The following is a 57431-nucleotide window of genomic DNA, read 5'->3' on the forward strand; positions in this document are numbered from 1 at the left end:
CCCTTGCTGGGCGCTTTCCTGCTGCGTGGTTCCACTGGAGCGACGGCAGCGCAGGTCAAGGAAGTACTGCGTGAGACGGTGCACGGGACGCACACGCTGCTCGCGTTCTTCGCCATCGCCAACGCGGACGTGCTGTTCGCCCGCGCACTGCTCGATCAACGGCACAGCGGGTACTACGCCGCCGGTCTGATCGTGACGAAGGCCTGTCTGTTCCTGCCGCAGTTCGTCATCGTGATCGTGTTCCCGTCGCTGGCCAGCTCTCCCGGCGACACCGTGCGCCTCCGCCGGGCCATCCAGGCCGTCGCCGGGCTGGGCGTGTGCACCGTGCTCGGCACGCTGCTGCTGCCCGACCTGGTCCTCGCGGTGGTCGGTGGCAAGGAGGACTACGCGCCACTCGGTCCGTACACCTGGCTGTTCGCGATCTCCGGCTCGGCGTACGCCGTACTGCAACTCGTTGTCTATGCCGCGATCGCGCAGCAGGAGAAACGCGCCGCGCTGCTGATCTGGATCGGCCTGATCGCGCTCGCTGTCGGCGCGGGGATCGTGCTCGGCACCGACATCGCCACCGGTATGGCCGGCGTGAAGACGCTGGTCGCGATGACCAGCACTTGCGCCATCCTGCTGTCGATCGGCCTGGCGACAGGACTGCACCGCCAGGCCGACAACAGCTAGCTCACCAGAGGCTGGACTTGGCGAAGCGGCGGGCGATCGAGTTCGCCACCACCAGCAGCACGAGGCCGACGACCGACCGGAACAGCCCGATCGCGGTCGCGTAGCTGAACTGGGGTATCTGTGCCTCCAGACCCACCTTGTAGACGTAGGTGTCGATCACCTCGGAGGCGTGCAGGTTGAGGTTGTTCTGCATCAACAGGACCTTCTCGAAGCCGACCGAGAGGATCGAGCCCATGTTGAGGATGAGCAACACGACGGCGACCGGGCGGATCGCGGGCAGGTCGATGTGCCAGACTCGCCGCAGCCTCGAGGCGCCGTCGACCACGGCGGCCTCGTGGAGCTCGGGATCCACGCTGGTCAGCGCGGCGAGGTAGATGATCGCGCTGAACCCCATCGTCTGCCAGGCACCGGACCACACATACAGGTGCCGGAAGCTCCCCGGGTTGCCGAGCAGGTCGAACGTCGGCAACCCGAGCAGATCGGTCAGCCGGGTCACCACACCGGTCGTCGGATCGACCAGTACGACGATGATGCCGACGACCACCACTGTCGAGATGAAGTGCGGCGCATAGGTGATGAGCTGCACCCAGCGGCTGAACCAGCGCCGGCGGACCATGTTGAGCGCCAGCGCCAGGATGATCGGCAGCGGGAACGTCGCCACCAGCTCATAGACGTGCAGCACCACGGTGTTCTTGATCAGGCGCCAGAACAGGTAGGAGTCGGTGAAGCGCTCGAAGTGCTTGAGGCCGACCCACGGGCTGCCCCAGATGCCGTCGACGACGTTGAAGTCCTTGAAGGCGATGATCACGCCGTACATCGGCCAATAGGCGAAGATCGCCAGCCAGAGCAGCGGAAGCGCGAGCATCGCGTACATCTGCCAATGCCTGCGCAGCTTGGCCTTCAGACCGGGTCCGCTCTTGCGAGCCGGCGTCCGCGTGGCGGCAGGCGTCGTCGTACTCGATGACGGTGAGCTCAGTGTCGTCATCGCGTCACCCCTTCAGCGAACCGATCATCGCGCCCTTGACGAAGTGCTTCTGGACGAAGGGATAGATGAGCAACGGCGGGATCGCGGCGATCACGATCAGCGAGAACTTCAGCTGTTGCTGGAGTTCCTTGCGGCGCAGCAGTTCGGCGGCGTCCTGGATACCCGAGGCGTCGATCTTGTTCTGGATCAGGATCTGCCGCAGCATCAGCTGGAGCGGGAACAGGTGCTCGTTGGTCAGATAGATGAGGCCGTTGAACCACGAGTTCCACTGGCCGACGGCGTAGAAGAGCAGGTTCACTGCGATGATCGGCTTGCTGAGTGGCAACACGACCCGCCAGAAGAATCCGAAGTCGCTGCAGCCGTCCATCGTCGCGGCCTCGTGCAGTTCCTCGGGGATGCTGACCTGGAAGTACGTGCGGGTGATGATCACGTTCCACACCGCGAGCGCGCCCGGCACGATCATCGCCCACCGGGTGTTGAGCATGTGGAGCTGCTCGACCACCAGGTACGTCGGGATCAGGCCGCCGTTGAACATCATCGTGAAGACGAACAGCGCCATGATGAGGCCCTTGCCCGGCAGGCCCTTGCGGGACAGCGGGAACCCGGCCAGCAGCGTCAGCGCGGTGGCGAGCAGCGCGCCACCGATCGCGTACACCACCGAGTTCCCGAAGCCTGTCAGGATCGACCGGTAGTCGAAGATCGCCTTGTAGGCATCGAGGCTGAAGCCGACCGGCCACAGCCAGACCTCGCCGGAGACGACGTTGCTCGGGTCACTCAGGGACGCGCTCAGCACATACACCAGCGGATACAGGACGGCGAAGGCGAAGAGCGCCAGCGCCGCGGAGACGCAGATCGTGACGATCTTGTCCTGGCGCGTGTCCTGGACAGCGACGGCCGCCGCCCCGATCCGGCGGTCGTCGGGTGCCATCTGGTCAGCCGTCATTTGCCGAAGGCCTCATAGCCGGACTGCTGGATCTCCAGGTACGACTTCAGGCCGATCTGGTCGATCCGGTTCAGGTAGTCCTTCCACTGGCCGTCGTCGTTCGGGTCGTACTGCCCGGTGACGAACTTCGCGAAGGATGCGCCGACCTCGGTGGTGAGGTTCGTGGCCAGCTCGGCTTCCTGGGCGGCCTGATCCTGGGTCAACGTGACCGGGGGGAACGTGGCGTCCTGCGGCTGCTTGTACGGGAACTGCCTTTGCTGCGTCTGTTCGTACAGCGGCGCTTCGAACGTGAGGTCGCTCGGGTTCACTCGCTCGCCCAGCCGGAAGTCCAGCGAGCGGTACATCGTGCCGTACTGTTCGGCACCGTTCCAGCCGGGATGCTGGTCGTTGACCGGTGCCGTGCCGAAGGCGTAGACGGCCTGCTTGCCGTTGATGCCCTTCTGTCCCGTCTTGGCGTACTGGAAGCCAGGCCCGCCATAGCAGCGCAGGATCGACTCGAGCTCCATCTGCGCGTCCGCCCACTGCATCAGCAGCTCAGGCCTCGCACACTTCTTGGTGATCACGAGCGTGCCGACCTCGACGCCGATGCCGTAGTAGTCCCACGCCGTGAACCGGACGCCGTTCGGGCCCTGCAGCGGCTCCAGCAGTTCGTACTGACGCCAGCGCGCGTTCGGGTCCTTCTGGTCGATCTCCACGAATCCGCCCCAGGATCCGGACCGGGCGCCGCCGAGGAGCGGGTTCGGCTTCGCGTTGCCGAGCCGGGCGATCTGGTCACCGGCCGCGGTGAAGATGTCCTTGTTGAGCAAGCCCTCCTTGTAGAGGCCGTTGACGTACTTGAGCCCCTCGCGCCACTCGTCCTTGATGTAGGCCGCCGCGACCTTGCCGTCCTCGACGGCGAGGTATGGCTCCGGCGGGCTGTAGAGGAACGCGTTCATGAAGAAGGTCGTGATCGGCTCGTCCTTGTATCCGGCGAACGGCACGGTCCGGCCGTTGCCACCGGGATCCGCCTTCTTGAACGCCCGCAGCAACTCGGCGAACTCGTCCGTGGTCTTCGGCATCGCGAGTCCGACCTTCTTGATCCACTCGCTGTTGATCCAGCCCTTGGACTCGAACCCGCGGCAGTGGAAGCAGTCGTTGAAGTCGGGGAAGGCGTAGATCTTCTTGTCCGGCGACTGGCTCAGCTTGCGCGCGTCCGGGTAATCCTGCATGGCCTGCACCAGGTTCGGCGCGTAGCCGTCGATCAGCCCGTCGATCGACTGGAACAGTCCCTGCTGCCCGTACAGGTACAGCTGCGACCTGGTGAACTCCACGTTCATGAACGCGTCCGGGATGTCGCCGGCCGCGATCATCGCGTTGACCTTGGTCATCATGTCGTCGCCGCCGGCGACCTGCTTGTACTCGATGTGGATGCCGGTGCGCTGCTCGAGCCACTTGCTGAAAGTGTTGGTCTGCCAGTCCCCGACGCCGATGTCCTGCGGGACCACGATCGTGAAGCTCACCTTCTCGGTCGTGATCGGCTTGACCTCGCGGGCGACCGGGCCCTTGTAGCCGTCCGGGTAGAGCACGCCCGGGCTCTTCGGGCCGAGGGTGGCTTTGGGTCCGGTGGGCGTCGACGCCTTCGCCGACGCATCGTCGCCGGAGCCGCTGCAGCCGGCCAGCACCCCGCTGCCGGCCGCCGCCACGGTGGCGCCGACAGTGCCTCTGAGCAGTGATCGACGGCTCAGTCCGGCGCTTGCATTGACATCGTTGTTCCGCACGGTTCCTCCAGGGCGGGGGCACGAATCCGATAGGATCTATGCAATTTCAACCTGCAATTGCAGAGGAGGATGACATACGAAAGGTCGGAACGGAAGGGAAACAAGCACGCTAACGTTCTGTCACGTGACACTCGGTGGCCAAGCGTTCCGGCCTAACCGGTAAGAAACTGACAACGTTATCGGGGCGTCGCATAGGGTTCACGTCATGGCGACCCCGAAGTTCATCCTGGAGCTGCGCGAGAAGATCGGGCACGACCTGCTGTTCCTGAGCGGCATCACCGGCGTCGTCCTGGACAACGACCAGCGGGTTCTGCTGGTACGACGCGCCGACGACGGACACTGGTCGCTGGTCCCCGGCATCCTGGAGCCCGGCGAGCAGCCCGCGGTCGCCCTGCTCCGGGAGATCCAGGAGGAGACCGCGGTGAAGGCCGTGGTCGAGCGCCTGGTCAGCGTCGAGACGCTACCGCCGTCGAGCTACCCCAACGGCGACCAGGTCCAGTACCTCGATCTCACCTTCCGCTGCCGCTACGTCTCCGGCGAAGCCCGCGTGAACGACGACGAATCCCTCGAAGTCGCGTGGTTCCCGCTGGACAGCCTGCCCACGTTGACCGCGCGCGAGCAGGCGTCCATCATCAACGCCCTCTTCCCCGATCAGCTGCCGAGGTTCATCCGGGACTAGGTCGTGTCTGGTGATGGATTACCAGACAGGGCCTCAGTGGGCGGCTTCGTGCCAGGTGCGGCCGACGCCGACGGACACATCGAGCGGGACGGTCATCTCGACCGCGTGGCCCATGTCGCGGCGGACCAGCGTCTCCAGCGGTTCGCGTTCGCCCGGGGCGATCTCGAAGACGAGTTCGTCGTGCACCTGCAGCAGCATCCTGGACTTCAGGCCGGACTCGCGCAGTGACGCCTCGACCTTGAGCATCGCCATCTTGATGACGTCGGCGGCCGAGCCCTGGATCGGCGCGTTCAGCGCCATCCGCTCGGCCATTTCGCGGCGCTGCCGGTTGTCGCTGGTCAGGTCCGGCAGGTAGCGGCGCCGGCCCAGGATCGTCTCGGTGTACCCGCTCTTGCCCGCGTCGAGAACGATGCTGCGCAGGTAGTCGCGCACGCCGCCGAACCGCTCGAAGTACTCGTCCATCAGGCCGCGCGCCTCGTCCACGCCGATCTTCAGCTGCTGACTCAGCCCGTACGCCGACAGGCCGTACGCCAGGCCGTAGTTCATCGCCTTGATCTTGGCCCGCTGCTCCTGCGTCACCTCGGCAGGCTCCACCGAGAACACCCGGGACGCGGTCACCGAGTGGAAGTCCATGCCCGAGTTGAACGCGGAGATCAGTCCCTCGTCCGCCGACACGTGCGCCATGATCCGCATCTCGATCTGGCTGTAGTCGGCCGACATCAGCGACTCGTTGCCCTCGCCAACGATGAACGCCTGCCGGATCCGGCGGCCCTCTTCGGTCCGGATCGGGATGTTCTGCAGGTTCGGGTCGGTCGAGCTGAGCCGCCCGGTCGCCGCGATGGTCTGGTTGAAGGTGGTGTGGATCCGGCCGTCCTTCGGGCTGATCGTCTTCAGCAGCCCCTCGACCGTCTGCCGCAGCCGGGTCGCGTCCCGATGCGCCAGCAGGTAGGCCAGGAACGGGTGCTCGGTCTTCTCGAACAATGCCTGCAGCGAATCCGCGTCGGTGGTGTACCCGGTCTTGGTCCGCTTCGTCTTCGGCATCTGCAGCTCGTCGAACAGCACCACCTGCAGCTGCTTGGGCGACCCGAGGTTGATCTCCTTCCCGATCACCTCGTACGCCGCCGTCGCCGCTTCCCGCACACCGGTCGCGAACCGCTCCTCCAGCTCCTCCAGGTACGGCCGGTCGACCGCGATGCCGTCCCGCTCCATCCCGGCGATCACGTCGATCAACGGCAGCTCGACGTCGGCGAGCAATGCCGTACCGGCCTGCTTCTCCAACTCGGCGTCGAGCGTGTCGGCGAGGTCGGCGATCGCGCGGGCGCGCAGCATCGTCGCGTCCGCGGCCGGACCACCCTCGACGTCGTCGAAGCTGAGCTGGCCGTTCTCGGCTTCCTCGTTGCGCAGCTCACGCTTCAGATACCGCACGGTCAGATCGGCCAAGTCGTACGAGCGCTGATCCGGGCGGGCCAGATACGCACTCAGCTGGGTGTCCGAGCTCAGCCCGGCCAGTGTCCAGCCACGCTCCAGGAAGCCGAGCAGCGGGCCCTTCGCGTCATGCAATGCCTTTGGCTGCTGGGGATCCGCGAGCCAGGCCTGCCAGGCCGCGTCGTCGTCGGCCGTGAGTACGGTCGGGTCGAACCAGGCCGCGGCACCGGAGGCGTTCGCCAGCGCCAGCCCGGTGATCTCTCCCGTGCCGCGACCCCAGCTGCCCTGGACCGCGACGCCGACGCGCTCGCCGCTGCTGACATGCTCCTTGATCCACGCGGCCACCTCGCCCGGCTTCAGCTGCACGCCGTCCAGCTCGAACCCGTGGTCGACGGTCGCGTCGACCTCTTCGTGCTCGGCGACCAGCCGCTCGCGCAGCACCCGGAACTCGAGGCTGTCGAACAGTGTGTGCACCTTCTCCCGGTCCCACGGCGTCCGCACCAGATCGTCCACCGTGACATCGAGCGTCAGGTCCCGGACCAGTTCGTTGATCTGCCGGTTCCGGATCACGTCGGCCAGGTGCTCGCGCAGCGACTCGCCGGCCTTGCCCTTGATCTCGTTGACCCGGTCGACCACATCGTTCAGCGAGCCGAACTGGTTCAGCCACTTCGCCGCCGTCTTCGGCCCGACCCCGGGCACGCCCGGCAGGTTGTCACTCGACTCCCCCACCAGCGCCGCGAGATCCGGGTAGAGCCGCGGGGTGACGCCGTACTTCTCCTCGACCGCGGCCGGGTCCATCCGGGCGATCTCGGACACGCCACGCTTCGGGTACAGCACCGTGACGTCGTCACTGACCAGCTGGAACGCGTCCCGGTCGCCGCTGCTGATCAGGACCTCGAAGCCCTGCTCGGAGGCCTGGGTGGCGAGCGTGGCGATGACGTCGTCGGCCTCCCAGCCGTCGATCTCGGTGGTCGGGATCCGGAGCGCCTCCAGCACCTCCTTGACCAGCGAGACCTGCCCCTTGAACTCGTCCGGCGACTTCGACCGGCCCGCCTTGTACTCCGCGTACTGCTCGGAGCGGAAGGTCTTGCGGGACACGTCGAACGCGACGCAGACATGGGTGGGCTGCTCGTCGCGGAGCATGTTGATCAGCATCGAGGTGAACCCGTACACCGCGTTCGTGTGCTGCCCGGTGGTGGTGGAGAAGTTCTCCACCGGCAGCGCGTAGAACGCCCGGTACGCCAGCGAGTGCCCGTCCAGCAGCAGGATCCGCGGCCGGCCGGCACCGGGCTGCGCGGGGTCCTTGGTCATCGTCGAGGTGTTGGTTTCTGGAGCCACGTACCGACTCTAGTGGTTCCCACCGACAGTTCTGTCACAGCCGCTGACGTACTCTGCCGTGTGTGACAGATCAGAGCACCGACGGTATGGATCTTGGGCCGGGCATGGGCATGGAGGGCACCTTGCTCAGCGTGATGGGCATCGTGGTCAAGGAGGCCGCGCCGGAGCGGATCGTCGCGACCATGCCGGTCAAGGGCAACACCCAGCCGTACGGACTGCTGCACGGCGGCGCGTCCTGCGTCCTGGCCGAGAGCCTCGGCTCGATCGGCTCCGCCCTGCACGCGGCCCCCTACGGGAAGGTCGCGGTCGGTGTCGACATCAACGCCACCCACCACCGCGCCGTCCGCGACGGCCTCGTCACCGGCGTCGCCACCCCGATCTACCTCGGCCGTACCACGACGTCGTACGAAGTAGTCATCACCGACGACCGGGACAAGCGGGTGTGTACGGCGCGGATCACCTGTCAGCTGATTCAGGCTCCGCCGGGTAGCTGACGTCCGCGGCGTCGGTGGGATCCACCGGCAGCGGCCGCTGCAGCTGGGCGCGGCGGGCGATCACCGACCGTCGCGACGACAGCAGGGCCAGCAGGTTCGGCGCGTGCTCGGCGGCGAGCCGGCGACGGACAGTGTGCGTGGTCGCGAACCGCAGTACGCCGGCCTGCCCGAGACCGAGGCGGGCCAGGAACCTGTTCGCCTCGCGGGCGATCGCTGGTGCGACGGCGGCCAGGTGTGCACAGTTCTCGTGCTCGGCCCAGGCGGCCGCCTCCGCGATCAGCGCCTTGCCCAGTCCGTGCCGGCGGGCGTTGTCACTGACGTGCAGGTATTCCACTGTCACGGTGAAGTCGTCGTGCAGCGGACTGATCGCCGTACGGCGCAGATACGCCATACCGTGGACGGCTCCGTCCATGACGCCGACCAGCAGCCGGCCGAACGGGTCGTCGAGATGTTTGCCGACAGCAACCTCGACGGCAGGCGTCGTCGGGGCCGCAGGCAACCGTTGCGGGTGGCCGGAAGCGGTGGTCATCTCCCGCCATAACGCCACCAAGGCGCCGGCATCACCCCGCTGGGCATCCCTCACCTCAATGGCTGACGCCACAGCGACCTCCTGGTCTGGTCCACCCCCGAGGTGAACGGGACGGACGGATACGCTCGTCCTCGCGCAACAGTAGGCCCTCGCGGGTCACTTGCAAAGCTGCGCCGCCCGGGCTGATCGGAGACAGGTTTGTTCATCGGAATCGGCACTGTCGTGAACGTCGCGACGGTGCTCGTCGGTTCGGTACTCGGCGTACTCATCGGCCATCGGCTGAGTCACCGCACCCGCGATCTGGTCACCGACGCGCTGGGGCTGGTCACGCTCCTGATCGCGATCAGCTCGGCACTGACGGTGGGCGACAAGGCACTCAGCGACGCCGTCGGCGACAGCGCGCCGATCCTGATCGTGCTCGGCGCGATGCTGATCGGCGGGATCACCGGCTCGCTGCTGCGGATCGAGCAGCGACTGGAGGATTTCGGCGGCTGGATTCAGCGCAGGTTCGACCGGGGTGAGGGACAAGGCACGTTCGTCGAGGGCTTCGTGTCCGCGTCGATGGTGTTCTGCGTCGGCCCGCTGACGTTCCTGGGCGCGCTGTCGGACGGTCTCGGACGCGGCGCGGATCAGCTGCTGCTCAAGGCAGTGCTGGACGGCTTCGCCTCGATCGCCTTCGCCGCGTCCTTCGGCTGGGGCGTGGCGGCCTCGGCGCTCGTCGTACTGGTTGTGCAGGGTCTGATGACCGCTGTCGGTGCGGTGCTGGGCGACGTACTCCCGGAGGCGCATGTGACCGCGCTGGGAGCGACTGGTGGCGTGATGCTGATCGGCGTCGCGTTGCGGCTGCTGAAGCTGAAGCAGGTCGCTGTGGCCGATCTGCTGCCGGCGCTGATCGTTGCGCCGCTGCTCGTCCAGTTGCTTGTCGTCATCCGTGGCTGAGCCCCCTGGCGTGACGCCAGGGGGCTCAGGGCAACTACTGCGTCAGTCCTCGCCGAGGTAGGCCTTGCGGACGTCCTCGTTGACCAGCAGGTCGCGGCCGGTGCCGGACAGCACGATCTTGCCGACCTCCAGCACATAGCCGTAGTCGGCCCGCTTCAGCGCCGCCTGCGCGTTCTGCTCCACCAGCAGGATCGTGGTGCCCTGCCGCTGCAGCTCGGTCACCGTCGACATGATGCGCTGCATCATGATCGGCGACAGACCCATCGACGGCTCGTCCAGCATCATCAGCTTCGGCCGGCTCATCATCGCCCGGCCCATCGCCAGCATCTGCTGCTCACCGCCGGAGAACGTCCCGGCCGGCTGCTTGCGCCGCTCCCCCAGGATCGGGAACAGGTCGTAGGCCGCGTTCAGATCGGTGCGGATCCCGCCCTGATCCTTGCGGGCGAACGCCCCGAGCAGCAGGTTCTCCTCGACCGAGAGCTTGGCGAAGATCCGCCGGCCCTCCGGCGAGTGCGACAGCCCCCGCGCGACGATGTCGTGCGCCGGCATCGTGTCGATCCGCTCACCCTGGAACCAGACCTCACCCGACGACGGCCGGAGCAGCCCGGAGATCGTCCGCAGCGTGGTGGTCTTACCGGCGCCGTTGGTGCCGATCAGCGACACGACCTGACCCTGGTCCACGCTGAAGCTGATCTTCTTCACCGCGAGGATTTTGCCGTAGGCAACTTCCAGGTCGCGGACCTCGAGCATCGCGGTCATGGGGCCTCCTCACCCTCTACGGAGTCCTGCGGCCGGTCGTCCTCGTCGACGTCCTCGTCGCCGGTGCCGATGTAGGCCTCGATCACCCGCGGGTCGGACTGCACCTCGGCCGGCGTGCCCTCGATCAGGGCCTCGCCGCGGACCAGGCAGAGCACCCGGTCGCAGAGGTTGAAGATGAACCGCATGTCGTGCTCGATCACCACCACCGACAGGCCAGAGTCCCGGATCTTGAAGATCAGGTCACTGCACTGGCGGGTCTCCTGCGGGTTCATACCGGCCGTCGGCTCGTCCAGCAGGATGAGCTTCGGGTCGGTGGCCAGCGCGCGGGCGATCTCCAGCCGCCGCTGGTCGCCGTACGGCATGTTCCGGGCCAGGTGCTCCCCGGACTTCCCGAGGCCGACGAACTCGAGCAGCTCCTGCGCCCGGGCCCGGGTGGCGGCCTCTTCGCGACGGTACTTCGGTCCGCGCAGGACCGACGTGAGCGCGCCGGAACTGGTCCGGCAGTAGCGCCCGACCATGACATTCTCCAGCGCGGTCATGTTGGCGAACAGCCGGATGTTCTGGAACGTCCGCGCCATTCCCGCGCGTACGACGGCCCGCGGTTTCGGCGCCAATGGCGTCAGTCCGGTGAGCGGCTGCACCGGAACCGCCTCCGCCGACTCGCGCTGCTGGCGCTCGGGCGACTTCGCTTTCCTCGGCGCACCGGCGAACCGGACTTGGCCGCTGGTCGGCTTGTACAGGCCGGTGAGGCAGTTGAAGAACGTCGTCTTGCCGGCTCCGTTCGGGCCGATCAGGCCGACGATCTCGCCTTCCCGGACGGTCAGGTTGACGTTGTTGACCGCCAGCAGACCACCGAACCGCATGGTCACGCCGGAAGCCTCCAGCACCGGTTGTCCGATCTCCGGTGCCGTGCGCCTCGTCTCAGTGACGGTCATTTCGCCTCCTCGACGACGAGCTGTTCCTCAGCTTCGAGGTGCTCGGCCTCAACCGCTTCGGCCAGCGCCTCGTCCTCCTCATGGAACTCCAGCAGCCGGCGCCGGTTGGCGACGAGGCCCTCCGGCCTGAACCGCATCATCAGCACCAGCAGCAGACCGAACAGCAGCAGCCGGTACTCCGAGAAGAACCGCAGCTTTTCCGGCAGCAGCTTCAGGATCGTTGCTCCCAGCAACACACCGGCGATGGTGCCCATACCGCCGAGCACGATCGCGGCGAGCAGGAACGCCGACTCCAGGAAGATGTACTGGTCCGGGCTGACCGCGCCGTCCTGGTGCGCCTTGACCGTACCGGCCAGGCCGGCCAGGAAGGCACCGACCGCGAACGCGAGCAGCTTCAGCCCGAACACGTTCACGCCCATCGCCTCGGCTGCCTTCTCGTCCTCCCGGATCGCCACCCAGCCACGGCCGATCCGGCTGTTGTTCAGCCGGGAGAAGACCAGGATGACGCCGCCAATCAGGATCAGCAGCAGGAAGTAGTAGTTCGAGAATCGGCCCAGGTCGATCCCGGCGACATTGTGCTCGTCGCCGAAGTTGAAGCCGAACAGCTCCAGGTCCGGAATACCGGGGATACCGTTCGGCCCGTTGGTCAGGTTCGGCCCGTTGTTGCCGTCCAGGTTGAACATCGAGAACCGGAAGATCTCACCGAAGCCCAGCGTCACGATGGCCAGGTAGTCACCCGAGACCCGCAGCGTCGGCGAACCGATGATGAGGCCCGCCAGCGCCGCCACACAGGCACCGACCAAGACGACCACCAGGAACGGCGGCTTCCACCCGATGGTGGCGAACGCCGAGTTCGACAGTGTCGCCGCCACGTAGGCGCCGGACCCGAGGAACGCGATGTACCCGAGGTCCAGCAGGCCGGCTAGGCCGACCACGATGTTCAGGCCCATCGCGGTGGCGCTGAACACCAGCACCTGGGTCGCGATGGACATGTTCGCGTCCGACCCGCCCTGGGTGAACGGGAACAGGAACGCCACCACGAACGCCGACAGCGTCAGCACCTTCTTGTTGCGCTGGGCAGCATGCCCGACCCAGGTCATCGAGCCAGTCCGGAACAGCCCGGCGACGACGGCCGCGATGAACACCAGGCAGAGCACGAACGACCAGGCGTCCTGCAGCCCGAGCGCGAACGCCGCCACGAACAGCGCGGCCGCCATCAGGACCGCGATCGAGAGGATCTCGAACCAGCCCGGAAGTCTCGCCTCGCTCATGTCCCGCAGTTGCCGCAACGGCAGCATCCGGGACGAGACCAGGATCAGCGCGGCCCCGACCAGCGAGATGTATCCGCCGGGGTTCACATTGATCAGGCCGTCGGACTCGGTCGCGATCGCGACCAGGACGAGCACCATGTAGAGCGTCAGCCAGATGCCCAGCGCCCGCAGGCCGAGCGTGGCATCGAGCCACCCGCCGAGCTTGGTCAGCGGACCCTTCTCGGCGAGCAGCAGGACCAGTGCCAGTAGGGCGACGATGATCGTCAGGATCTGCAGGCTGCCCGGGTACAAGTTGATCGACAGATCGCCCAGGATCGTTCCGTCGTAGCTCCACGACAGGAAGGACCCGGCGATGACCAGCACCACACCGGCGAGGCCGAGCGGCCACGCCAACGGCTTGGCCGTCTGAACCTCGGTCTCCGGAGCCTCCGGAGTTGTCGTCACGTCGCTCATGCCCGGTCCACCACCCTTGCGCCGAGCAGGCCCTGCGGCCTGAAGACCAGTACCAGAATCAGGATCACGAACGCCCAGACGTCCTTCCAGGTACTACCACCGAACGCACCCGGAATGTACTGCGTGGCCATCGCCTCGACGACACCGAGCACCAGACCACCGACGACGGCGCCCCAGATGTTGCCGATACCACCGAGGACGGCGGCCGTGAACGCCTTCAGACCGGCCAGGAAGCCCATCCTGAAGTCGATGTTGTTGTTCTGCAGGCCCTGCGACACACCCGCGATGGCCGCCAGTACGGCGCCCAGCGCGAACGCGACCACGATGATCCGGTCCACGTTGATACCCATCAGCCGGGCGGTGTCCGGGTCCTGCGAGACCGCCTGCATACCGCGGCCGAGCCGGGTCCGGTTGATGAAGTACCAGAGCAGGATCGCGCACAGCGCCAGCGCGGCGACGGTGAAGATCGCCGAGCGCTGGATGGTCACACCACCGGCCTCCAGCGCAGCGCCGCTGACGACGTCGATCTGCGGGAACGGGATCCGCTGCTTGGCGCTCGGCCACTCGATGTCGGTGATGATCGACTTGAAGATCACCCAGCCCAGCTCCGCCCCGACGGCCGAAATGGCAGCCGCCTCGGCGATCGCCGCGAACTTGACCTGGTAGCGCGCATTACGCCGTACGGCGAAACCGGCCAGCCAGCCCGCCGCCGTACCGACGAGGGCTCCGAGCACGATCACACCCGGCACCAGCAGCGGCGTCAGGTCACGCTCGACCAGCCGGACCACGGCCCACAGCGCGACCGCACCGACCGCGGCACCGATCAGCGGGGCGCGGTCGTACCACTTCGTCGTCGGGCTGTTCAGCTCGGTCTTCGCCAGCCTCGCGCCGAGGAAGTAGCCGAGGGCAAGGGCCAAGGCGGCGAAGACCACCACGGTCCACTGCGGCTGGTCGTAAAACAAACGAACGAATTCCTGCAGGAACACGGAAATACCGATCGCCGTGATCAGCGGTGCCAGGCGTGGCGCGTTCCGCAGGGGACGGTACGCGACACGTTCCATCAGCACCGCCGTGCCGACCGACGCGACGATGGCGCCGACGATCATGATCGGCAGGATCCACACGCCGGTCTGACCGTCGAAGAACAACAAGTACGTCGTCAGTGCGCCGAACGCACCGATCATGAACACCTCGCCATGGGCGAAGTTGATGAGCTGCACGATGCCGTACACCACGGTGTAACCGACCGCGATCAGGGCGTACAGCGAACCCAGGGTCAGCCCGTTCACGAGCTGCTGGAGGAACTGGTCCATGTCGACCTCCTAACTCCCTTGTTTAGAACATGCCACGGGGGTGGGAGGATCAGCTCCCACCCCCGAGGTCATGAGGTCGACTCCGTCAGGTCTTCGGGAGTTCCTTGGAAAGGACAGTGGCCCACTTGCCACCGTCGACCTTGTAGACGGTCAGCACCCGGGACGTGGTGTCGCCGTACTGGTCGAACGCGACCTTGCCGGTCACGCCGTCGAAGGAGACCTGCTGCAGGGCGTCCACGGTGGCCTTACGGGCCGACTCGACGTCCGAGGCGTCCTTCAGCGAGACCTTCAGCGCGTTGATGATCGCGTTGGCCGCGTCGTAGGAGTAACCGCCGTACGCCGCGTACGGGTCCTTGTACCCGGCCGCGTTGTAGTCCGCGATGAACTTCTTCGCCGACGCGAGGGTGTCGACCGGAGCGCCGACCGAGGTGGCCAGGTCGCCGTTGGCGGTCTTACCGGCCAGGGAGATGTACTTCGGGTCGAAGATGCCGTCGCCGCCCATCAGCGGGATGTTCAGGCCGCCGGCCTTCATCTGCTGCGAGAGCGGACCCGCGTTCGGGTACTCACCGCCGTAGTAGACGGCCTGCGGGGCGGCCGGCTTGATCGCCGAGATGACCGCCTGGTAGTTCGAGTCGTCCGGGTTGATCGTCTGCTGAGCGACGACCTGACCGCCGAGCTTCTTGAACTCCTCGGTGAAGGTGCCGACCAGGCCCTGGCCGTACGCCTTCTTGTCGTGAATGGTGGCGACCTTGGTGATCTTCGCGGTCTCGTACAGGTAGCGAGCAGCGAAGGGGCCCTGGACCGCGTCGGTGGTGCAGGTCCGGAAGTAGGTGGCGTACGGCCGCTTCGGCTCGGTCTGCCACTTGGCGCCCTGGGTCAGGCCCGGGCCGGTGTTGGCCGGCGAGACCTGGACGATGTTCTTCGGCGCGAGCACCGGCTGGACCTGCTGGCTGACGCTGGTGTTCAGCGTGCCGACGACACCGATGACGTCCTTGTCGCCGGCCAGCGCGGTGGCGGCGTTCTTACCCGGCTCGGTCTTGGCCTCGTCGTCCTTCGGCACGACCTCGAGCTTCCAGCCCGGGATCGCGTTGGAGTCGTTCGCCTGCTTCACGGCGAGCTCGACCGAGTGCTGGATACCCAGACCCAGCGCGGAGAGGTCTCCCGACAGAGGCGCGATCACGCCGATCTTGGCGGTCTTGGTCGAACCACCGGAGCTCCCCCCGGAGTCATCGCCGCTGCGTGAACCGCAGGCAGTCAGGGCCAACGACGCAACGATCAGCGACGCGCCGACCCGTACTACGGAACGCTGGTGCACTGTTCCTCCCATGTCTGGATAGTCCGGGCAGATCGCCGGACTCCCGCGTTTGCCGCGAGCACCGGCAGGTTAGACCCGTGAATGGTTCCAAGCGAACCGCGCACAGCCTGCGTTGCGATGTCGTTACCCCGGTAAGCATCGTCCGTTGATCTGGTTACTGTCTTGCCGCCGTTTCGGTGACAGAGCGTCAGGCTTGCGCATGTTTACGTGATGGGTACGAGTCGCAAATCCGCCATATCAGGCACGGTGTGTCACCAGCAACGCGTTCGAGGTAACGATCCGTGCCCGTTCGGGCCGACATCGCGGCCCTGGCGTCAGGAATCTCCGGCCTCGGAGACCACCAGCTCGGCCACCTGACGCATCGAGACCCGCTTGTCCATCGCGGTCTTCTGGATCCAGCGGAACGAGTCCGGCTCGGACAGCCCGAACTTCGTCTGCAGGATCGACTTGGCCCGGTCCACCAGCTTGCGCGTCTCCAGCCGGTCGGCCAGGTCGGCGACCTCGCGCTCGAGCTCGGCCAGTTCGACGTACCGGGAGGCGGCGATCTCGATCGCGGGCAGCAGGTCGGCCTTGGAGAACGGCTTCACCAGGTACGCCATCGCGCCGGCGTCGCGGGCCCGCTCGACCAGCTCCCGCTGCGAGAACGCGGTCAGCATCAGCACCGGTGCGATCCGATCGCCGGCGATCTTCTCCGCCGCGCTCAGCCCGTCCAGCTTCGGCATCTTGACGTCGAGGATCACCAAGTCGGGCCGATGCTCGGTCGCCAGCCGGATGGCCTCTTCCCCATCCCCCGCCTGCCCGACGACGTCGTACCCCTCCTCCGCCAGCATCTCGGCCAGATCCATCCGAATCAAAGCCTCATCCTCAGCGATCACCACACGCTTAGCAGTCACACCCGACACTGTATCGACCCCCGCTCACGACTTAGGACCCACGAAGGCATCCAGCGCCGCAACGGCCTCCTTCCGGCTGACCGCAATGTGGTCCAGGCGGGGTTGCCGCCAAGCAATGCCCAGAAGATCCAACGCAGCCGTCAGTATGTTCCGAATGTCCCCGGACTGGTTAGAGAACATGTAACGCACGTAGTAGTACCGCTTGCCATCAGGCTTGCTCGCCCAGTTCACGAACCGGCACCCATCAGAGTGAAACAGTCCCCGCAGCAACTGTTCGGGGTACTTGGCAACAATCTCCAACTGCCAGTCCACCAACTCGATCTTCCGCAGATGCTTCCGCCCGGCGCCGTGCTGGGGGAACACACAGGGCCAATGCTTCCACCGCGCCTCGATCCGTACCGAGCCGGAGCCACTGCGCAGACATGGGCTCGCATTCGGCTTCACTCGCCGGATCGTTTCGGCGATCTCCTGGTTCAGCTCGGGGTATCGCTGATCGTTAGCGATCTGCAGCGTGAATACGCCCCTCCGCGCGCGGGCAATCGATCCGTCGCCCAGGTACCACCCCAGCAGCAATGCGTACGCCGCCTCGTCCAGCTCAGCCCCATCGCATTGAGGACACGATGTCGCGGGATACCCGCTGCCGACCCGGATCAGTCCGTCGCGCTGATACCGCCGCCGCCAGGTCCGAATCGTTCGCAGGGCAACACCGTGGATCTCGGCGTTGACCCGATCAGGCACGCCCTCGTCGGACATCCGCAACGCGGACTCGACCGTCTCTCGCGATCGGAAGTGACCCATGCCACGAGGATGTCGCCGAGCACCGACAATTTTGCTGATCGACCGGTTCCATGGGCTAGGATCTTGACCACATGCCCTGGTAATCCAATCCGGCAGAGATGATGGTCTCAAACACCATACAGTGTGGGTTCGAGTCCCACCCAGGGCACAAATTCGGCTGACAGATCTGTCGGTGGCGGCTGCAAACCTCGTGTCATGTACGACGAGCGGACGCGGCAGCTGGCGTTGGCTGCGGTGGCGGGTGGGGAGAGTCTCAACGCTGTCAGCAAGTGGCTTGGTGTGAGTCGGTCGACGCTTCGTGAGTGGCGGGATCGGCCGCCGGCTGTGACGAACCCGTCCGGCTGTCCGCGGTGTTCGGACGGGCAGTTGCCGCATGAGGCGTATGCGTTGTTGCTGGGGCTCTATCTGGGCGACGGGTGCCTGTCGCGGTTGAAGAAAGACGTGTACTCGTTGCGGATTGCCTGTGATCAGGGCTATCCACGTCTCGTCGACGAGGCTGCGCAGGTGATCGCCGCCGTACATCCGACGAGGCCTGTCCATCGGGTCCAGGCAGTTGGGTACATCTCGGTCGTCTCGTACTGGAAGCACTGGCCTTGCTTGTTCCCGCAGCATGGGAATGGGCCGAAGCATCGGCGGCAGATCGAGCTGGCGCCTTGGCAGGTGGAGATTGTTGCCGGATGCCCCGAAATGTTGCTGAGGGGGTTGTTCAACTCCGATGGCTGCCGGGTGGCGAATTGGGCGACTCGGGTGGTCGGCGGGACGGTGAAGCGGTACGAGTATCCGCGGTACATGTTCTCCAACGAGTCCGGCGACATCATGCGGATCTGTCAGTGGGCGCTTGATCTGGTCGGTGTCCCGTGGCGGATGCCGCGGCGGAACGCGCTGTCGGTTGCGCGGCGGGAGGCGGTCGCGCGGCTCGATGAGTTCATCGGGCCGAAGGGTTGAGGTGCTGAGCGGCCAGGGTGGCTAGGGGCTCGGAGTGGGTGAGGTAGTCGTGAGGGTTGTAGAGGGCCGCGCCGTCCTCGGTGCCTGGGCCGTGGAGGGCGTTGGTTAGTTCGGCTCGGAGGATGTGGGCTTCCGGTGATGGGTCGGACTCTAGGGCGGCTAGGGCCTGGCGGGCGGTGGGGCGGTAGTTGGGGATGAAGTGGGTGTCTTTCGGCAGTACGACGTGCTCGGGGTGGGCGTCGCGGAATTCGACGTGCTGGAAGGTGGCGGCGGTGAAGTCGAGGTCGCGGAGGGGCGCGGGAGTGGGGCGGTCGGGCAGTGGGCGGCAGTCGAAGAGCACGTCGCGGAGAGGGCCGGCGAAGGTGGAGTTGCGGAGATCGCATTGTTCGAACTGGACGCCGTCCAGGCGCGCGGCGGAGAAGTCGCAGCCGTCGAAGAGCGCACCGATGAGTACGGCGCCGCGGAGGTCGGCTCCGGCGAATGACACCTGCCGCCACTCGTTTCGCCGCTTCTTGTGCCAACTGCCGAGAACCGCGCCGCGCAGAGACGCCCCGGCGAACGAGCAGTCCGACACCTGCGTGTCCCAGATCCGCAGATCCTCCAGTACGGCGTCCGCAAAGGAACATTCCGAGATCCGGCAACCGGTCCACCGCGCCCCGACGACCCGAACCCCATGCTGATCGAGCCCTCGCAACTTGGCCTTCTTCAGCTCCTCAAGCCCACGCACCCCGCTAGCCTGCCAGCAGAGAGGAGCACACCATGTTCACCGGATCGCACGTGATCATCTACAGCACCGACGCCGAGGCCGACCGGGCGTTCATCCGGGACGTGCTCGGCTTCCCGCACGTCGACGCCGGCGCGGGCTGGCTCATCTTCCGGCTGCCTCCGGCCGAGATCGCCGTACATCCAACCGACGACAACCCACACCACGAGTTCTACCTGATGTGCGAGGACCTGGAAGCCCTGCTCGCCAAGCTCGACAGTCCCCAGCAGATCACCGAAGCCCGCTGGGGCCGCCTCGCGTCAATACCCTTGCCCAGCGGCGCCGGCCTCCCGGTCTACCAGCCGCTGCACCCAGTCGCCTACAACCTCCCCGACTGAACTACGGGTTGGGCGTGCGGTACGCCGGGGCGATGCCTTCGATGGCGTCGCCCATGCGGTGGACTCGGAGGGCGTTGGTGGAGCCGGGGATGCTGGGTGGGGAGCCGGCCACGATGACGACGATGTCGCCCTTGTTGAGTTTGCCGAGTTCGAGCAGGCGCTGGTCGACCTGGCGGACCATTTCGTCGGTGTGGTCGACGGTGGGGACGATGTGGGTCTCGATGCCCCAGACGACGCTCAGCCAGGAGCTGACGGACGGGACGGGCGTGAAGGCGAGCACCGGGATCTCGGTGCGGTAGCGGGCCAGCCGCAGCGCGGTGTCGCCGCTCTGGGTGAAGGCGACCAGGAACTTGGCATCCAGCCGCTCCGCCACGTCGGCGGCGGCCCGGGCGATCACGCCGCCCTTGGTCCGCGGCTCCCACTCGATCTCCTTGAGCCGGCTCAGGCCGTGGTCCTCGGTCGACTCCACGATCCGCGACATCGTCTTCACGGTCTCGATCGGGAACCGGCCGACGCTGGTCTCGCCGGACAGCATCACCGCGTCGGCACCGTCCAGTACGGCGTTCGCGACGTCGGACGCCTCGGCCCGGGTCGGCCGCGGGGCGGAGATCATCGACTCCAGCATCTGGGTCGCGACGATCACCGGCTTCGCGTTCAGCCGGGCCTGGTCGATGATCAGCTTCTGCACCAGCGGGACCTCCTCCAGCGGGAGCTCCACGCCGAGGTCACCACGGGCGACCATGAACCCGTCGAAGGCCTCGATGATCTCGTCCAGGTTGGCGACCGCCTGCGGCTTCTCGATCTTGGCGATCACCGGGACCCGCAGGCCCTCCTCGTCCATGATCTTGTGCACCAGCTGGATGTCGGCCGCGTCCCGGACGAACGACAGCGCGATCATGTCGGCCGGCAGGTGCAGCGCCCAGCGCAGGTCCTCGGCGTCCTTCTCCGACAGCGCCGGCACGCTGACCGAGACGCCGGGCAGGTTGATGCCCTTGTGGTTCGACACCGGCCCGCCGACGGTGACCCGGCAGACCACGTCGGTCTCGGTCACCTCCTCGGCGACCAGCGCGATCCGGCCGTCGTCGATGAGCAGCTGGTCGCCCGGGTTCACGTCGCCCGGCAGGCCGTCGTACGTCGTACCGCAGATGGTGACGTCGCCCGGGACCTCGCGGGTGGTGATGGTGAACCGCTCGCCGTAGGTCAGCGTGACCTTGCCTTCGGCGAACTCCGCCAGCCGGATCTTCGGGCCCTGCAGGTCGACCAGGATGCCGACGTTCTGCCCGGTCTCCGCGGCGGCGGTACGGATCCGCTGGTAGATGCGCTCATGCTCCGCATGGGCTCCGTGGCTCAGGTTGAGCCTTGCGACGTCCATACCTGCTTGGACGAGTTCCAGGATGCGCTCGGGGGCGGCCGTAGCCGGGCCAAGCGTACAAACGATCTTTGCGCGACGCACGTCACAAAACCCTACTCCTACAAGACCACCTGTCCGCTGGTCCGCCCCCATTACTGGACGGTTAACAACAAAGGTCAATCAGGGACGGCGGCTGATTCGTCAAGAAGGTAAGGGGGTGTAGGCGCCGACCGTGATGTCGCCGGTGAGTTCGGCAGTGACGGTCTGCAGGCCGATCGGCTGGCCCTTCGAGTAGGTGATCAGGGTGACCTCGCCCGGCCGCCTCAAGGTGTACCCGAGGGCGAACGCGTACGCCGCTCCCCCGGTGGTGCTGTTCGTGTACGTCGTGACCGGCAGCCCGTTCACCACCTTGTGCTCCGGTCCAACCTGGCGATGCAGGTGGCCGGACAGCAGCAGGGTCGCGCAGCCCCGCGTCGCTGTGTCCGCGAACGACGACGGGTCGTGGACGACGAACGTGGAGATCCGTTTGTCCGACGGCTGGTCGCAGGCGACGTTCGCCAGCCGCTCGGACTGTTCGGCGATCGTCTCGTCGCCCGGCTGGTCCGCGCTGCCGAGCCCGGTCTTGGTCGGGTCGCTGTCGCCGAGGAAGCGGATGCCCTCTACCTCGACCGGCTTGCTGTCCAGCACGGTGAAACCGTTCTTGCGCATCGCGTCCTCGATGTGCCCGCCGGCGTCGTGGTTGCCGGCCACCGCGACGACCTTCAGGTCCCTGAAGTGCTGGCGCAGCGAGTGGATGCTGAACACCTCCCAGGACTGCCCGGACGAGGAGTCGTCGCCGGCGTCGATCAGCACCTTCGCGCCGGCCACCTTCGCCACCTCGGCCGCAAACGGGTCCATACCAATGTTGTCGTGCCGGTCCGACACCAGCAGCGCGACAGTCTCGTCCTCGGTCGCCTGGTGGATCCGGCCGCCGACCTGGCTGACCCGTTCCTTCAGTTTGCCGTAGAACTCGGTGGATCGCTCGTACGTCTCGACCGCCGTACGGATGACACCGACGCCGCCGGTGGTGGAGAACCCGGCCGCGACCTCGACCCCTGTGAGGCGTTCGTCGAAGGACAACTCGGGCAACAGTTCGGCCAGCGGGCGCCACTCGGTCGGTGGCACCTCGGCCGGACGCATCTGGCCTGGACCAAAGATCGACGCGATGGTGATCAGCATCGCCACCAGTACGACGATCGCCCGGTGCTCCACGCGGCGTTCGTGGGTATGCACGTAGTGGACCAGTTCCCGGCGGCGGCGCGGACCGAGCATCGTCCAGATGGTCGCGACGACGACGGCGACCAGCAGACCGGAACCGGCGCCGGCGACCGCGTTGTCGACGGCCATCTCCTGGACGACCTGCTGGATCCGGGCGATCTCACCGTCGGGCTGGGAGGCGATCAGGGCGTCGCGGTTGAGCAGCTCGGTGAGGTTGTTGGCGTCGGTCTCCTGGACGTCTACGTTGACGCCGATGCCGAACGCGGTGTCGGTGGCGATCCGCAGGCGCGGGAGTACGGCGCCGAGGTCGAGCGTGGCGTGGCCGTCGAACGTGGGTGAGACGGTGGCGGCGTGCGCGCCGATGGTGACTCGTTCGGAGTCGTTGGCGAAACCGAGCACGCCGACGAAGACCGACGTGACCAGCCAGAGCAGGCCGAGAGCGGCCCACGGCGTGATCGCGCGGAGCCGAGCTCTGGTGACCAGGCGGCGGCTAGCCATGGGTCAACCGTATTGGCCCAGGCAAGAGATTGCATCCCGGGCCGCAGGCAACGGTTTGTTGCCTACGGCCCGGTTCATCGCGTACCGGATCAGACCGCCAGCGGACGGGCGGTCGGCGGGATGGGTGTGGGCAGCGTCGACGAACCCGTGAGCAGGGTGTCGACGCCGTTGGCGCAGGAGCGGCCTTCGGCGATGGCCCAGACGATCAGGGACTGGCCCCGGCCGGCGTCACCACAGGCGAAGACCCCGGGCACGGACGTCTGGTAGGACTTGTCCCGCTTGACGTTGCCGCGCTCGTCGAGCTCGACCCCCAGCTGCTCGAGGAAGCCCTCGCGCTCCGGGCCGAGGAAGCCCATCGCCAGCAGCACGAGCTGCGCCGGGATGGTCCGCTCGGTACCCTCGATCGGGACGAAGCGCCCCTCCTTGAACTCCACCTCGACCAGGTTCAGCCCAGAAACGTTGCCGGCGGCATCGGACTCGAAGTTGACGGTCGAGACCGAGTAGACCCGCTCGCCGCCCTCCTCGTGCGCCGAGGCGACCCGGTAGATCATCGGGTACGTCGGCCACGGCTGCCCGGCCGGACGGTCGTCGCCCGGACGCGGCATGATCTCCAGCTGGGTGACCGACCGGGCGCCCTGCCGGTGCGCCGTACCCAGGCAGTCCGCGCCGGTGTCGCCACCACCGATGATCACCACGTCCTTGCCGGTGGCAACGATCTGGTCCGCGACCGTCTCCCCCAGCGCGACCCGGTTGGACTGCGGCAGGTATTCCATCGCCTGGTGGATACCGCCGTACTCGCGGCCTGGTACCGGCAGATCGCGGGCCGCGGTGGCGCCGGTCGCGATGACGACGGCGTCGTACCGCTGCTTGAGCTGGGTCCCGGTCACGTCCACGCCGACGTTGACGCCGGAGCGGAAGACCGTGCCCTCCTCCTTCATCTGCTGGATCCGCCGGTCGACCTGCAGCTTCTCCATCTTGAACTCGGGGATGCCGTAGCGGAGCAGTCCGCCCGGCGCGTCCGCCCGCTCGTAGACCGCGACGGTGTGACCCGCGCGAGTCAGCTGCTGCGCGGCCGCGAGACCGGCCGGGCCGGAGCCGACGACGGCGATCGTCTTGCCGGTCAGCCACTCCGGCGGCTGCGGCTTGACGTCACCGGACTCCCAGGCCTTGTCGATGATCGAGACCTCGACGTTCTTGATCGTCACCGGCTCCTGGTTGATGCCGAGCACGCAAGCCGGCTCACACGGCGCCGGGCAGAGCCGGCCGGTGAACTCCGGGAAGTTGTTGGTCGCGTGCAGCCGCTCGATCGCGCCGGACCAGTCGTCCCGCCAGACCAGGTCGTTCCACTCCGGGATCAGGTTGCCCAGCGGGCAGCCGGAGTGGCAGAACGGGATGCCGCAGTCCATGCAGCGCCCGGCCTGCTTGGTGATGATCGGCAGCAGTGCCTTGCCGGGCCCACCGGGGTAGACCTCTTTCCAGTCCTTCACCCGCTCGTCGACCGGACGACGCTCGGCGACTTCGCGCGGGGTGGTCAGGAATCCCTTCGGGTCAGCCATCAGATGGCCTCCATCATCGCTCGCGTGGTGGCGTCCTCGTCCAGCCCGTCGCGCTCGGCGGCCGCCTTGGCCGCCAGCACCCGGGCGTAGTCGCGGGGCATCACCGTGGTGAACCTGGCCGCCGCGGCAGGCCAGTCGGCGAGCAGCTTGGCCGCCCGTTCCGAACCGGTCTCCTCGTGGTGCCTGCGGACCAGGTCGTGCAGCAGTTCGGACTCGTCCTCGGTGACCGGGTGCAGATCCACCAGCTCCGGGTTCACCAAGGCGTGGTCCAGGTCGAGCACGTGGGCCACGCCGCCCGACATGCCCGCCGCGAAGTTCCGGCCGACGGCGCCGAGGACGACGACGCGCCCACCGGTCATGTACTCGCAGGCGTGGTCGCCGACCGACTCGACGACCGCGGTGGCCCCGGAGTTCCGGACACAGAACCGTTGCCCGGCGCCACCACTGATGAACAGCTCGCCCGACGTCGCGCCGTACGCGATGACATTGCCGGCGATGATCTGGTCGGCCGCGTCGAACCGGGCCCGCCGGTCCGGACGGATGACCACCCGGCCGCCGGACAGGCCCTTGCCGACGTAGTCGTTGGCGTCGCCCTCGAGGCGCAGCGTGACACCACGCGGGACGAAGGCGGCGAACGAGTTGCCGGCCGACCCGGTGAAGGTCAGGTCGATGGTGCCGTCGGCCAGGCCGGCCGCGCGGTACCGCTTGGTGATCTCGTGGCCGAGCATCGTGCCGACGGTCCGGTTCACGTTCCGGATCTCCAGCTGCGCCCGCACCGGCTCACCGGTCTCCAGCGCCGGCTGGCAGATCCGGATCAGCTCGTTGTCGAGCGCCTTGTCCAGGCCGTGGTCCTGCTCGACGACCTGGTGCAGGGACGCGCCCTCGGGCAGCGCCGGCACGTGCAGGATCGGCGACAGGTCGAGGCCGTCGGCCTTCCAGTGGTCGACCGCGCGCTGGATGTCCAGCACCTCGGCGTGCCCGATCGCCTCGTCGAGGGACCGGAAGCCCAGCTCGGCCAGGTACTCGCGGACTTCCTCGGCGATGAACTCGAAGAAGTTCACCACGAACTCGGGCTTGCCGGAGAACCGCTCGCGCAGTACCGGGTTCTGCGTCGCGACACCCACTGGGCAGGTGTCGAGGTGGCAGACCCGCATCATGATGCAGCCGGACACCACCAGCGGCGCGGTGGCGAAGCCGTACTCCTCCGCGCCGAGCAGCGCCGCCACAACGACGTCCCGCCCGGTCTTCAACTGCCCGTCGGTCTGTACGACGATCCGGTCGCGCAGTCCGTTGAGCAGCAGCGTCTGCTGGGTCTCGGCCAGGCCGAGCTCCCAAGGACCACCGGCGTGCTTCAGCGACGTCAGCGGAGCCGCACCGGTACCGCCGTCGTGACCGGAGATCAGTACGACGTCCGCGTGCGCCTTGCTGACACCCGCGGCGATGGTGCCGACGCCGACCTCGGACACCAGCTTCACGTGGATGCGGGCCGCGGGGTTGGCGTTCTTGAGGTCGTGGATCAGCTGAGCCAGGTCCTCGATCGAGTAGATGTCGTGGTGCGGCGGCGGCGAGATCAGGCCGACACCCGGGGTCGAGTGCCGGGTGCTGGCCACCCAGGGGTAGACCTTGTTGCCGGGCAGCTGACCGCCCTCGCCGGGCTTCGCGCCCTGCGCCATCTTGATCTGGATGTCGTCGGAGTTGGTCAGGTACTCCGCCGTGACACCGAACCGTCCGGACGCCACCTGCTTGATCGAGCTGCGCCGGGCCGGGTCGTGCAGGCGGTCGGAGTCCTCGCCGCCTTCACCGGTGTTGGACTTGCCGCCGAGCTGGTTCATCGCGATCGCCAGCGTGGTGTGCGCCTCGGCGCTGATCGAGCCGTAGCTCATCGCGCCGGTGGAGAACCGCTTGACGATCTCGCTGACCGGCTCGACCTCGTCGACGGAGATCGGCTCGCGGTCGGACTTGAAGCCGAACAGACCGCGCAGCGTCATCAGCCGCTCGGACTGCTCGTCCACGCGCGCGGTGTACTGCTTGAAGATGTCGTAGCGACCGGTCCGGGTGCTGTGCTGCAGCCGGAACACCGTCTCCGGGTCGAACAGGTGCGGCTCACCCTCACGCCGCCACTGGTACTCGCCGCCGATCTCCAGCTTGCGGTGCGCCGGCGAGATGCCGTCCGCGGGGTACGCGCGCAGGTGCCGGCGGCGGACCTCCTCGGCGATGACGTCCAGCCCGACTCCGCCGAGCTTGGACGACGTACCGGTGAAGTAGGTGTCGACCAGCTCCTGCGCCAGACCGTTGGCCTCGAAGATCTGGGCACCCGTGTACGACGCGACCGTCGACACGCCCATCTTCGACATCACCTTGAGGACGCCCTTGCCGAGCGACTTCACCACATTGCGGATCGCCTTCTCGGCGTCGATCCCGGGCAGATAGGTGCCCTGGCGGACGAGGTCCTCGACGGACTCGAGCGCGAGGTACGGGTTGATCGCTGCGGCGCCGTACCCCATCAGCAGGGCGACGTGGTGGACCTCGCGGACGTCACCGGCCTCGACGACCAGACCGACCTGCGTACGGGTCTTCTCCCTCACCAGGTGGTGATGAACCGCGGCGGTCAGCAGCAGCGACGGGATCGGCGCGCTGTCGGCGTTGGAGTGCCGGTCGGACAGCACCAGGATGCGGGCGCCGTCCTGAATCGCCGCGTCGGCCTCGGCACAGATCTCCTCGAGCCGCGCCTTCAGCGCCTCGCCGCCGCCCTCGACGTCGTACACGCCGCGCAGCACCGTGGTCGCCAGGCCCGGCATGTCGCCGTCCAGGTTGATGTGGCGGAGCTTGGCGAGCTCGTCGTTGGTGATGACCGGGAACGGCAGCACCACCTGACGGCAGGACGCCGGGCTCGGGTTGAGCAGGTTCGACTCCGGGCCGAGGGACGAGGACAGCGAGGTGACGAGCTCCTCGCGGATCGCGTCCAGCGGCGGGTTGGTGACCTGTGCGAACAGCTGCGCGAAGTAGTCGAACAGCAGCCGCGGCCGCTCACTCAGTACGGCGATCGGAGTGTCGGTGCCCATCGACCCGATCGGCTCGGCCCCGGTCTTGGCCATCGGGGTGAGGATGACCCGCAGCTCCTCCTCGGTGTACCCGAACACCTGCTGGCGACGGGTCACCGACGCGTGGCTGTGGACGACGTGCTCACGCTCGTGCAGGTCCTCGAACCGGATCAGCCCGGCGTGCAGCCATTCGTCGTACGGGTTCTCGTTCGCGAGGGCGTTCTTCACCTCGGAGTCGGTGATGATGCGGTGCGCCTCGACGTCGACCAGGAAGATCCGGCCCGGCTCGAGCCGGCCCTTCTCGGTCACCGTGGCCGGGTCGATGTCGAGTACGCCGGCCTCGGACGCCAGTACGACGAGACCGTCCTCGGTCACCCAGTACCGCGACGGCCGCAGGCCGTTGCGGTCCAGCACCGCGCCGACCTTGGTGCCGTCGGAGAAGACGACCGACGCCGGGCCGTCCCACGGCTCCATCAGGGTCGAGTGGAACTCGTAGAACGCACGCCGCTGCGGGTCCATCGTGGTGGCGTTCTCCCACGCCTCCGGGATCATCATCAGCATCGCGTGCGGCAGCGACCGGCCGCCGAGGTGCAGCAGCTCGAGCACCTCGTCGAACGAGGCCGAGTCCGACGCGCTCGGCGTACAGATCGGGTAGAGCTGCTCGAGGTCGCCCGGGATCAGGTCGCTGGCCAGCAGCGCCTCGCGCGCGCGCATCCAGTTGCGGTTGCCCTGGACGGTGTTGATCTCACCGTTGTGGGCGATGTACCGGTACGGGTGGGCCAGCGGCCAGGACGGGAATGTGTTGGTGGAGAACCGCGAGTGCACGATCCCGATCGCCGAAGCGAGATCGGAGTCGGTCAGCTCGGGGAAGAACTTGTCCAGCTGGTCGGTGGTCAGCATCCCCTTGTAGGTGATGGTCCGGCCGGACAGCGACGGGAAGTAGGTCTCGGTCTCCTTCTCGGCGCGCTTGCGCAGCCGGAAGACCATCCGCTCCAGCGCCAGACCGAGCACGCGGCCGGCCGTCGCGGTGACGAACAGCTGCTTGAACGTCGGCATCACCGAGCGTGCGGTGGCGCCGAGCAGGTCCGGCGTGGTCGGCACGTCGCGCCAGCCGAGTACGTCGAGGTTCTCTTCGGCGGCCAGCTCCTCGATCCGGTCGATCGCCTTGGCGGCGTCGTCCGGGTCGGCCGGCAGGAAGGCGATACCGGTGGCGTAGCTGCGCTGCACCGGCAGCTCGAAGTCGCACACCCTGCGGTAGTAGGCGTCCGGGATCTGGATCAGGATGCCGGCACCGTCGCCGGAGTCCGGTTCGGCGCCGGAAGCGCCGCGGTGCTCGAGGTTGCGCAGGGCGGTCAAAGCCTTCGCCACGATGTCGTGGCTGGGTTCACCGGTCAGGGTCGCGACGAAAGCGACACCACAAGCGTCGTGCTCGTGCCGTCCGTCGTACAGACCCTCGCTCGGCCTCTGCCCAAGTGAGAAGGGGGGGCGACCATACATTCAGGAGCTCCCGTCGTCCTACGGTCAACAACTGGCCGCGGGACAACATTGGCCCAAGCCGGGAGTCCCGAGACTACCTCATGGAGCCCGACAGATGGACTCCCATTCCACCCTCACAACGCCGTACTCACCCTCAGTAAGCAAGCGCTCACTACTTGCCCCTCCATCTTCCCAGCCAACTCGCTTCTCAACCACACAATGCACCTGAAGTTCACCTACCGAGACTGATACAACCGTCGCTGTGACTTGGCAGCCCGCCGCCGACTGGCGCCCGCTCCTCGCCGGAACCGGGCAATCCAACGGTGGCGTCTGGCTCACACCTTCGCGGGAGGTCGTCAAACGCCTCGTGCCTGGCGTGCAGGACCACCGTCACCACGGCTACTGGGAGCGACAGGCCCTGATCGCCGAATCGGGGATCGATCGCTCCACCCCGGGGCTGCGGTCACCGGCCTGTCTGGGGGTGGAGCGGGATGCCGGTGGGATTACCTTGCGGATGGCCTACGTACCGGCCGCTGGGTGGTCTCCGCTGGCGCTGGCTGCGGCTCTGGGGCGGTTTGCGAGCGCTGGGGTGGAGGAGCCTGCGTGGGGCGCTCGCGACGTACTGCGTGACCGTCTGGCGACTGTTGAGCGACGGGGCGGCTGGTCGGCTCTTGAGGGTGCCGGACTACCTCGGAAGCTGGTCGCGGCAGTTGATTCGCTGTGGGTACGACGCTCTGCGGCGCTGGACGTGCTCGACGCGCTCCCCCGGGTGCCAGTGCATGGGGACGCCCATCCGGTGAACCTGCTCGGCCGCGACGGGGACGACGTACTGGCGATTGACTGGGAGCAGTTCGGTCTTGGGCCGGCCGGGTTCGACCTCGCCTACCTGCTGCTGGCCGTCGACACCCCACTGGACGAGTTGTTGGAGGCTCACGACGGTGACACAGCCGTCGTACGCCGTGGGGCTGTGCTGGTGGCGGCGTACACAGCTGTGTCACGTGCCGCGTGGGCTTTGAGTCAGCCGGATCCCGGCGATCACGTCGAGCGGTTGGCGTTGATGGCAGCGGTGGCCGAAGAGGCCGTCGACGCTGCGTCCAGTGAACCGGGGCGCTGGTAAACCTGCGCGGATGCGATGGGAACCTGAGGAGGACTGGACCCTGTTGGCCGCCGGCATCGGCACCCGGCATGCGGGCGTGTGGCGGACGCCGGATCGGCTCGTGGTCAAACGGCTGATACCCGGCGACGAGCGGCCGAGCCGGTATGCGTACTGGCGTCGCCAGGCCGAGGTTGCGGAGTCTGGCCTGCTCGAGCGGACCACGGGTCTGCGCGCACCGCAATGCCTGAAGGTCGAGAGCGATCCGGAGGGCATCACGCTGTGGATCGAAGCCGTCGATCCGGGACCGGTCGCGACCGACGAGGCGGCCGCCGCGCTCGGCCGGTTCGGGTTGAATCGCGTGCAGCCCGCGAGTTGGTTCGCACGCCGGATCCTGTGGGACCGGCTGGCTGACGACGCGCCGCACGGCGGTTGGGCGCCCTGCGCCACCGCCGACGTTCTGCCGGCCGATGTACGGCGTTCTTGCCACGTCCTGTGGACCCGGCGGAGAGAGGTGATGGCGGAGCTCGATCGACTTCCGCAGCAGGTCATCCACGGAGACATCCACCTGCCGAACCTGCTCCGGCGCGACGGCGACGACGTGATCGCGGTGGACTGGGACCAGTTCGGTATCGGACCACTCGGCTTCGACCTGGGCTACCTCCTGCAGTCCACGCACGCCCCGGCCACCGAACTCGTCGCCGCCTACCAAGCAGGCAGCTCGGCCACCTGGCCGGCAGACCAGGTCCGGCGCGGCGCCATACTGACCGCCGCCGTCACCCTGGTCGCCCGCGCAGCCTGGTCCCTGACCCAACCCGACCCCGGCGAACACATCGAGCGCCTGATCAGGTCGGCAGCAATCGCGGAGGAAGCCGCGGCCTTGGTGACGGCCGGCTAAAGCTCAGGTCGCGAGCGGAGCCAGGCCCGGTGAAAGGCCGAGTAGCTGGGGTAGCGGGTGGTGGTTGCCTCTTGGAGTACGGCGTACTGCGCGTCCGTGCCGCGGAAGGCCGAGCGGTCGAGGGTGGTGTCGGACAGGAAGACGAGGGCGGTCCGCGCCATCACGTATGCGGTGGTGCGGGTGTCGATCGGTGCGCCGAGTGAGAACTCCTCCGGCGCCATGAAGCGGCTGGCACCGAACATCCGCCCCATGTCGTTCCGGAACGGCCCGTGGTGGTAGCTGTCCAGGTCGATCACCGTCAGGCGGCTCTCGGTGAAGTCGTAGAGGAGGGTGCCGTCGTAGAAGTCGCCTTCGACCCAGCCTGCCTCGTCCAGTCGGGCGTGGAGGTCGTAGAGCGCATCCAGCGCGGCACAGATCTCCGGCGTCGTCAGCGCACGGAAACGTTGGTGAGGGCTGGACGGGTCGTCGCGGTTGGTGCCGAGGTGCTCACCGTCGCGCCAGTCGTAGACGAGCACCGGACCGCCCGGTGACTCGATCTCGGCGTGGAGCGTGGGCAGCAGCGGGTGTACGACGGAGCGGGCGAGTTGAGCCGCGTTGCGCAGGAGGGCGACGCGGCCGTCGAAGTCCAGGTACGGCGCGGTGTCAGCAGAATCGCCTACGGTTTTGACGAAGTACCGGTGGGTGGCGGTCTGGACGCCGTACGAGACGTTGCCGGAGTCCTGGGTGTCGGAGCCGAAGCGGGCGAAGATGGTGCCGAGGTGGTCGAGGTAGGTGGGCGGCTGGACATCGATCTCGCCGGGGAACATCTGGCCGACCCTAGTCACGCCCCGACCGCCGAGCGACCGAGTTTCGGGAGAAACCATGGCACTGGCTGATTTTCCTAGGTATCCGCTGCTGTTCGGGCCGAGTCCGGTGCATCCTCTCGACCGCCTCAGCGCACATCTCGGTGGGGCGAAGATCTGGGCGAAGCGGGAGGACTGCAACTCCGGGCTCGCGTACGGCGGGAACAAGACGCGGAAGCTGGAGTACCTGATCCCGGACGCGCTCGCCCAGGGCGCCGACACTCTGGTGTCGATCGGTGGGTACCAGTCCAACCACACCCGCCAGGTGGCCGCGGTCGCGGCGAAGGTGGGCCTGAAGGCGGTGCTGGTCCAGGAGAACTGGGTCGACTGGCCCGATGCCCTCAACGACCGCGTCGGCAACATCATGCTCAGCCGCATCCTGGGCGCAGAGGTCCGCCTCGGCCCGGCCGGCTTCGGGATCGGGTTCAAGGACAGCTGGAAACAGGCTCTGGCCGATGTCGAGGCCAGAGGTGGTACGCCGTACGCGATTCCGGCCGGGGCGTCGGATCACCGGCTCGGCGGCCTCGGATTCGCGAACTGGGCCTACGAGGTCGAGCAGCAGGAGCGCGAGCTCGGCGTCTTCTTCGACACCATCGTCGTCTGCGCAGTGACCGGGTCGACCCAGGCCGGAATGATCGCGGGGTTCGCCGGCCAGCAGCGGCCGCGGCGGGTGATCGGTATCGACGCGAGCGCGAAGCTGAAGGAGACCACCGACCAGGTGGAGCGGATCGCCCGTGCGACCGCCAAACTGATCGACCTCGGCCGCGATCTCCGCGACGACGAGATCACGGTGCTCGAAGGCTGGGCCGGCGACCTGTACGGCGTACCGGTGCAGTCGACCATGGACGCGATCCTACTCAGCGGACAGCTCGAGGGGATGATCATCGACACCGTCTACGAGGGCAAGTCGATGGCCGGCCTGATCGACCTGATCCGCACCAGCGAGATCCCCAAGGACTCCAACGTCCTCTACGCCCACCTCGGCGGTCAGCCCGCCCTGAACGCCTACAGCGGGCTCTTCACCCACACTCAGCCGATGCCCGGGCCTACCAGCGTGCCGACGAAGTAGGTGAGGGCGGCGGCCAGGCCGCCGAGCAGGAGCTGGCGGAGGCCGGAGTACCACCAGGAGCGGGTGGTGACGCGCGAGACGACGGCACCGCAGATGAACAGCGCGGTCAGCGACATGATCAGAGCTGGTACGACGGTTGCCGCGCCGAGCAGGTACGGAAGCACCGGGATGAACGCGCCAACCGCGAAGCAGATGAACGACGACATGGCCGCGACCAAGGGCTTCGGCAAGTCGTGTGGGTCGATCCCGAGTTCCTCGCGGACGTGTTCCTCCAGCGCCTGCTCGGGGTCGGTGTGGAACTGCTTCGCGACCTTGCTGGCCAGGTCCGGGTCGAGGCCCTTGGCGCGGTAGGTCTCGGCGAGCTCGATCTCCTCGTCGACCGGGTGCCGCTGGATCTCGGCCCGCTCGATCTCGATCTCGGCCCGGGCGAGCTCGCGCTGCGACGCGACCGAGGTGTACTCCCCCGCCGCCATCGAGAACGCGCCCGCGGCCAGCCCGGCCAAACCGGCCAGCACGATGAACTTCGACCCGGACTCGGTGCCGCCGTCCATCCCGGCGATCAGCGCGAAGTTCGACACCAGGCCGTCCATCGCGCCGAACACGGCCGGCCGCAGCCACCCGCCGTTCACATCACGGTGGGTGTGGTCCCCGTGGTGCTCCTCAGTCACTGGACCCTGACGACGAGGAGTCGGACGAGGAGGACGAATCGTTCGAACTGCTCGCGTCGACCTTGGTGTCGGTGTCGGTCACGAACTCGGACCGACTGCTGTCCGCCTCAGGCGGCCCGGCCAGAGAATCGCCGGTCGGCTCACCCGCTGCCGGCCCCGTCGCGATGTCCTCCTGGCCGGGGTGCCTCTTGGCGCTGTAGAAGAAGAAGGCGATCGCCAGAACGAACAGGATCAGCGCCGTCCACACGTTCAGCCGCAGCCCCAGGAAGTGGTTGACGGTGTCGATCCGCATGTTCTCGATCCAGGCCCGGCCCGCCGTGTAGCCGGCGACGTACAAGGCGAATGCCCGACCGTGACCCAGCTTGAACCGGCGGTCGACCAGGATCACCAGCGCGATCACGCCCAGGTTCCAGATCGCCTCGTACAGGAACGTCGGGTGGAAGGTCGCGAAGTCCGCGTAGCCTTCCGGCCGGTGCTCCAGGGCGATCTCGAGACCCCACGGCCTGGTCGTCGGCTTGCCGAACAGCTCCTGGTTGAAGTAGTTCCCGAACCGCCCGAGGATCTGGGCCAGCGCGATTCCCGGCGCCATCGCGTCCGCGACCGCCAGGAACGGCACCTTGGCCCGGCGGCAGCCGATGTAGGCGCCGAGCGCACCGAACCCGACGGCACCCCAGATGCCCAGCCCGCCGTGCCAGATCTTCAGCGCGTCGATCGGGTGCCGGCCCTCGCCGAAGTACAGCTCCGCGTCCGTGATCACGTGATAGATGCGGGCGCCGACCAGCCCGAACGGGATGGCCCAGAACATGATGTCGGCCAGCACGGTCGGCGAACCGCCGCGGGCGACCCAGCGCCGGCGGCCGAGCCAGTAGCCGACGAAGATGCCGGCCAGGATGCACAGCGCGTACGCGCGGATCGGCAGGCCGAGGACATGCCAGACACCCTGGCTGGGACTGGGAATGAACGCCGGCACGACCACGGCGGGGATCAGACTAGACATGGCAAGCAGGAACGCTACATCAGTTGGCCGCGACCGCGGCGTCCACAGCCTGCTGCAATCCCTCGGGCGAGAGCTGCTCGGCGTCCAGCGCCTTGTCGTTGATGTACACGGTCGGCGTACCGGTCACGCCGCGGTCGTCGGCGGCCTTGGCGACCGAGTCGATCCAGCCGCCGTACTGGTTGTTCTGGACGGCCTGGGTGAACTTGGCGTCGTCCATACCCAGCTGCTTGCCGAGCTCGATCAGCTGATCCGTGGTCCAGGACTTGCTGAAGTCGCCGTACATCTCGTCGGCGTAGCTGAGAGCCTTGCCGTTCGCGGCCGCGGCGGCGAACGCGTTGGCCAGCCGCGGCGAGGCGTCCGGGTTCACGAAGGCGAGCGGCCAGTAGGTCAGGGTGGCGGTGCCGTCCTGGACCAGCTTGTCGATGGTCGCGCCGGTCTGCTCCTCGAACTCCGCGCAGTGCGGGCAGCGGAAGTCCAGGTACAGGTCGATGTGCGCCTTGGCGCCTTCCTTGCCGATGGTGACGCCCTTGCCGGCCGTGCCCGGCCCTTCGATGACGGTGGGTTCGGGCCGGCCGTTCGAGCTCACCTCGACCTTGGAGTGGCCACGCCAGTACTGCACCCCGACGCCGGCGCCGAGTGCCAGGACCAGGACGAGCACCACGATGATCCCGGGCGAGATCCGCCGCTTGTTCTGCGGCAGCAGCGGATTCACGGGGGCTTTGGTGTTACTCACGACGCGGTGGCTCCTGTCGGGGTGTGCGAATCGGTCTCGAGGGCGAACTTACTCAGCGGGTTCAACCACAGCCAGGCTGCCAGCGCCAGCAGGCCGAGGTCCCGGAGGATCTCCTGCAGGTACTTCGTCTGGCCGGGGGCGACCTGGCCGCCACCGCCGAAGCAGCCGCAATCGATCGCCAGACCGCGGGCCCAGGCCGAAGCCACCGCGGCGATGAACACCACCATGAAAACACCCGCGGCCACCGCCGCGGCGCGGACACCGAAGCCGACGAGCAACAGCAATCCGATCGCGATCTCCAGGAACGGCAGCCCCCAGCCGACCGGTTCCACCAGCGCCGACGGCAGCAGTTCGTACGCGCGGACGGCCTGAGCCGCCGTCTCCGGATCGGTCACCTTCAGCGCTCCGGCCACCAGCATCACGCCGCCCAGGACCAGCCGTGCTCCCAGCGAGACCCATCCGAACCAGGGTCGAACCTTCACTGGTTGTCCTCCACCAGCTTCCCGAAGTCATGCGCCAGGTCGCCGATGGCGGCGTTCGACAACCAGAGCACGTTCGCCTTGTCGCTCTTGCCGAAGCCGAGCACCTGCGCACCGTGGCCGACCTCGTAGCCGCCGGACGGCAGCTTCTTCATGCCTTCCACCGGTACGCCGACGGCCTGCGCGACGTTCTTGATCTGCGGCAGCGATCCGGTCAGCCCGACGAACGACGGGTCGAACCGGTCCAGGTACTTACGAATCACCGGCCCGGTGTCGCGGGCGGGATCGGTCGTGATGAACAGCATCTGGATCTGGTCGCGGGTCGGCTGGTCCAGCTTGGTGAGCGCGGACGCCACATCGGCCATCACAGTCGGGCACACGTCCGGGCAGTTGGTGTAGCCGAAGAACACCAGCGTGACCGGCTTCTTCGTCGACGTGACGAGATTGAACTCGTTACCGTTCGTGTCGGTCAGTGACACCGCGGGCATCGCGTAGGGCCGGTCCAGCGTGGCCCCGCGCAACCCGTTCGGGTCCTGGGTGGTACGGATGATCGCACCACCGGGGTTGTCCGCTTGTTCCTTGTCCTTGCCGCTGCAGCCCGCGAGGGCGAGCAGAGCCACCGCGGCGAGCAGGATGGCCGCGTTCCTGGTTCGACTCACGGCGTGTCTAACGCCCGGCGGCGGCGCTGGGTTCCCGGCGGACACCTTCGGCCAGCTCCTCAGTGAGCGCGCGTACGGCGGCTGGGCCATCGGCTGCGGCCTTGACCAGCGCCGATCCCACGATCACCGCGTCCGCGTATGCCGCGATCGCAGCCGCCTGGTCACCGTTCGAAACGCCGAGGCCGACGCCGACCGGAATGCCGGTGACGGCCTTGGTCCGCTCGACCAGCGGCGGCGCCAGATCCGACGGCGTCTCCCGCGCACCCGTGACACCCATCACAGCGGTCGCGTAGACGAAGCCGCGGCAGGCCGCCGTGGTCAGCTTGATCCGTTCGTCGGTGGACGATGGCGAGACCAGGAACACCTTGTCCAGCTCGTTCTTGTCCGCCGCGGCGATCCACTCCGCGCCCTCGTCCGGGATCAGGTCGGGCGTGATCAGCCCGGCTCCCCCGACGCCGGCGAAGTCCGCCGCGAACCGGTCCACGCCGTACCGCTCGATCGGGTTCCAGTAGGTCATCACCAGCACCGGGACATCGGAGTACGAGGCAACTTTCTCGACCGTGCTGAGCACGTCCCGGGTGCGCAGGCCGGCGGCCCGGGCGATCTCGGTGGCGCGCTGGATGGTCGGCCCGTCCATCACCGGGTCGCTGTACGGCAGGCCGATCTCGATCACGTCGACGCCGCCGTCGATCATCGCCTTGATGCCGTCGATGCCGCCGTCGTACGACGGATAACCGGCCGGCAGGTACCCGACCAGTGCACCACGTCCGTCGGCGTTCGCCTTCCTGATCGCGGCGCCGGCCTTGCCCAGGGCAACGAGTTCACTCACGGCCGGCCGCCTCTCCGTCGATCAAGCCGAACCAGGAGACAGCCGTGTCCATGTCCTTGTCGCCGCGACCGGACAGGTTGATCAGAATCGTTGCCTCCGGCCCCAATTCCTTGGCGATGTCGAGCGCACCGGCGACCGCGTGCGCCGACTCGATCGCCGGGATGATGCCCTCGGTCCGGGACAGCAGCCGGAAGGCCTCCATCGCCTCGGCGTCCGTGATCGGCCGGTACGACGCCCGCCCGGTCTCGGCGAGCCACGCGTGCTCAGGCCCGACACCTGGGTAGTCCAGCCCGGCCGAGATGGAGTGCGACTCCATGGTCTGCCCGTCCTCGTCCTGCAACAGGAACGACCGCGCACCATGCAGTACGCCGACCTGGCCCGCAGTGATCGTGGCCGCGTGCCGGCCTGTCTCGAACCCGTCACCACCCGGCTCGATGCCGTACAGCTTCACGTCCGTGTCCGGGATGAACGCGGCGAACAACCCGATCGCGTTCGAACCGCCGCCGACGGAAGCGACCGCGGCGTCCGGGAGCTTGCCGAGCAGCTCGAGCGACTGCTCCCGGGCCTCGTCGCCGATGCCGCGGACGAAGTCGCGCACCATCGCCGGGAACGGGTGCGATCCGGCCGCCGTACCGAGGATGTAGTGGGTCTTGTCGACGCTGGCGACCCAGTCGCGCAGCGCCTCGTTGATCGCGTCCTTCAGCGTCCGGCTGCCGGTCTTGACCGAGATCACCTCGGCGCCGAGCAGCTTCATCCGGGCCACGTTCAGCGCTTGCCGCTCGGTGTCGACCTCGCCCATGTAGACCACGCACTCGAGGTCCAGGTAGGCGCAGGCGGTCGCGGTGGCGACGCCGTGCTGGCCGGCGCCGGTCTCCGCGATCACCCGGGTCTTGCCCATCCGCTTGGTCAGCAGCGCCTGGCCGATCGCGTTCCGGATCTTGTGCGCGCCGGTGTGGTTCAGGTCCTCGCGCTTCAGCAGGATCCGGGCACCAGCCACGTCGGACAACCGGGTCGCGTCGTACAGCAGGCTCGGGGCGCCGATGTACTCGCGCAGCATCCGCTCGAACTCGTCCGTGAACTCCTTGTCGGCCATGGCTTCCTGCCAGGCCTTGGTGAGCTCGTCGAGCGGCGCGATCAGCGCCTCCGGCATGAACCTGCCGCCGAAACGGCCGAAGTGCCCGAGCTGGTCGGGCAGCACAGTACTCATCCGACAAACCTTCCAAAGAAAACACCGGCCCAGAGGCGCGGGGAGGGTCGTGCACCTGCCCCACGCCGTTTGGACCGGCGCGAGGAGAGGTCTAGTGCCGCTGCTGGATGGCGGGGTGCGATCCGGCGGCGACGAGGTCGGCGACCGAGGCGCGGGGATCGCGGCCGGTCACCAGGGTTTCACCGACGAGGACGACATCGGCCCCGGCGCGCGCGAACTCGATTACATCATGCGGGCCGCGGACACCCGACTCCGCCACCCGGACCAGGTTCGACGGGATGCTCGGCGCCACCCGGGCGAAGGTGTCCCGGTCGACCTCGAGGGTCTTCAGGTTCCGGTTGTTCACGCCGATCAGCTGAGCTCCGGCGTCCACCGCACGCCGGGTCTCCTCCTCGTCGTGCACCTCGACCAGCGGGCACAGCCCGATCGAGTGGGCCCGCTCGATCAGCGAGACCAGCGCCTCCTGCTCCAGCGCCGCGGCGATCAGCAGCACCATGTCGGCGCCGGCCGCGCGGGCCTCCCAGAGCTGGTACGACGAGACGATGAAGTCCTTGCGCAGCACCGGTACGTCGACCCGGCCGCGCACCGCACGCAGGTCGTCCAGGCTGCCGTTGAACCGGCGCTGCTCGGTCAGCACCGAGATCGCCGCCGCGCCACCCTCTTCGTACTCCCCGGCCAGCGCGGCCGGGTCGGTGATCTCGGCCAGCTCGCCCTTCGACGGGCTGGACCGCTTCACCTCGGCGATGATCGCGATCCCGTCGCCACGGAACACCGGCATCGGGTCCTTGGCGTCGGGCTTGCGTTGCGCCTCCAGTTTCAGGTCGTCCAGGCTGACCCGCGCCTGGCGCTCCGCGAGGTCCTCCCGGACCCCGGCGAGGATGTCGTCAAGCACAGTCATGTCGGTCCGCCCCCTCAGTGGTGCTGGCCGTCGGCCGGAACCCCGAAGCCCAGCAGTTGCATCACCTTGCCGGTCAGCGCGCCGAGGGCGGCGATCGCGACCGAGATCCAGAACAGCAGCCAGTTCGGCCCCAGCACCATCGCGATGGCGCCGAGCGTGAACGCGACCAGCACGATGGCCACGGCGGTCCAGGCCGCCGGGCTGTTGCCATGCAGGTCGTGAGCCTCCTCGCTCACCTGCGTCACCGGTTGATCCGCCGTCGTATTGTCCATGGTTGGCGCCACTCCTCGTTGTCGTCCTGTCCTATTGTGGCGGTAGCCCGCCGCGATCAGAGAGTCGGGTCCTCTCCCGCGTCGATCGCCTTCCATTGATCGGCTGGTGTGGCGGCCGGATCACGCTCGTACCGAGCGGTCGGACGACGCCAGCGATGCGCTGTCAGCAAGGCGATCAGCCCCGCTCCGGCCAGTGCCACGCCCCCGGCCAGCGCGAGCCAGGGCGCCGGTCCGGTCCCCAGTACGACGCGATCCGTCACGGCCTGGCTCAACTCCGGCCGGATCCGGCTCAGCTCAGTCGCGTCAGGCCGGACCTGCAGTGCGACGCCGATCGCGGCGGCACCCATCAGGAGCACCAAGGCCCCCAGCACGCGACGAAGCGCCGTACCGGCGAGTTTGGTGACGACTACTGCGACCACTGAGGCCAGAGCGAGGGTCACCGGGGCTTTGGTGACTGTGTAGCCGCTGAAGTCGACGTGCGGCCGGCCGCTGCCCGGGTCGGCCGAGGACCACGTCAGATACCCGGACAGGGCGAGCAGGGCCAGCGCTACAACGGCGAGCAGGTCAACGAGTCGCTGCGGCCTCATCAGACCTCGCTGAACGTTCCAGCGACTGCGATCGCGTTCAGTACGGCGGCCGCCTTCGTCCGGCACTCGGCGTCCTCGGCCGCCGGATCCGAGTCGGCGACGATGCCCGCACCGGCTTGGACGTACGCCGTCGTACCGCGCAGGACGGCGGTCCGGATAGCGATCGCGGTGTCGGCGTCGCCGGCGAAGTCCAGGTAGCCGACGACTCCGCCGTACACGCCGCGACGGGTGACCTCGAGCTTGTCGATGATCTCCATCGCCCGCGGCTTCGGCGCACCGGACAGCGTGCCAGCCGGGAAGGCCGCGGTGAGCGCGTCGAAGGCCGTCTTGCCTGCCGCGAGCCGGCCGGTGACGGTCGACTCCAGGTGCATGACGTGGCTGTAGCGCCGTACGTCCATGAAGTCGACCACTTCGACCGTGCCGGGCGCGCAGACCCGGCCGACGTCGTTGCGACCGAGATCGACCAGCATCAGGTGCTCTGCGCGCTCCTTGGCGTCGGCGCGCAGCTCCTCCTCCAGCGCATGGTCCTCTTCCGGGGTGGCGCCGCGGCGGCGGGTGCCGGCGATCGGGTGCAGGATCACCTTGTTGTCGGTGACCTTGACCAGCGCCTCGGGGCTGGAGCCGACGATGTCGAATCCGTCCAGGCGGACCAGGTACATGTACGGGCTCGGGTTCGACCGGCGCAGCACACGGTAGATGTCGAGCGCGGTCGCCGTCGTCTGGAGCTCGAACCGCTGCGATACGACGATCTGGAACGCCTCGCCGGCGCGGATCTCCTCCTTGGCGTGCTCGACCGCCTCCCGGTACTCCGCGCTCGACCGCTGCCGGTGCGGCTCGGGCTCCGCCGTCCGGTTCGCCCGTACGACGTACGACGGGGTCGGCTGAGCCAGGTCCGCCTCCATTGCGTCGAGTCGCCGTACGGCGTCGGCGTACGCCTCGTCGACGCGCTCGTCGGAGTCGTCCCAGTTCACCGCGTTCGCGATCAGCCAGATCTCGCCGGTCTCGTGGTCGAGCGCGGCCAAGTCGGTGGCGAACAGGAACGTCAGCTCGGGCAGGCCGAGGTCGTCGGTCGTTGTGTCCGGCAAGCGTTCCAGCCGGCGCACGGCGTCGTACCCGAGGAAGCCGACCATCCCGCCGGTGAGCGGCGGCAGGTCCGGCAGGCGGGGCGTGTGCAGGATCTCGAGGGTCTCGCGCAGCGCCCGCAGCGGGTCGCCGTGATCCGGCAGGCCGACCGGCGGGTTACCGAGCCAGACAGCCTGGCCGTCGCGTTCGGTCAAGGTTGCGGCGGAGCGGACGCCGATGAAGGAGTAACGGGACCAGACGCCGCCGTTCTCGGCCGACTCGAGCAGGAAGGTGCCTTCGCGCTCGGCCGCGAGCTTGCCGTAGACACCGATCGGCGTCTCGGCATCCGCCAGCAGCCGCCGCGTCACCGGGATCACCCGACGGTCCTTCGCGTACTCGCGGAAGGTCTCCAGGCTGGGGCTGTTCAGGATGGTCTCCTGGGTCGTCTGGGTCACGGCTTGACCTCGATCTCGCCGTGCTCGAAGCAGCTGCGGGTGCCGGTGTGGCAGGCCGGGCCCTCCTGGTCGACCAGGACGAGCAGGGTGTCGGCGTCGCAGTCGACCAGGATCTGCTTGACGTGCTGACGATGGCCGCTGGTCTCGCCCTTGACCCAATAGGCCTGCCGGCTGCGGGACCAGAAGGTGCTCCGCTTGGTCTCCGCGGTACGGCGTACCGCCTCGGCGTTCATCCAGCCCACCATCAGGACCTCACGCGTGTCGTACTGCTGCACCACTGCTGGGATCAGCCCGGCCGCGTCGAAGGTCAGCTCGTCGATACTCACCGTCCCATTGTCGCCGATGCCCGGCCGCCTTCTGACCACGGTCCGGAACTGCGAGGATGGCCCGCATGACGCGGATCGAGGACCTGCTGCGCGAACATCCGGTGATCGACGGGCACAACGACCTGCCGATCGCTTTCTACGAGCTGTGCAATTACGACCTGGACGCACACGACCTGAGCGGACCGGTCCCACAGTTGCACACCGACCTGCCGAGGCTCCGCGCCGGTCACGTAGGCGCCCAGTTCTGGTCCCTGTGGGTGCCTCAGGACGATCAGGCCGTACGGCGTACGTTCGAGCAGCTCGACTTCGTCCACCGGCTGGTCTCGCGCTTTCCGTCCGACCTGCGGCTCGCGTCGTCGGCGGACGATCTAGAGGCGGCGATCAAGGCGGGCCGGATCGCGTCGCTGACGGGTATGGAGGGCGGCCACTCGATCGGTGAGTCGCTCGGCGTACTGCGGATGATGCGTTCGCTGGGTGTGCGCTACATGACGCTGACGCACAACCACAATGTGCCGTGGGCGGACTCGGCGACCGACGAGCCGGTGCTGGGTGGGCTGAACGACTTCGGCGAAGAGGTCGTCCGGGAGATGAACCGCATCGGCATGCTCGTCGACCTGTCGCACGTCTCGGCGGACACCATGCGGGACGCGCTGCGCGTGTCCAGCGCGCCGGTGATCTTCAGCCACTCGTCTGCCCGGGCGATCTGCGACGTACCGCGCAACGCCCCGGACGACGTCCTCGAGACCCTCGCCGCCAACGACGGCGTCTGCATGGTCACCTTCGTCCCGTACTTCACCTCCCAGGCGTACGTCGACTGGGCGGCCGGCGCTCGGGAGGCGGCGCCCGAGCTCAATCCGCTGGACCCGAAGGATCAGGTGAAGCTTGCCGAGACGTACGACGTACCGAAGCCAACTGTGACGCTGGAGGACGTGGTGGAGCACGTCGACCACGTCCGGGGCATCGCTGGAGTCGACCACATCGGGATCGGCGGCGACTACGACGGCTGCCCGGAGTTCCCGGTCGGGCTGGACGACGTGGCGTCGTACCCGGCCCTGTTCCAGGCACTGGCCGACCGCGGCTGGAACGACCAGGAGCTGGCGAAACTTGCCAGCGGCAACATCCTGCGCGTGCTCCGGGCCGCGGACGACGTGGCTGTCTAGGCGTCTCGGTACAGGTCGCGGGTCTCCGGGAGTGGCTCGAAACCGGCCGCCTTGTAGGTGGCGACGGCGCCGACGTTGAAGCTCGGGGTGCAGACGACCGCGCTCGACGACCCCAGCTGTTGTAGTTCGGCCGCGGCAGCGACCGTGATCGCCTGGCCGTAGCCGTTGCCTCGGTGTGCCCGGTGTACGCCCATCGGCTCCAGGAGTCCAGGCTTGCCCGGACCGGCCGACCACACCGTCACCGCCGCGACCGCGTTGCCCTCGGCGTCGTACCCGACCAGACACCGCGCGTCGGCGTACGGCACCCCCGCCGCCATGGCGTGCCACCGCTCGTCGGTGAACGTCGACCCGTCGAAGGACGCCCGCTGTACGGCGGTCCGCACGGGCGCCCGCTCCGGCCTGACCACCTCGATCCGCAGACCCGGGTCCTCCACCGGCTCCGCGAGGTCACGCCGCAGTGGCGTCCACGGATCGTCCGTGTGCCAGCCGTCCTTGGACAGCAGGTCCTTGATCAGCGCCCCGGCCGGCGCCTCGACGTACACCTTCCCTTCGATCAGTACGCCGCGTTCCGGCTCCGACACGTCCTCGACCAGCTGCCGCGCCAACTCCTCATCGCGTACGGCGCCCGGCGCGATCGCGAGCCGGAGCAGATCAGGCTCGTCCAGCAGCCCGGCGGCGAGAATCTGCACGTCCCGGCTCCACGTCCTGGTGGCCGCCGCCGTCTGCTCCACCCCAAACCGCCAGAACCACCCCAGATCCCCCGGATGCAGCTGAACGGGCGCCCCGTCGTACTGCCACTCCCGCAGCACCCCCACAACGTCGCCCAGCCCATCCACTCCCGGCTTCCCCAACTCAATCGCCATACCCCCGATCACACACCACCCCACCGACACTCCGCACCCGACTTTCCGATGCGCGACCTTGAGCACCCACCGACCATTTCGCGGCCCCGCGCATGGTTGCCCCGTGCTCAAGGTCGAGACGAACCCGCCGAGGCTCCGACCTTCGGCACCCACCGACCACTTCCGCGCCGGATTTGTGGTTGAGGGGTGCTCAAGGTCGAGGAGGCACGACAGAGGGTTGGGAGTTGTCCACAGGCGCGTGGTCGGGGGCAGGCGGGGACGGGGTCTGTCACGGCAAGCTAAGTGGATGGATCGACTCGCGTACGACGTTCGCGGACGGCTGCACTCAGCCGTCCAGACTCCGCAACGCCGGCAGGTCCTGCTCGCGCTGGGGCTGGATGACGCCGATCTCCGGCGGCTGTTGCGGAAGCGTCAGCTGCAGCACCACCACGGGCACTACCTCGACGGACACATTGCCGAGGAGTTGGCGCGGATCGCCTGTGCGCAGGCCGCATACCCCGGCTCCGTGGTAAGTCACTTCAGTGCCGCTCAGCTGACCGGGCTTCGCACCTGGTCCGACAGCAAGCGTCCGTCCACGCCGCCGGTCGATGCGGTATGGCTGACCCGACGTCCGGATGCCAAGCGGAATCAGCGTCGCCAGGACATCGTCGTACGCCGTGCAGGCCTGGCGGCAGCGGATCTCTCCCGGCACCAGTGGTTGCCGCTCACGAGCCCCGCGCGAACGGTGGTCGACCTCGCCCGGGCGCTGCCGCTTCGCGAGGCGATTGTGACGGTCGACCACGCCTTACGGACTGGCATGTCGCTCGCCGAACTTGAGGCCGTACTCTTACGGCAGCACCGTTGGACCGGGATCCGTCGGGCCCGAATCGCGATCGATTTCGGCGATCCGAGGTCAGAGTCAGCGCTGGAGTCGATCGCGCGCACGATCTTTGCCGACGCGGGACTGCCCGCGCCGGTCCTTCAGGCTCAGTTCTGGGACGGTGCCCGCTGGATGCTCGAGCGCGTCGACTTCTGGTGGCCACAGTTCCGAACCGTCGCCGAGGCCGACGGACTTGCGAAGTACGACGCCGATAGCCCTGAGGAGCGTCGGCTGCTGATCCGCCGCAGCCACCGCCGTGACCAGCGACTCAGCGATCGGGCCGTCGAGCTCGTTCACTTCGGCTGGGAAGACGCGCTCGATCCTCGCTCAGATCTACCCGCCCGCCTCCGCGAAGCCTTCCACCGAGGCACCTCCCGCCCCGGCGACGGACCGACCTGGCGGGCCCCTGACCCCCACGCCCCCGCTCTCTGGCTCCCCGCCGCCTGATCCGCGCGAGCCCGTGCCACCCACGTGGTCGGCGCCCCGCGGGGCTTCGCGTCGACCTTGAGCACCCACCAACCATTTCGCGGCCCTGCGAATGGTTGACCCGTGCTCAAGGTCGAGACGAACGCGCCGAGGCTCCGACCTTGGGCACCCACCGACCACCTCCGCGGCGGATCTGTGGTTGGTGGGTGCTCAAGGTCGCCCTGGTCGTCGGGTACGGCGGATGCCGCGGGGGCGGGTGGTGGAGGGGTGGGGGGTTTGGGGATTTTGCGAGCGGGCACGAGGCGGGCTCAGTGATGTCTAGTGCTTGGAGTAGTTGTGCTTACCCTGACTGAGAACGCGACTCTGGTGATCAAGAGCATTACGGGGGTTGAGGGCGCGCCGGAGGGGGCCGGGGTGCGGATCTCGCAGGAGGATCCGGCGAACCCGGCCCTGGCGGTGACGACGACCGAGGCGCCAGTGCCTGGTGATCAAGTGGTCGAGGAGGCCGGCGCGCGGGTGTTCCTCGAGCAGAATGCCGCGAACGCGCTGGACGACAAGATCCTGGACGCCGCAGTCGACGACAAGGGCGGCGTCGAGTTCCTGCTGGTGCCCCAGCCGGGCGCCGGGCGGGAGAACGGTGCCGCCCCGACCGCCTGAGTAAGTCGCGTAACGGCCGGGACCTGCCCCTTTCCGCGGTCCCGGCCGTTACGTATGCCCTAAAGCTCGCTGCGCTGCGCGATCCAGCTGTCGTGCAGCCGGGTGTAGACGCCGCCGGCGCCGACGAGCTCGTCGTGCGGACCGCGTTCGACGATTTCGCCGTTGTCGAAGACCAGCACCTCGTCGGCAGCCTCGGCGGTCGACAACCGGTGCGCGATGGTGACCGACGTACGCCCCGCCATCAGCCGCTCCAGGGCCGCGTTGACGCGGACCTCGGTGCCGGGGTCGACCGCGGACGTCGCCTCGTCCAGCACCAGCAGGTCGGGGTCGGCGATGTTCGCGCGTACGAGCGCCACCAGTTGCCGCTCACCGGCCGACAACGACTCACCGCGCTGACCGACCGGCGAGTCCAGCCCGTCCGGCAGCGACTCCAGCCAGTCCGTCAGCCCGAGCGACTCGAACGCCTCCAGGAGCTGGGCGTCCGTTACCTCGGGACGCCCGAAGCGCACGTTCTCCGCCAGCGACGCGTCAAAGAGATACCCGTCCTGCGGCACCATCACCACTCGCTCCCGCAGCGAAACGAACGAGATCTCCCGCGCGTCCACCCCATCCAGCAGCACGGCGCCGGACGTCGGATCCATCAGCCGGGTCAGCAGCTTCGCGAACGTAGTCTTCCCCGACCCGGTCTCCCCCACCACCGCGACGCGCCGATGCGGCTCCAGTCGTACGTCGACATCCCGCAGTACCAGATCCCCTTCGGGATAAGCGAAATCGACGTCGGAGAACTCGACCGAGATCGGCCCACGCGCCTGCACCACACCCGACTCCCCGGGGTCCACGACGTCGGCCGGCGTCGCGATCACGCCCAGCACCCGCCGCCAACCGGCGAAGGCGCTCTGCGCATCCGTCAGCACCTGCGTCGCGATCTGCACCGGATCGGAGAACAGCGCGACCAGGAACATGAACGCCAGGATCTCCCCCAGCGTCGCCTGCTTGTCCACTCCCAGCAGTACGCCGGCCGTCAGCACCCCGGCGTTGGCCAGACCGGCCGCCAGACCACCGATCGAGAAAGTGATTCCGGTGATCGCCTGCGCCCGGGTCGCCGTACGGCGGTAGTCCTCGATGGAGCCGTCGATGCGCTGCTGCGTCCGCTGCTCGATCGCGTACGCCCGCACCACCTGCGCGCCGACAACCGGCTCCGCGATCGCGGACAGCATCTCGCCGACCTTCGCGCGGACGACGCCGTACGCCGCGGACATCAACCGCTGCAGGTACTTGAGGCTGGCGAACAGCGGCACGAAGCAGATCAGCACGACCAGCGCGAGCTGCCAGGAGTAGAAGAACATCACCACGGTCGCGAGCAGCATCTGCCCGATGCTGACCAGGAAGATGAACCCGCCGAACTGCAGGAACTGCGACACCGTGTCCACGTCCGACGTCACCCGGCTGACCAGCGCACCACGCCGCTCGGTGCTCTGCGTCAGCACCGGCAGGTCGTGCACATGCCGGAACGCCTTGATCCGCATCGTCGCCAGCCCGCGCTCGGAGTTGATCGCGAGCCGCACGGTCGTCAGGTACGACGCCCCGGCGGTGACCAGCACGCCCGCCGCGCAGACCACACACATCCACGCGACGTACGACATGTCCGGGCCACCCGCGCCGGTCAGGCCCTTGTCGATGGTCTGCTGCACAGCGATCGGTACGACGATCCGCCCAGCCGTCATGGTCAGCGCGAGCAGCGCGGTGATCCACCAGCCCTGCGCCAGCTCCGGCGACACCCGCAGGCCCTGCCGCAGTGTCGCGAGACCACCCGCGTCATCGCCGTGATCAAGCCGGGTTGCTTCTGCCGCGCTCACGCGGAAGCTCCTTCCGCATCCAAGTCATCTATCTCGGCGGCCAACTCCGCCTCTTCCTGCCGCCGGGCCGCGTCCTTCTCGTAAGCGTCGACCAGATCCCGGTAGGCGGCCGACTTCTGCTGCAGCTCCAGATGCGTGCCCTGCGCCGTGATCCGGCCCTCGTCCAGGAACAGCACCTCGTCAGCGAGCGAGATCGTCGCCTTCCGGTAGGCGATGACCAGCACGGTCGTCGCGGCCTGAGAGTCCCGTACGGCGGAACGCAGCCCGGCCAGGATCCGCGCCTCGACCTGCGGGTCCACCGCGCTGGTCGCGTCGTCCAGGATCAACAGCCGTGGTCGCCGTACCAGGGCCCGCGCCAGCGCGATTCGTTGCCGCTGGCCACCGGACAGCGTCGTACCGCGCTCGCCCACCTTGGTGTCGAGACCGTCCGGCAGGGACTTCACGAAGCCGTCGCCCTGGGCGATCCGCAAGGCGTCCCAGACGTCCTCGTCGCCGTAGTCGCCGCCGAGCGTGATGTTGCCCCGGATCGTGTCGTCGAACAGGAACGCGGTCTGCGCCACCAGGGCGACCGATCCGGCCAGCTCGTCCCGGGCCAGGGACCGCAGGTCGACGCCGTCGACCTTGACCGCACCTTCCTCGGGATCGACCAGCCGGGTGAGCAGCGTCGTCATCGTCGACTTCCCGGCGCCGGTCGGACCGACCATCGCGACCGTCCGGCCCGGCTCGACGGTGAAGTCGACCCCGGTCAGCACGTCCCGATTGGGCAGGTACCCGAACCGCACGCCCGACACCTCGAGCCGGGCGGCCTCGGTCGACGTCAGCCGCTGGTCGCCGTACTCCATGCCACCCTCGGCGGTCAGGACCCGCTGCACGCGATCCCAGCCGACGACCGAGCGCGGCAACTCACCGAGCACCCACCCCAGCGCCCGGATCGGGAAGCCGATCAGCGTGAACAGGAACGCCACCTGTACGACGTCGCCCGCATCGGCAGCGCCCGACCGGACCCGGCCGACACCGACCAGCAGCACGGCGAGCACCCCGAGCCTGGGCAGACCGTCGATCACCGGGTCGAACATGCCGCGCGCCTTGTTGACCGCGATGTTCGCGTCCCGGAGCGCGTACGTCGGGGTCCGGAAGCGCTCGGTCTCGGCAGCCTCGCGGCCCAGCGTCTTCACCACGAGCGCGCCGTCGAAAGACTCGTGCGCGACCTCGGAGACATCCGCGCGCAACTGCTGCGCCCGGGTCGCGAGCGGCTGCAGGTAGCGCTGGAAGATCACGTTCGCCACGAACACCAGTGGGAACACCAGACAACCGACCACCGCGAGCCAGACATCGGCCGCGAACATCGCGGCGGTCGCGAACCCCAGCATCGCGATCACGCCGATGGCCATCGGCAGCGGAGCGATCACGAACCAGATCGACTCCACGTCCGCGTTGGCGTTCGACAACAACATGCCCGTCGGGTGCTGGTGGTGCCACTCGAGCGGAAGCTTCAGGTACTGCCGGGTGACGCGGCGCCGGTACGTCGCCTGCAGCCGGAACTGCATGATGCCGGCTCCGATGCGTCGCCCGACCACCCCGATCGCGCGCAGGACGGCGATGCCGAGGAAGAGCGAGATCAGCGAGGCGACCGCGCCGAAGGTGGTGTCACCCCGCTCCAGCGCCGGCCGGATGACGTGGTCGGTCGCCCAGCCCAGCGCCCACCCGTCGGCCACCGTCATCGCGCCGTACACCATGCTCGCCAGCACGGACAGGGCGAAGACCCACGGCTCCTCCCAGACCGCGACGCGCAGCACGGCGAACCCTCGCCGAGTGACGCTGCCCTTGTCTGGGACTTTCGGCATGGGCAAGACGCTCTCCAGGACAGTCAGGTGCATAAACCGGGCACAGGCATGACAACGATTGACATTCTGCCACTCACCACCGACAACCTACGATCGACTTATGACCGACTACAGCCGGGTGGAACGTCTTGCTCTGTGTGACCTCTTCGACCGGCTCGGGCCGGATCAGCCGACGCTCTGCGACGGGTGGTCGACGTACGACCTGGCCGTCCATCTGTATGTGCGGGAGGCCGATCCGATGGCCGGCCCGGGCATCATGATCCCGTCGCTGTCAGACACCACCGAGCGGCGGATGGCGAAGGCGAAGGCGCAGTACAGCTTCGCCGAGGTCGTCGACAGGGTGCGCAACGGTCCGCCGACGCTCTCGATCTACTCGTTCCCGAAGTTCGGTCACCAGCTCAACACGACCGAGTACTTCGTCCATCACGAGGACGTCCGGCGCGCTCAGCCGTCGTACGACGTCCGCGCGCTGCCGGCGGAGCAGCAGGCCGGGCTTTGGAAGGCGGTCCGGCTGGCTGCCAAGTCGATGACGCGGAAGGCGCCGAGCGGTCTGGTCCTGCGGTTGCCGGACGGCAGGACGTCGGTCGCGAAGAAGCCGACCGAGCTGGGTTCGGTGACGGTGACCGGTGAGCCGTCGGAGCTGGTGCTGTTCTGCTTCGGCCGGCAGCAGGTGGCCGACGTACAGCTGGATGGGGACGCGGAGACGGTCTCGCGGCTCCGCTCGGCATCATTTGGGGTCTGAACTCTTCTTCCGCGCTCGCCGGACCAGACTGCTGACCACAGTCGTGAGCATCACCAACACGATCGCTGCGACCACGCCCTGCCAGGGCTCGTCGAAGAGCACGTAGCCGAGCAGGCCGATCGCCATGTAGACCGCGGCCCAGAGCGACGACGCGGTGAGGTCCACGAGCGCGAACCGCTCCCAGCGGTAGCCGGCAAGCCCGGCCGCGAGCAGCACCGGCACCCGTCCACCCGGGATCAACCGGGACGTCAGCAACACGCCGATCTCGTGCTCGGCCAACCGGTCCCGCAGCGCGTCCAGCGACGCGTTGTCGCGCAGCCAGCCGACCCGTTTCGCCAGCCGCTCACCGCCGAACCGGCATCCGGCGTACACGATCAGGTCTCCGACATACGCACCGCCCGCCCCCGCGATCAGCACCCCGACGAGCCCGATCGGATTCCAGTGCGTTGCCAGTACGGCGCCCGCCGACACCGCAGCGCCGGTCGGCAGCACGGGAAGGACCGCGCCGAGCAAGACAGCCCCGGCCAGGGCGAAGAGGTACCAAACATCGAAGCGGGTGTCACCGCTCATCCGCGTCCTCGCTTCGCTCCGGGCGCGGATGAGGCACGAGCACGCTGTACTTGACTTGTGAACTCGCTTCGCTCGTTCACGCAGACACCACCTCGGTCGACTCGCCTGGCACCAGGATCTCCACCTTCACCCCGGGATCCACCTCGGTCATCGCGGTCTTGAACCTGTCCCCGGGTGGCAGGAACAGCTCCGGCTTGAGCCAGTCGCATCCGATCGGCCAGAACGTCCCGAAATGTATCGGTATCGCGACCCTGGCGCCGACCCGGTGAACAGCTTCGGCCGCGCTGACCGGATTCAGGTGCCCAGCGCCCAGCGTCGGGCCCCAACCGCCGACCGGCACCAACGCCAGGTCGACCGGGCCGGCTTCCGCGGCCAGTCCGTCGTACAGGTCGGTGTCGCCGGCGAACCACACGCTCGGCGCGCCCTCGACCCGGTAGCCGACGGCCGGTCCGGTGAACGACGACCACGGCAGCCGCCGGCCGTCGTGATGAGCCGTCACCGCCGTGATCTCGAGCGCGCCGATCCGAACCTGGTTGCCGGGAGCAACCTCGATACAGCGGTCCGACAGCGCGGCGCCGTACTCCTGATCGATCAGCCGTGCCGCACCTCGCGGCACGACCAGAGCGGCGCCGGGAGCGATCAGCCGCAGTGACGTGAGGTGCAGGTGGTCGGCATGCATGTGCGAGACGAGTACGGCGTCGCACTCGGCGGCTGCGGGTAGTGGAGCCGGTCCCCGGCGCCGGCGCAGGTGCGCGATCCGGGAGGTCAGGACGGGATCGGTGAGCAACCGCGTGCCGTTCTCCTCGATGGTGGTGGTGGCGTGCCCCCACCAGGTGATCCGCACGCTGTCATGCCTCCACGCTCGTCGGACTCTCGGCCGGCTCACGCAACTCCTTGCGGTGGCCGAGCTGTTCCAGCCAGCCGATCAGCAACGCGTGGACCGCGTCGGAGCCTACGGGAGGCTCTTTCACCACCCAACGGCTCGGGTGCACCAGCACCGCCTCGGTCTGCCAGCCGCCGATGCCGCCGTGGCACCCGACCAGCTCCTCGAACGCGGCCACCTCGTGCGTGTAGTCGTCCAGCCGGCTGATCACCACGACGTCCCCGTTGTGCGGCATCTCCGCCTGCCGCAGCATCGACGCGGCCGCGAACGGCCCGTACGGCGTCAGCGGGTCCTCACCCTCGATCCGGCCGGTCTTGAGCACGTGGACTCCGGCCCTGCCGATCGCTACCGGCCCCTCGGCCAGCGAGTCGACCACGACGAACCCGATCCCAGGATGGGTCGCCAGTCCTGGGATCAGCTTCGGGTGCAACAGCTCGATCTCCTCCAGCGGCACCCGGCCTGGGGTGGTGGCGAGATAGATGAGCGCGAGGTTCCCCGAGGACGTGACGACCATCTGCTCGTCGGCGGCGACCTCCGGCTCGCAGTCCTTCGGGCCGAGCTCCACCTCGCCGTGAAGCACGCGGGCGTGCAGCGCCTTCCGGGTGACCGACCCGGCCACGCTGCGACGCAGGCTGAGCTCGGTCAGGAAAGCATTCACCGGACCCCAGCCCTCGGTCTTGCCGACCGCGGCCACCGGCTCCTTGGCGGTGTCGACCAGGTCGTCGACCACCTCGGTGAGCGTCCGCCCGTACCGCTGCAGGAAGGTCGACCCTTGGCTCTGACCGTGATCCGACAGTACGACGATCTCGTACGAATGCGGCAGGATGTCGATGATCCGGTGCAGCGCACCGAGCACCCGGTCGAGGCCTTCCAGGGTCTGCAACGACTCGGCGCGGGTCGGGCCGGCGTGGTGCGCGACCTCGTCGTAGTCGACGAAGTCGCAGTAGATGACCGGCGTCCCCTTCACCAGTTCGTCAGTGATCAGCGAGACGTTCAGATCGCGGAGCAGGACGTTGCTGATCGCCCGGAGGAAGATGTACCCGCCACCGCGCTTGACCCGCGGGACCAGGTGACGGACCCGCTGGCGACGGGCCTGGTGCAGTTCCTTCACCATTTCCGCCACGCACAGCACCAGACCGCGGGCGGCACCCTGGGGACTGGAGAAGAACCGGACGTATCCGCGGCTGCGGTTGCTCGGCAGCGAGGCTCGGCTGAACACCAGCTCGGAGCGCTGCGCGTCCCCCGACCAGTTGTTGCTGATGCTGACGCCACCGTCGGCCAGCAGGCCGCGTCCGGTCGACATCCGGTCCTCGATCTCGGCGGCGTCCCGGCCCCGGTTCGTCACCATCACCCGGGCGGTTTCCTTCTCATACCACCGGAACGCCGGGATCTGCCGCGAGCCGCCGTGCAGGATGCCGGCCTGGCTGGCCGGAGTCGTCGACGGTACGCCCGTGTGCCAGCCGACCATCGAGTGCTTGCCATCCCGGATCCAGCCGCCCAGGTTCGGCAGGTTGCCGGCCAGCACCATCCAGTTCAGCAGCGGCTCGGAGAGGCCGTCGATCTGGATGATCAGCATCCCGGTCTTCGGCGCCGGCTTGATTTTGCGGGCCCGGCGGTGCACGACTCGCATGACTTCGGCGACGTACGCGTCGTCGCTGCCGGCGTACGCGATCCAACCGACGACCGCGCTCACCGACGACATCACGATCGAGACCAGCAGCGGCGCCTCGACGCCGTGCAGGTTCACGCCGGGGTCGACGGTGATGCCGAGATAGACCACGCCGAACTGCGACAGCAGCCCGCCGACCAGGACGCCGACCGAGCCGATCAGGATCGCGATCCCGGCCAGGAACCAGCGCATCAGCAGGCCGAACACCGCCAGCAGGACGACCAGCCGCAGAATCGGCAGCCGGCCGTCGCTGCTGATCTGCGGCAGCGTCCAGAACGTGATGATCAGCGAGATGAGCGATGCCAGGCCGCCGTACAGCATCGCCTGCAGGCCGCGGCCGGTACGGCGCAGGTCGAGCCAGACCGGCCGCCGTCGCCGCCGGTCCCCGGACACCTGTTCTGGTGGTTTCGCCATCTCCTGGATCGTGCTCCCCGTCCGTGCCTGTCGCGCTGGTGCTGTACCGAGCGTACGAGGCATGGTCCAGTCAACAGGCTCCACGCCACGCACGAAGCGGGAGGATCCCGGGTCAACCCTGAACCGTCACTGAAGCTCCAGGTAGTCCACCTCGGCGTACAGCTCACCCTTCGTCAGGCGGATGGTGTTCCAGCCGGCGTTCACAGTGACCGAGACGGAACTCTGCTGCCAGTTGTCCCAGCCGGTGACCGGGTAAGTGACGCTGCCTTGACTGTTGCCGTTGACAACAAGCCCGTGGCTGGCCGGGGCGCCTGAGCCATTCGCGTATCCGACATGCAGCGTGTAACCGCCTGCAACTGCGCGAACACGGTGTTCTCCACCCAGGAGTCGGCGTAGTCGATGTAGGCGACCACCTTTCCGTCCGAGGCGCCGGCCGCGTTCGACCGTACGACGCAGTGGTTGAGCGTGCCGCGCTCCGCCTCGTACCGGACCCGGCTGCCTCGGACCACCGGGTAGTCGTTGGCCCAGCCGACATCCGCGACGTACAGGTGACGCGAGCCGTTCACCCACCCGTGGACGAACACCTTGTCGCCCACGAAGTTCGCACCACCGGGCCCGCAGATGCGGTTGTCGAAGCTTTGGGTTGTCATCAGAGGCCGGAAAGCGGTCGTCCATGGCCCGCTGAGACTCGGCGCGGTCGCGTACGACGTCAGGTAGTTGCAGTCGGTGTATCCGCCGCCAGAGAAGAACAGCACGAACTGACTCCCGCGCTGGACGAGATCCGGCGCCTCGATGACTCCGCTCGACGTGAGTAGCGCGCTGTTGCCGCCGACCAGCGTGGTGCCGTTGTTCGCCGTACGCGTGAGCCAGAGGGTCGACGGCTGGCCGATCGCGTTGCCGTCGTTCTTCCAGACCAGGTAGCGGGTGCCGTCGTTCGCCACGAAGGTGTTCGCGCCGATCGCGCCGCCGAGGTCGAGCGGGCAGATCAGCGGCTGGCTCCCGACCGGGGTGAACGGCCCGAGCGGTGAGGTCGCCGTGGCGACGCCGATACATTGCCGGCCGGACGACGTGTGCCAGGCGGTGTAGGTGAGGGTGTAGGAGCCGTCCGGGTTCGGGTAGACGTCCGGCGCCCAGGTGCGGCCGGGCTGTGCCCAGCCGGCCGACGGCCCGCCAGGCATCGCGTCACCACGAATCGTCCACGGCCCGTTCGCACTCGCCGCCGTCGCGACCGGGACATGCCCGCGACCGTTGTTCGTCGAGTACGCGTACCACGTCCCGTTCTGCTGAAACACATCCGGATCCGGAAAGTCCTCCCCGATGATCTCGCCCGGGAACACCGCCGCAGTGGCGACTGCGTGCACCGGCGGTGACAGAAGTGCGGAAAGACCGAGCACTACGAGGAGAGCTGTCAGAAGTCGTCGCAGTGGGGACTCCTCAGGTGGGGCGGATACCTGGGGACCGAACTTTTCCATCGATTCACCTTAATGACCAGAGCTCGGCAAACTCCCGCCTTTTGCGTGATCACTGGACCCGGGACGCTTCGGGGTGGAGACTCCCGCTAGTTGGTTTCCGCCTGGGTTGAGGGGAGTTCTCGTGAGGTATTTACCGAGAGTGTCGGGGCGCGGGGTGATCGCCGGGGTGGCTGTGCTCGCGGCGGCGTTCGGCGGAGTGATGAATCAGTCGGGTACGGCGCCCACCGCCGTACAGGCAACACCTCTGCAGACGCAGCTGGACACGCTGCTCAACGACAGCCGGTACGTCGGCTCACAGGTCGCGCTCGTAGTCCGCGACGCGACGACCGGCGAGACGTTGTACGACCGGAATGGCGGCCAGCGGATGCTGCCCGCCTCCAACACCAAGCTCTTCTCCTCGACCGCCGCGATGCACGTCCTCGGCCCGTCGTACCGCTTCCACACCGACGTCCTCGCGACCGGTCCGGTCTACAGCGGCCAGTTGCTCGGAGACCTTTATCTGAAGGGTTACGGCGACCCGACCGCGCTCGAGTCCGACTACTCCGGACTGGCCAAGCAGCTCGCCCAATCCGGCGTACGTCGGATTGTCGGCAATCTGATCGCAGACGATACGTACTTCGACCACGTCCGCCTCGGCGACAGCTGGGCCTGGGACGACGAGCCGTTCTACTACTCGGCCCAGATCGCCGCCCTCACCCTCGCGCCGAACACCGACTACGACTCCGGTACGGCGATCGTCGAAAGCCTCCCGGGCGCGTCGGTCGGAGCACCGGTCAAGCTGAGCCTGGTCCCGGCGAACGACGTACTCAAGCTCGTCAGTACGGCGACCACCGGCGCAGCCGGCTCCGCCAACACCTTGAGCATCGAGCGCGACCACGGCACGAACATCGTCCGGGTCACCGGCTCGGTCCCGCTCGGTGCGACGGTCGGCCAGGAATGGGTGACGGTGTGGGAGCCGGAGCTCTACGCGGCCGACGTCTTCAAGCGCGCACTCGCCGCCCAGGGCATCAAGGTCTCCGGCCAGATTCGCAACGCGGGTTCCCCCGCGACAGCTCGCCTGCTCGCGCGGGACGAGTCGATGACGGTTGGCGAACTGATGAACCCGTTCCTCAAGCTGTCCAACAACATGCACGCCGAGCACCTCGTGAAAGCGATGGGCGCGGTCGCAGAGGCCGAGGGCAGCTGGTCCGCCGGGCTCGACGTCGTCACCGACTACGCGAAGAGCGTCGGTGTCGACACCAGCGCACTGCGCTTGTCCGACGGCTCCGGCCTGTCCCGCAAGGTGAACGTGACCGCCGACAGCATCACCGACCTACTGATCGCCGTACAGAAGGAACCGTGGTGGCAGCAGTGGTACGACGCTCTCCCCATCGCCGGCAATCCAGACCGCTTCACCGGCGGCACCTTGCGCAGCCGGATGCGCAACACCCCCGCTGCCAACAATCTGCACGGCAAGACCGGCTCGCTGACCGGCGTGACGTCGCTGTCCGGCTACGTCACCGCGGCGGACGGCCGCAAGTTGGTGTTCTCGATGATCAGCAACAACTACCTGGTCAGCCCTCGCTCCATCGAGGACGCGGTCGGCGTCACGCTGGCCTCGTCTCCCGGCCAAGCCGCGACCACGCTGCAGCGGAACACCCAGGTCGAAGACGCGTGTGACCTCGAGTGGGACAAGGCCTGTTAATGCGTTAGACAGTGCGGCGGTCGTTCACCACGATGTGTGAATGACCGCCGTACTTCCGGACTCCTACACCGTCCGCCCACCGGCCAAGGAGGACGCCGAGGCGGTCTTCGCGCTCGCCGCCGCCTACAACACCGGAGTGGTCGGCTTCGCCGACTTCACCCTCGACGACATGATCAACGCGCTCACCGAGCCGAGCTTCGAGCCGTCGACCGACGGCTGGCTCGTCTGGCGCCTGGAGCTGCTGTGACGTTCACCGTTCGCCCGATGAGCGTGGACGACGCTCCGCTGATCGCCGACCGGAGCGCCGCCTACACGACCGCACTGCTCGGCTTCCCGAAGCACAGCCCCGAGGACGTCGCGAACTACCTGCGGGACCCCGGTTTCAACCCCGCCACCGACGGCTGGATCGTCACCGACCCCGCCGGCGAGTTCCTAGGCTCCGCCACCGCCGCCGCGAACAGCGACGGTTCGCGCGTCAACCTCGAGGTCCTCACCGAGGTCCCCACAGTGGCCAACTCACTGCTGGACCACGCGA

53 protein-coding genes and 1 tRNA gene (2 of these 54 only partly in view) are annotated in these 57431 nt (G+C 67.9%); 17 read left to right on the top strand and 37 right to left on the bottom strand.

Annotated elements, in window-relative coordinates; translation table 11 throughout:
* Positions 1–672: the 3' portion of a lipopolysaccharide biosynthesis protein gene (locus EV646_RS03305; protein WP_132143713.1), read on the top strand. 591 nt of this gene lie to the left of the window's left edge; 672 of the gene's 1263 nt are visible here — the last part of the coding sequence; the start codon falls outside the window, past its left edge; its stop codon occupies positions 670–672.
* Position 673: 1 nt separating this feature from the next.
* Here EV646_RS03305 and EV646_RS03310 read toward each other — a convergent pair whose 3' ends face one another.
* The 3 genes from EV646_RS03310 to EV646_RS03320 are packed head-to-tail and all read right to left on the bottom strand — an operon-like array spanning position 674 to position 4357.
* Positions 674–1657, bottom strand: coding sequence for an ABC transporter permease (locus EV646_RS03310; RefSeq protein ID WP_132143715.1), 984 nt, complete (start codon positions 1655–1657; stop codon positions 674–676).
* 4 nt (positions 1658–1661) lie between these two features.
* A complete protein-coding gene (locus EV646_RS03315; RefSeq protein ID WP_241995215.1) occupies positions 1662–2600 on the bottom strand; it encodes a carbohydrate ABC transporter permease in 939 nt (312 codons plus the stop codon).
* Entirely contained in the window at positions 2597–4357 is a 1761-nt protein-coding gene (locus EV646_RS03320; protein WP_158290893.1) for an extracellular solute-binding protein, read from the bottom strand. Before EV646_RS03320 ends, EV646_RS03315 begins: the two co-directional genes overlap by 4 nt.
* A gap of 205 nt (positions 4358–4562) precedes the next feature.
* Between EV646_RS03320 and EV646_RS03325 the strand changes: the two genes are divergently transcribed.
* Positions 4563–5036 carry an NUDIX hydrolase gene (locus EV646_RS03325; RefSeq protein ID WP_132143719.1) on the top strand — a complete coding sequence of 158 codons (474 nt, stop codon included), beginning with the start codon at positions 4563–4565 and terminating at the stop codon, positions 5034–5036.
* A 33-nt stretch (positions 5037–5069) separates the two neighbouring features.
* Here EV646_RS03325 and polA read toward each other — a convergent pair whose 3' ends face one another.
* Positions 5070–7772 carry a DNA polymerase I gene (polA, locus tag EV646_RS03330; protein WP_132144779.1) on the bottom strand — a complete coding sequence of 901 codons (2703 nt, stop codon included), beginning with the start codon at positions 7770–7772 and terminating at the stop codon, positions 5070–5072.
* A gap of 89 nt (positions 7773–7861) precedes the next feature.
* Here polA and EV646_RS03335 point away from each other — a divergent pair, with 89 nt between their 5' ends.
* Positions 7862–8293: a hotdog fold thioesterase gene (locus EV646_RS03335; RefSeq protein WP_241995217.1), complete on the top strand. Its 432-nt coding sequence runs from the start codon at positions 7862–7864 to the stop codon at positions 8291–8293.
* Here the strand turns inward: EV646_RS03335 and EV646_RS03340 are convergent.
* Entirely contained in the window at positions 8256–8894 is a 639-nt protein-coding gene (locus EV646_RS03340; protein ID WP_132143721.1) for a GNAT family N-acetyltransferase, read from the bottom strand. The two genes, EV646_RS03335 and EV646_RS03340, sit on opposite strands and share 38 nt — an antisense overlap.
* A gap of 126 nt (positions 8895–9020) precedes the next feature.
* On the opposite strand from EV646_RS03340, the gene EV646_RS03345 reads away from it, so the two are divergent.
* Positions 9021–9761: a DUF554 domain-containing protein gene (locus EV646_RS03345; protein ID WP_132143723.1), complete on the top strand. Its 741-nt coding sequence runs from the start codon at positions 9021–9023 to the stop codon at positions 9759–9761.
* A 42-nt stretch (positions 9762–9803) separates the two neighbouring features.
* On the opposite strand, the gene EV646_RS03350 is transcribed toward EV646_RS03345, so the two are convergent.
* The 7 genes from EV646_RS03350 to EV646_RS03385 form a co-directional block, all read right to left on the bottom strand.
* Positions 9804–10520: an ABC transporter ATP-binding protein gene (locus tag EV646_RS03350; protein ID WP_132143725.1), complete on the bottom strand. Its 717-nt coding sequence runs from the start codon at positions 10518–10520 to the stop codon at positions 9804–9806.
* Positions 10517–11455, bottom strand: a complete 939-nt coding sequence (locus tag EV646_RS03355; protein WP_132143727.1) for an ABC transporter ATP-binding protein — start codon at positions 11453–11455, stop codon at positions 10517–10519. Before EV646_RS03355 ends, EV646_RS03350 begins: the two co-directional genes overlap by 4 nt.
* Positions 11452–13179: a branched-chain amino acid ABC transporter permease gene (locus EV646_RS03360; RefSeq protein ID WP_132143729.1), complete on the bottom strand. Its 1728-nt coding sequence runs from the start codon at positions 13177–13179 to the stop codon at positions 11452–11454. The genes EV646_RS03355 and EV646_RS03360 overlap by 4 nt, the downstream gene beginning before the upstream one ends.
* Complete coding sequence (locus tag EV646_RS03365) at positions 13176–14492, bottom strand: branched-chain amino acid ABC transporter permease (RefSeq protein WP_241995219.1); 1317 nt, start codon at positions 14490–14492, stop codon at positions 13176–13178. Before EV646_RS03365 ends, EV646_RS03360 begins: the two co-directional genes overlap by 4 nt.
* Positions 14493–14577: 85 nt before the next feature.
* Entirely contained in the window at positions 14578–15819 is a 1242-nt protein-coding gene (locus EV646_RS03375; protein WP_241995221.1) for a branched-chain amino acid ABC transporter substrate-binding protein, read from the bottom strand.
* Positions 15820–16121: 302 nt separating this feature from the next.
* A complete protein-coding gene (locus EV646_RS03380; RefSeq protein WP_199236763.1) occupies positions 16122–16709 on the bottom strand; it encodes an ANTAR domain-containing response regulator in 588 nt (195 codons plus the stop codon).
* Positions 16710–16724: 15 nt separating this feature from the next.
* Positions 16725–17498 (bottom strand): helix-turn-helix domain-containing protein, encoded by a 774-nt coding sequence (locus tag EV646_RS03385; RefSeq protein WP_132143733.1) that lies wholly within the window; start codon positions 17496–17498, stop codon positions 16725–16727.
* A gap of 73 nt (positions 17499–17571) precedes the next feature.
* Here EV646_RS03385 and EV646_RS03390 point away from each other — a divergent pair.
* Together EV646_RS03390 and EV646_RS03395 are read left to right on the top strand one after the other, a co-directional pair.
* Positions 17572–17646, top strand: a tRNA-Leu gene (locus EV646_RS03390).
* 47 nt (positions 17647–17693) lie between these two features.
* The gene (locus tag EV646_RS03395) at positions 17694–18443 is read left to right on the top strand and encodes a helix-turn-helix domain-containing protein (RefSeq protein ID WP_132143735.1); all 750 of its coding nucleotides are present in this window, start codon (positions 17694–17696) and stop codon (positions 18441–18443) included.
* Here the strand turns inward: EV646_RS03395 and EV646_RS03400 are convergent.
* Entirely contained in the window at positions 18424–19170 is a 747-nt protein-coding gene (locus EV646_RS03400) for a pentapeptide repeat-containing protein (protein WP_132143737.1), read from the bottom strand. The genes EV646_RS03395 and EV646_RS03400 overlap by 20 nt on opposite strands.
* Before the next feature lie 32 nt (positions 19171–19202).
* Here EV646_RS03400 and EV646_RS03405 point away from each other — a divergent pair, with 32 nt between their 5' ends.
* Positions 19203–19544 carry a VOC family protein gene (locus tag EV646_RS03405; protein WP_132143739.1) on the top strand — a complete coding sequence of 114 codons (342 nt, stop codon included), beginning with the start codon at positions 19203–19205 and terminating at the stop codon, positions 19542–19544.
* Between the two features lies 1 nt (position 19545).
* Here EV646_RS03405 and pyk read toward each other — a convergent pair whose 3' ends face one another.
* From pyk to gltB, 4 genes are all read right to left on the bottom strand, one after another.
* On the bottom strand, positions 19546–20997 hold the full coding sequence (pyk, locus tag EV646_RS03410; RefSeq protein WP_132143741.1) for a pyruvate kinase: 1452 nt from the start codon (positions 20995–20997) through the stop codon (positions 19546–19548).
* A 99-nt stretch (positions 20998–21096) separates the two neighbouring features.
* Positions 21097–22650 carry a metallophosphoesterase family protein gene (locus EV646_RS03415; protein WP_132143743.1) on the bottom strand — a complete coding sequence of 518 codons (1554 nt, stop codon included), beginning with the start codon at positions 22648–22650 and terminating at the stop codon, positions 21097–21099.
* Positions 22651–22739: 89 nt separating this feature from the next.
* On the bottom strand, positions 22740–24206 hold the full coding sequence (locus EV646_RS03420; protein WP_132143745.1) for a glutamate synthase subunit beta: 1467 nt from the start codon (positions 24204–24206) through the stop codon (positions 22740–22742).
* Entirely contained in the window at positions 24206–28744 is a 4539-nt protein-coding gene (gene gltB, locus EV646_RS03425) for a glutamate synthase large subunit (protein ID WP_199236764.1), read from the bottom strand. Before gltB ends, EV646_RS03420 begins: the two co-directional genes overlap by 1 nt.
* Before the next feature lie 241 nt (positions 28745–28985).
* On the opposite strand from gltB, the gene EV646_RS03430 reads away from it, so the two are divergent.
* Both EV646_RS03430 and EV646_RS03435 read left to right on the top strand, forming a co-directional pair.
* Entirely contained in the window at positions 28986–29840 is an 855-nt protein-coding gene (locus EV646_RS03430; protein WP_132143747.1) for a phosphotransferase, read from the top strand.
* 10 nt (positions 29841–29850) lie between these two features.
* Positions 29851–30714 (top strand): aminoglycoside phosphotransferase family protein, encoded by an 864-nt coding sequence (locus tag EV646_RS03435; protein ID WP_132143749.1) that lies wholly within the window; start codon positions 29851–29853, stop codon positions 30712–30714.
* Here the strand turns inward: EV646_RS03435 and EV646_RS03440 are convergent.
* The gene (locus tag EV646_RS03440; RefSeq protein WP_132143751.1) at positions 30711–31520 is read right to left on the bottom strand and encodes a serine/threonine-protein kinase; all 810 of its coding nucleotides are present in this window, start codon (positions 31518–31520) and stop codon (positions 30711–30713) included. The genes EV646_RS03435 and EV646_RS03440 overlap by 4 nt on opposite strands.
* Positions 31521–31575: 55 nt before the next feature.
* On the opposite strand from EV646_RS03440, the gene EV646_RS03445 reads away from it, so the two are divergent.
* Entirely contained in the window at positions 31576–32625 is a 1050-nt protein-coding gene (locus EV646_RS03445) for a 1-aminocyclopropane-1-carboxylate deaminase (RefSeq protein WP_132143753.1), read from the top strand.
* Here EV646_RS03445 and EV646_RS03450 read toward each other — a convergent pair.
* The 12 genes from EV646_RS03450 to hisI form a co-directional block, all read right to left on the bottom strand.
* Complete coding sequence (locus tag EV646_RS03450; protein ID WP_241995224.1) at positions 32586–33293, bottom strand: VIT1/CCC1 transporter family protein; 708 nt, start codon at positions 33291–33293, stop codon at positions 32586–32588. The genes EV646_RS03445 and EV646_RS03450 overlap by 40 nt on opposite strands.
* Positions 33286–34290 carry a prolipoprotein diacylglyceryl transferase gene (lgt, locus tag EV646_RS03455; protein ID WP_199236765.1) on the bottom strand — a complete coding sequence of 335 codons (1005 nt, stop codon included), beginning with the start codon at positions 34288–34290 and terminating at the stop codon, positions 33286–33288. Before lgt ends, EV646_RS03450 begins: the two co-directional genes overlap by 8 nt.
* Before the next feature lie 19 nt (positions 34291–34309).
* Positions 34310–35023 (bottom strand): DsbA family protein, encoded by a 714-nt coding sequence (locus tag EV646_RS03460; RefSeq protein WP_132143755.1) that lies wholly within the window; start codon positions 35021–35023, stop codon positions 34310–34312.
* Positions 35020–35505, bottom strand: a complete 486-nt coding sequence (locus tag EV646_RS03465; RefSeq protein WP_241995226.1) for a MauE/DoxX family redox-associated membrane protein — start codon at positions 35503–35505, stop codon at positions 35020–35022. The genes EV646_RS03460 and EV646_RS03465 overlap by 4 nt, the downstream gene beginning before the upstream one ends.
* Positions 35502–36161, bottom strand: coding sequence for an SCO family protein (locus tag EV646_RS03470; RefSeq protein WP_241995228.1), 660 nt, complete (start codon positions 36159–36161; stop codon positions 35502–35504). Before EV646_RS03470 ends, EV646_RS03465 begins: the two co-directional genes overlap by 4 nt.
* A gap of 7 nt (positions 36162–36168) precedes the next feature.
* Complete coding sequence (trpA, locus tag EV646_RS03475; RefSeq protein ID WP_132143757.1) at positions 36169–36990, bottom strand: tryptophan synthase subunit alpha; 822 nt, start codon at positions 36988–36990, stop codon at positions 36169–36171.
* Complete coding sequence (gene trpB, locus EV646_RS03480) at positions 36983–38197, bottom strand: tryptophan synthase subunit beta (protein ID WP_132143759.1); 1215 nt, start codon at positions 38195–38197, stop codon at positions 36983–36985. The genes trpA and trpB overlap by 8 nt, the downstream gene beginning before the upstream one ends.
* A gap of 91 nt (positions 38198–38288) precedes the next feature.
* Positions 38289–39095 (bottom strand): indole-3-glycerol phosphate synthase TrpC, encoded by an 807-nt coding sequence (gene trpC / locus EV646_RS03485; RefSeq protein ID WP_132143761.1) that lies wholly within the window; start codon positions 39093–39095, stop codon positions 38289–38291.
* A 14-nt stretch (positions 39096–39109) separates the two neighbouring features.
* The gene (locus EV646_RS03490; RefSeq protein ID WP_132143763.1) at positions 39110–39367 is read right to left on the bottom strand and encodes an HGxxPAAW family protein; all 258 of its coding nucleotides are present in this window, start codon (positions 39365–39367) and stop codon (positions 39110–39112) included.
* A 56-nt stretch (positions 39368–39423) separates the two neighbouring features.
* A complete protein-coding gene (locus EV646_RS03495) occupies positions 39424–39954 on the bottom strand; it encodes a Trp biosynthesis-associated membrane protein (RefSeq protein WP_132143765.1) in 531 nt (176 codons plus the stop codon).
* Complete coding sequence (locus tag EV646_RS03500; protein WP_241995230.1) at positions 39954–41471, bottom strand: anthranilate synthase component I; 1518 nt, start codon at positions 41469–41471, stop codon at positions 39954–39956. Before EV646_RS03500 ends, EV646_RS03495 begins: the two co-directional genes overlap by 1 nt.
* Positions 41468–41797, bottom strand: coding sequence for a phosphoribosyl-AMP cyclohydrolase (hisI, locus tag EV646_RS03505; RefSeq protein ID WP_132143767.1), 330 nt, complete (start codon positions 41795–41797; stop codon positions 41468–41470). The genes EV646_RS03500 and hisI overlap by 4 nt, the downstream gene beginning before the upstream one ends.
* Before the next feature lie 65 nt (positions 41798–41862).
* Here hisI and EV646_RS03510 point away from each other — a divergent pair, with 65 nt between their 5' ends.
* Complete coding sequence (locus EV646_RS03510; protein ID WP_241995231.1) at positions 41863–42957, top strand: dipeptidase; 1095 nt, start codon at positions 41863–41865, stop codon at positions 42955–42957.
* Here the strand turns inward: EV646_RS03510 and EV646_RS03515 are convergent.
* On the bottom strand, positions 42954–43820 hold the full coding sequence (locus EV646_RS03515) for a GNAT family N-acetyltransferase (protein WP_132143771.1): 867 nt from the start codon (positions 43818–43820) through the stop codon (positions 42954–42956). The genes EV646_RS03510 and EV646_RS03515 overlap by 4 nt on opposite strands.
* Positions 43821–44106: 286 nt before the next feature.
* On the opposite strand from EV646_RS03515, the gene EV646_RS03520 reads away from it, so the two are divergent.
* Both EV646_RS03520 and EV646_RS03525 read left to right on the top strand, forming a co-directional pair.
* Positions 44107–45126 (top strand): hypothetical protein, encoded by a 1020-nt coding sequence (locus tag EV646_RS03520; protein WP_132143773.1) that lies wholly within the window; start codon positions 44107–44109, stop codon positions 45124–45126.
* A gap of 315 nt (positions 45127–45441) precedes the next feature.
* The gene (locus EV646_RS03525) at positions 45442–45762 is read left to right on the top strand and encodes a Fe-S cluster assembly protein HesB (protein ID WP_132143775.1); all 321 of its coding nucleotides are present in this window, start codon (positions 45442–45444) and stop codon (positions 45760–45762) included.
* A gap of 59 nt (positions 45763–45821) precedes the next feature.
* Here EV646_RS03525 and EV646_RS03530 read toward each other — a convergent pair whose 3' ends face one another.
* Positions 45822–47618 (bottom strand): ABC transporter ATP-binding protein, encoded by a 1797-nt coding sequence (locus EV646_RS03530; RefSeq protein WP_132143777.1) that lies wholly within the window; start codon positions 47616–47618, stop codon positions 45822–45824.
* Positions 47615–49462 (bottom strand): ABC transporter ATP-binding protein, encoded by a 1848-nt coding sequence (locus EV646_RS03535; RefSeq protein WP_241995233.1) that lies wholly within the window; start codon positions 49460–49462, stop codon positions 47615–47617. Before EV646_RS03535 ends, EV646_RS03530 begins: the two co-directional genes overlap by 4 nt.
* Positions 49463–49562: 100 nt before the next feature.
* On the opposite strand from EV646_RS03535, the gene EV646_RS03540 reads away from it, so the two are divergent.
* Complete coding sequence (locus tag EV646_RS03540; protein WP_132143781.1) at positions 49563–50204, top strand: TIGR03085 family metal-binding protein; 642 nt, start codon at positions 49563–49565, stop codon at positions 50202–50204.
* Here EV646_RS03540 and EV646_RS03545 read toward each other — a convergent pair.
* From EV646_RS03545 to EV646_RS03560, 4 genes are all read right to left on the bottom strand, one after another.
* On the bottom strand, positions 50190–50774 hold the full coding sequence (locus EV646_RS03545) for a DedA family protein (RefSeq protein ID WP_132143783.1): 585 nt from the start codon (positions 50772–50774) through the stop codon (positions 50190–50192). The genes EV646_RS03540 and EV646_RS03545 overlap by 15 nt on opposite strands.
* A gap of 76 nt (positions 50775–50850) precedes the next feature.
* Positions 50851–51618 (bottom strand): MBL fold metallo-hydrolase, encoded by a 768-nt coding sequence (locus tag EV646_RS03550; protein ID WP_132143785.1) that lies wholly within the window; start codon positions 51616–51618, stop codon positions 50851–50853.
* 4 nt (positions 51619–51622) lie between these two features.
* On the bottom strand, positions 51623–53740 hold the full coding sequence (locus tag EV646_RS03555) for an alkaline phosphatase family protein (protein ID WP_132143787.1): 2118 nt from the start codon (positions 53738–53740) through the stop codon (positions 51623–51625).
* A 200-nt stretch (positions 53741–53940) separates the two neighbouring features.
* Complete coding sequence (locus EV646_RS03560; protein WP_241995235.1) at positions 53941–55101, bottom strand: glycoside hydrolase family 43 protein; 1161 nt, start codon at positions 55099–55101, stop codon at positions 53941–53943.
* A gap of 232 nt (positions 55102–55333) precedes the next feature.
* Here EV646_RS03560 and dacB point away from each other — a divergent pair, with 232 nt between their 5' ends.
* The 3 genes in view from dacB to EV646_RS03575 are tightly spaced (at most 40 nt apart) and all read left to right on the top strand, a layout consistent with a single transcriptional unit that may run on beyond the window.
* Positions 55334–56896 carry a D-alanyl-D-alanine carboxypeptidase/D-alanyl-D-alanine endopeptidase gene (gene dacB / locus EV646_RS03565; RefSeq protein WP_132143789.1) on the top strand — a complete coding sequence of 521 codons (1563 nt, stop codon included), beginning with the start codon at positions 55334–55336 and terminating at the stop codon, positions 56894–56896.
* Between the two features lie 40 nt (positions 56897–56936).
* Positions 56937–57143 (top strand): hypothetical protein, encoded by a 207-nt coding sequence (locus EV646_RS03570; RefSeq protein ID WP_132143791.1) that lies wholly within the window; start codon positions 56937–56939, stop codon positions 57141–57143.
* A gap of 17 nt (positions 57144–57160) precedes the next feature.
* A protein-coding gene (locus EV646_RS03575) for a GNAT family N-acetyltransferase (RefSeq protein WP_132143793.1) crosses the window boundary here: on the top strand, positions 57161–57431 show its 5' portion. The gene runs 644 nt beyond the window's last position; only the first 271 of its 915 coding nucleotides appear in the window; its start codon is at positions 57161–57163; its stop codon lies off the right edge, out of view.

It is taken from the genome of Kribbella antiqua (genome assembly GCF_004345665.1).
Taxonomy (GTDB): domain Bacteria; phylum Actinomycetota; class Actinomycetes; order Propionibacteriales; family Kribbellaceae; genus Kribbella; species Kribbella antiqua.

What these genes read in the sequence shown, in the direction of transcription:
- EV646_RS03315 (WP_241995215.1), bottom strand. Translation starts at nt 2,600, where the DNA reads ATGACGGCTGACCAGATGGCACCCGACGACCGCCGGATCGGGGCGGCG.
- EV646_RS03395 (WP_132143735.1), top strand. Translation starts at nt 17,694, where the DNA reads ATGTACGACGAGCGGACGCGGCAGCTGGCGTTGGCTGCGGTGGCGGGT.
- EV646_RS03375 (WP_241995221.1), bottom strand. Translation starts at nt 15,819, where the DNA reads ATGGGAGGAACAGTGCACCAGCGTTCCGTAGTACGGGTCGGCGCGTCG.
- gltB (WP_199236764.1), bottom strand. Translation starts at nt 28,744, where the DNA reads ATGTATGGTCGCCCCCCCTTCTCACTTGGGCAGAGGCCGAGCGAGGGT.
- EV646_RS03490 (WP_132143763.1), bottom strand. Translation starts at nt 39,367, where the DNA reads ATGGACAATACGACGGCGGATCAACCGGTGACGCAGGTGAGCGAGGAG.
- EV646_RS03570 (WP_132143791.1), top strand. Translation starts at nt 56,937, where the DNA reads ATGACCGCCGTACTTCCGGACTCCTACACCGTCCGCCCACCGGCCAAG.
- EV646_RS03515 (WP_132143771.1), bottom strand. Translation starts at nt 43,820, where the DNA reads ATGGCGATTGAGTTGGGGAAGCCGGGAGTGGATGGGCTGGGCGACGTT.
- EV646_RS03435 (WP_132143749.1), top strand. Translation starts at nt 29,851, where the DNA reads ATGCGATGGGAACCTGAGGAGGACTGGACCCTGTTGGCCGCCGGCATC.
- EV646_RS03405 (WP_132143739.1), top strand. Translation starts at nt 19,203, where the DNA reads ATGTTCACCGGATCGCACGTGATCATCTACAGCACCGACGCCGAGGCC.
- polA (WP_132144779.1), bottom strand. Translation starts at nt 7,772, where the DNA reads ATGACCAAGGACCCCGCGCAGCCCGGTGCCGGCCGGCCGCGGATCCTG.
- trpB (WP_132143759.1), bottom strand. Translation starts at nt 38,197, where the DNA reads ATGAGTACTGTGCTGCCCGACCAGCTCGGGCACTTCGGCCGTTTCGGC.
- EV646_RS03355 (WP_132143727.1), bottom strand. Translation starts at nt 11,455, where the DNA reads ATGACCGTCACTGAGACGAGGCGCACGGCACCGGAGATCGGACAACCG.
- lgt (WP_199236765.1), bottom strand. Translation starts at nt 34,290, where the DNA reads ATGTCTAGTCTGATCCCCGCCGTGGTCGTGCCGGCGTTCATTCCCAGT.
- EV646_RS03360 (WP_132143729.1), bottom strand. Translation starts at nt 13,179, where the DNA reads ATGAGCGACGTGACGACAACTCCGGAGGCTCCGGAGACCGAGGTTCAG.
- EV646_RS03350 (WP_132143725.1), bottom strand. Translation starts at nt 10,520, where the DNA reads ATGACCGCGATGCTCGAGGTCCGCGACCTGGAAGTTGCCTACGGCAAA.
- EV646_RS03415 (WP_132143743.1), bottom strand. Translation starts at nt 22,650, where the DNA reads ATGGCTAGCCGCCGCCTGGTCACCAGAGCTCGGCTCCGCGCGATCACG.
- EV646_RS03385 (WP_132143733.1), bottom strand. Translation starts at nt 17,498, where the DNA reads ATGGGTCACTTCCGATCGCGAGAGACGGTCGAGTCCGCGTTGCGGATG.
- EV646_RS03445 (WP_132143753.1), top strand. Translation starts at nt 31,576, where the DNA reads ATGGCACTGGCTGATTTTCCTAGGTATCCGCTGCTGTTCGGGCCGAGT.
- EV646_RS03440 (WP_132143751.1), bottom strand. Translation starts at nt 31,520, where the DNA reads ATGTTCCCCGGCGAGATCGATGTCCAGCCGCCCACCTACCTCGACCAC.
- EV646_RS03535 (WP_241995233.1), bottom strand. Translation starts at nt 49,462, where the DNA reads ATGCCGAAAGTCCCAGACAAGGGCAGCGTCACTCGGCGAGGGTTCGCC.
- EV646_RS03365 (WP_241995219.1), bottom strand. Translation starts at nt 14,492, where the DNA reads ATGGACCAGTTCCTCCAGCAGCTCGTGAACGGGCTGACCCTGGGTTCG.
- EV646_RS03420 (WP_132143745.1), bottom strand. Translation starts at nt 24,206, where the DNA reads ATGGCTGACCCGAAGGGATTCCTGACCACCCCGCGCGAAGTCGCCGAG.
- EV646_RS03555 (WP_132143787.1), bottom strand. Translation starts at nt 53,740, where the DNA reads ATGGCGAAACCACCAGAACAGGTGTCCGGGGACCGGCGGCGACGGCGG.
- EV646_RS03510 (WP_241995231.1), top strand. Translation starts at nt 41,863, where the DNA reads ATGACGCGGATCGAGGACCTGCTGCGCGAACATCCGGTGATCGACGGG.
- EV646_RS03545 (WP_132143783.1), bottom strand. Translation starts at nt 50,774, where the DNA reads ATGAGCGGTGACACCCGCTTCGATGTTTGGTACCTCTTCGCCCTGGCC.
- EV646_RS03540 (WP_132143781.1), top strand. Translation starts at nt 49,563, where the DNA reads ATGACCGACTACAGCCGGGTGGAACGTCTTGCTCTGTGTGACCTCTTC.
- trpC (WP_132143761.1), bottom strand. Translation starts at nt 39,095, where the DNA reads ATGACTGTGCTTGACGACATCCTCGCCGGGGTCCGGGAGGACCTCGCG.
- EV646_RS03310 (WP_132143715.1), bottom strand. Translation starts at nt 1,657, where the DNA reads ATGACGACACTGAGCTCACCGTCATCGAGTACGACGACGCCTGCCGCC.
- EV646_RS03325 (WP_132143719.1), top strand. Translation starts at nt 4,563, where the DNA reads ATGGCGACCCCGAAGTTCATCCTGGAGCTGCGCGAGAAGATCGGGCAC.
- EV646_RS03495 (WP_132143765.1), bottom strand. Translation starts at nt 39,954, where the DNA reads ATGAGGCCGCAGCGACTCGTTGACCTGCTCGCCGTTGTAGCGCTGGCC.
- EV646_RS03520 (WP_132143773.1), top strand. Translation starts at nt 44,107, where the DNA reads ATGGATCGACTCGCGTACGACGTTCGCGGACGGCTGCACTCAGCCGTC.